This window comes from Variovorax sp. P1_H2, assembly GCF_056405295.1.
Genome location: NZ_JBFUCJ010000014.1, coordinates 1 through 55,433 on the forward strand (window position 1 = coordinate 1; position 55,433 = coordinate 55,433).

Annotated in this window: 52 protein-coding genes (1 of these 52 running past the window's edge); 20 read left to right on the forward strand and 32 right to left on the reverse strand. The window is 68.4% G+C overall.

Annotated features, from left to right (window positions below; all coding sequences use genetic code 11):
* Both AC1D2E_RS07475 and AC1D2E_RS07480 read right to left on the reverse strand, forming a co-directional pair.
* The coding region (locus AC1D2E_RS07475; RefSeq protein ID WP_478196804.1) for a methyl-accepting chemotaxis protein at nucleotides 1–1,104 on the reverse strand (1,104 nt) is incomplete at its 3' end.
* A gap of 258 nt (nucleotides 1,105–1,362) precedes the next feature.
* Nucleotides 1,363–1,818: an FHA domain-containing protein gene (locus AC1D2E_RS07480; RefSeq protein ID WP_478196805.1), complete on the reverse strand. Its 456-nt coding sequence runs from the start codon at nucleotides 1,816–1,818 to the stop codon at nucleotides 1,363–1,365.
* A gap of 214 nt (nucleotides 1,819–2,032) precedes the next feature.
* Between AC1D2E_RS07480 and AC1D2E_RS07485 the strand changes: the two genes are divergently transcribed.
* Nucleotides 2,033–2,671, forward strand: coding sequence for a LuxR C-terminal-related transcriptional regulator (locus tag AC1D2E_RS07485; RefSeq protein ID WP_478196806.1), 639 nt, complete (start codon nucleotides 2,033–2,035; stop codon nucleotides 2,669–2,671).
* 5 nt (nucleotides 2,672–2,676) lie between these two features.
* On the opposite strand, the gene AC1D2E_RS07490 is transcribed toward AC1D2E_RS07485, so the two are convergent.
* Entirely contained in the window at nucleotides 2,677–3,603 is a 927-nt protein-coding gene (locus AC1D2E_RS07490; RefSeq protein WP_478196807.1) for a LysR family transcriptional regulator, read from the reverse strand.
* A gap of 134 nt (nucleotides 3,604–3,737) precedes the next feature.
* Between AC1D2E_RS07490 and AC1D2E_RS07495 the strand changes: the two genes are divergently transcribed.
* Complete coding sequence (locus tag AC1D2E_RS07495; protein ID WP_478196808.1) at nucleotides 3,738–4,091, forward strand: protocatechuate 4,5-dioxygenase subunit alpha; 354 nt, start codon at nucleotides 3,738–3,740, stop codon at nucleotides 4,089–4,091.
* Between the two features lie 3 nt (nucleotides 4,092–4,094).
* Nucleotides 4,095–4,934 carry a class III extradiol dioxygenase family protein gene (locus AC1D2E_RS07500; RefSeq protein ID WP_478196809.1) on the forward strand — a complete coding sequence of 280 codons (840 nt, stop codon included), beginning with the start codon at nucleotides 4,095–4,097 and terminating at the stop codon, nucleotides 4,932–4,934.
* Nucleotides 4,935–4,977: 43 nt separating this feature from the next.
* Here AC1D2E_RS07500 and AC1D2E_RS07505 read toward each other — a convergent pair whose 3' ends face one another.
* The 4 genes from AC1D2E_RS07505 to AC1D2E_RS07520 all read right to left on the reverse strand — a co-directional run bounded on the left by AC1D2E_RS07505 (nucleotide 4,978) and on the right by AC1D2E_RS07520 (nucleotide 10,042).
* Nucleotides 4,978–6,789 (reverse strand): feruloyl-CoA synthase, encoded by a 1,812-nt coding sequence (locus AC1D2E_RS07505; RefSeq protein ID WP_478196810.1) that lies wholly within the window; start codon nucleotides 6,787–6,789, stop codon nucleotides 4,978–4,980.
* Nucleotides 6,790–6,914: 125 nt separating this feature from the next.
* Complete coding sequence (locus tag AC1D2E_RS07510; protein ID WP_478196811.1) at nucleotides 6,915–7,904, reverse strand: 3-hydroxyacyl-CoA dehydrogenase NAD-binding domain-containing protein; 990 nt, start codon at nucleotides 7,902–7,904, stop codon at nucleotides 6,915–6,917.
* Entirely contained in the window at nucleotides 7,856–9,064 is a 1,209-nt protein-coding gene (locus AC1D2E_RS07515; protein WP_478196812.1) for an ABC transporter substrate-binding protein, read from the reverse strand. The genes AC1D2E_RS07510 and AC1D2E_RS07515 overlap by 49 nt, the downstream gene beginning before the upstream one ends.
* A gap of 57 nt (nucleotides 9,065–9,121) precedes the next feature.
* On the reverse strand, nucleotides 9,122–10,042 hold the full coding sequence (locus AC1D2E_RS07520; protein WP_478196813.1) for a beta-keto acid cleavage family enzyme: 921 nt from the start codon (nucleotides 10,040–10,042) through the stop codon (nucleotides 9,122–9,124).
* A 101-nt stretch (nucleotides 10,043–10,143) separates the two neighbouring features.
* Here AC1D2E_RS07520 and AC1D2E_RS07525 point away from each other — a divergent pair, with 101 nt between their 5' ends.
* The 5 genes from AC1D2E_RS07525 (at nucleotide 10,144) to AC1D2E_RS07545 (ending at nucleotide 15,230) form a co-directional block, all read left to right on the forward strand.
* The gene (locus tag AC1D2E_RS07525; protein WP_478196814.1) at nucleotides 10,144–10,863 is read left to right on the forward strand and encodes a Crp/Fnr family transcriptional regulator; all 720 of its coding nucleotides are present in this window, start codon (nucleotides 10,144–10,146) and stop codon (nucleotides 10,861–10,863) included.
* A gap of 114 nt (nucleotides 10,864–10,977) precedes the next feature.
* A complete protein-coding gene (locus tag AC1D2E_RS07530) occupies nucleotides 10,978–11,580 on the forward strand; it encodes a DUF1326 domain-containing protein (RefSeq protein ID WP_478196815.1) in 603 nt (200 codons plus the stop codon).
* Between the two features lie 13 nt (nucleotides 11,581–11,593).
* Nucleotides 11,594–12,412 carry a DUF2182 domain-containing protein gene (locus tag AC1D2E_RS07535; protein WP_478196816.1) on the forward strand — a complete coding sequence of 273 codons (819 nt, stop codon included), beginning with the start codon at nucleotides 11,594–11,596 and terminating at the stop codon, nucleotides 12,410–12,412.
* On the forward strand, nucleotides 12,405–13,280 hold the full coding sequence (locus AC1D2E_RS07540; RefSeq protein WP_478196817.1) for a DMT family transporter: 876 nt from the start codon (nucleotides 12,405–12,407) through the stop codon (nucleotides 13,278–13,280). The genes AC1D2E_RS07535 and AC1D2E_RS07540 overlap by 8 nt, the downstream gene beginning before the upstream one ends.
* A gap of 69 nt (nucleotides 13,281–13,349) precedes the next feature.
* The gene (locus AC1D2E_RS07545; RefSeq protein ID WP_478196818.1) at nucleotides 13,350–15,230 is read left to right on the forward strand and encodes a GspE/PulE family protein; all 1,881 of its coding nucleotides are present in this window, start codon (nucleotides 13,350–13,352) and stop codon (nucleotides 15,228–15,230) included.
* Nucleotides 15,231–15,375: 145 nt separating this feature from the next.
* On the opposite strand, the gene AC1D2E_RS07550 is transcribed toward AC1D2E_RS07545, so the two are convergent.
* The 3 genes from AC1D2E_RS07550 to AC1D2E_RS07560 form a co-directional block, all read right to left on the reverse strand.
* Nucleotides 15,376–16,158 carry an adenylate/guanylate cyclase domain-containing protein gene (locus tag AC1D2E_RS07550; RefSeq protein ID WP_478196819.1) on the reverse strand — a complete coding sequence of 261 codons (783 nt, stop codon included), beginning with the start codon at nucleotides 16,156–16,158 and terminating at the stop codon, nucleotides 15,376–15,378.
* The gene (locus AC1D2E_RS07555; RefSeq protein ID WP_478196820.1) at nucleotides 16,155–17,240 is read right to left on the reverse strand and encodes a carboxymuconolactone decarboxylase family protein; all 1,086 of its coding nucleotides are present in this window, start codon (nucleotides 17,238–17,240) and stop codon (nucleotides 16,155–16,157) included. Before AC1D2E_RS07555 ends, AC1D2E_RS07550 begins: the two co-directional genes overlap by 4 nt.
* Nucleotides 17,241–17,512: 272 nt before the next feature.
* Nucleotides 17,513–18,397, reverse strand: coding sequence for a LysR family transcriptional regulator (locus AC1D2E_RS07560; protein ID WP_478196821.1), 885 nt, complete (start codon nucleotides 18,395–18,397; stop codon nucleotides 17,513–17,515).
* 75 nt (nucleotides 18,398–18,472) lie between these two features.
* Here AC1D2E_RS07560 and AC1D2E_RS07565 point away from each other — a divergent pair, with 75 nt between their 5' ends.
* Both AC1D2E_RS07565 and AC1D2E_RS07570 read left to right on the forward strand, forming a co-directional pair.
* Nucleotides 18,473–19,486, forward strand: coding sequence for a Bug family tripartite tricarboxylate transporter substrate binding protein (locus AC1D2E_RS07565; RefSeq protein WP_478196822.1), 1,014 nt, complete (start codon nucleotides 18,473–18,475; stop codon nucleotides 19,484–19,486).
* Nucleotides 19,487–19,503: 17 nt separating this feature from the next.
* Complete coding sequence (locus tag AC1D2E_RS07570; protein WP_478196823.1) at nucleotides 19,504–20,907, forward strand: FAD-dependent oxidoreductase; 1,404 nt, start codon at nucleotides 19,504–19,506, stop codon at nucleotides 20,905–20,907.
* Nucleotides 20,908–20,941: 34 nt separating this feature from the next.
* Here the strand turns inward: AC1D2E_RS07570 and AC1D2E_RS07575 are convergent, their stop codons facing one another.
* From AC1D2E_RS07575 to AC1D2E_RS07615, 9 genes are all read right to left on the reverse strand, one after another.
* Entirely contained in the window at nucleotides 20,942–21,643 is a 702-nt protein-coding gene (locus AC1D2E_RS07575; RefSeq protein ID WP_478196824.1) for an ABC transporter ATP-binding protein, read from the reverse strand.
* Nucleotides 21,644–21,794: 151 nt separating this feature from the next.
* A complete protein-coding gene (locus tag AC1D2E_RS07580; protein WP_478196825.1) occupies nucleotides 21,795–22,541 on the reverse strand; it encodes an ABC transporter ATP-binding protein in 747 nt (248 codons plus the stop codon).
* Between the two features lie 55 nt (nucleotides 22,542–22,596).
* Entirely contained in the window at nucleotides 22,597–23,550 is a 954-nt protein-coding gene (locus AC1D2E_RS07585; RefSeq protein WP_478196826.1) for a branched-chain amino acid ABC transporter permease, read from the reverse strand.
* A gap of 150 nt (nucleotides 23,551–23,700) precedes the next feature.
* Entirely contained in the window at nucleotides 23,701–24,573 is an 873-nt protein-coding gene (locus AC1D2E_RS07590; RefSeq protein ID WP_478196827.1) for a branched-chain amino acid ABC transporter permease, read from the reverse strand.
* Nucleotides 24,574–24,711: 138 nt separating this feature from the next.
* Entirely contained in the window at nucleotides 24,712–25,878 is a 1,167-nt protein-coding gene (locus AC1D2E_RS07595; protein ID WP_478196828.1) for an ABC transporter substrate-binding protein, read from the reverse strand.
* Between the two features lie 109 nt (nucleotides 25,879–25,987).
* Complete coding sequence (locus AC1D2E_RS07600; RefSeq protein WP_478196829.1) at nucleotides 25,988–26,788, reverse strand: alpha/beta fold hydrolase; 801 nt, start codon at nucleotides 26,786–26,788, stop codon at nucleotides 25,988–25,990.
* A 79-nt stretch (nucleotides 26,789–26,867) separates the two neighbouring features.
* Nucleotides 26,868–28,430 carry a benzoate-CoA ligase family protein gene (locus AC1D2E_RS07605; RefSeq protein WP_478196830.1) on the reverse strand — a complete coding sequence of 521 codons (1,563 nt, stop codon included), beginning with the start codon at nucleotides 28,428–28,430 and terminating at the stop codon, nucleotides 26,868–26,870.
* 38 nt (nucleotides 28,431–28,468) lie between these two features.
* Nucleotides 28,469–30,022 (reverse strand): 3,4-dehydroadipyl-CoA semialdehyde dehydrogenase, encoded by a 1,554-nt coding sequence (locus AC1D2E_RS07610; RefSeq protein ID WP_478196831.1) that lies wholly within the window; start codon nucleotides 30,020–30,022, stop codon nucleotides 28,469–28,471.
* Between the two features lie 121 nt (nucleotides 30,023–30,143).
* The gene (locus tag AC1D2E_RS07615; RefSeq protein ID WP_478196832.1) at nucleotides 30,144–30,608 is read right to left on the reverse strand and encodes a 4-hydroxylaminobenzoate lyase; all 465 of its coding nucleotides are present in this window, start codon (nucleotides 30,606–30,608) and stop codon (nucleotides 30,144–30,146) included.
* Between the two features lie 160 nt (nucleotides 30,609–30,768).
* On the opposite strand from AC1D2E_RS07615, the gene AC1D2E_RS07620 reads away from it, so the two are divergent.
* From AC1D2E_RS07620 to AC1D2E_RS07640, 5 genes are all read left to right on the forward strand, one after another.
* Nucleotides 30,769–31,701 carry a helix-turn-helix transcriptional regulator gene (locus tag AC1D2E_RS07620; RefSeq protein ID WP_478196833.1) on the forward strand — a complete coding sequence of 311 codons (933 nt, stop codon included), beginning with the start codon at nucleotides 30,769–30,771 and terminating at the stop codon, nucleotides 31,699–31,701.
* A gap of 158 nt (nucleotides 31,702–31,859) precedes the next feature.
* Nucleotides 31,860–33,527 (forward strand): 2,3-epoxybenzoyl-CoA dihydrolase, encoded by a 1,668-nt coding sequence (gene boxC, locus AC1D2E_RS07625; protein WP_478196834.1) that lies wholly within the window; start codon nucleotides 31,860–31,862, stop codon nucleotides 33,525–33,527.
* Between the two features lie 35 nt (nucleotides 33,528–33,562).
* Nucleotides 33,563–34,990, forward strand: coding sequence for a benzoyl-CoA 2,3-epoxidase subunit BoxB (gene boxB / locus AC1D2E_RS07630; protein WP_478171176.1), 1,428 nt, complete (start codon nucleotides 33,563–33,565; stop codon nucleotides 34,988–34,990).
* Between the two features lie 185 nt (nucleotides 34,991–35,175).
* On the forward strand, nucleotides 35,176–36,453 hold the full coding sequence (gene boxA, locus AC1D2E_RS07635) for a benzoyl-CoA 2,3-epoxidase subunit BoxA (protein WP_478196835.1): 1,278 nt from the start codon (nucleotides 35,176–35,178) through the stop codon (nucleotides 36,451–36,453).
* Nucleotides 36,453–36,890, forward strand: coding sequence for a MaoC family dehydratase (locus AC1D2E_RS07640; protein ID WP_478196836.1), 438 nt, complete (start codon nucleotides 36,453–36,455; stop codon nucleotides 36,888–36,890). The genes boxA and AC1D2E_RS07640 overlap by 1 nt, the downstream gene beginning before the upstream one ends.
* 181 nt (nucleotides 36,891–37,071) lie before the next feature.
* Here AC1D2E_RS07640 and AC1D2E_RS07645 read toward each other — a convergent pair whose 3' ends face one another.
* The 8 genes from AC1D2E_RS07645 to AC1D2E_RS07680 form a co-directional block, all read right to left on the reverse strand.
* Nucleotides 37,072–38,700, reverse strand: a complete 1,629-nt coding sequence (locus AC1D2E_RS07645; RefSeq protein ID WP_478196837.1) for a mechanosensitive ion channel family protein — start codon at nucleotides 38,698–38,700, stop codon at nucleotides 37,072–37,074.
* A 174-nt stretch (nucleotides 38,701–38,874) separates the two neighbouring features.
* Nucleotides 38,875–40,194, reverse strand: a complete 1,320-nt coding sequence (fahA, locus tag AC1D2E_RS07650; protein ID WP_478196838.1) for a fumarylacetoacetase — start codon at nucleotides 40,192–40,194, stop codon at nucleotides 38,875–38,877.
* A gap of 8 nt (nucleotides 40,195–40,202) precedes the next feature.
* Nucleotides 40,203–41,009: a cyclase family protein gene (locus AC1D2E_RS07655; protein WP_478196839.1), complete on the reverse strand. Its 807-nt coding sequence runs from the start codon at nucleotides 41,007–41,009 to the stop codon at nucleotides 40,203–40,205.
* A gap of 35 nt (nucleotides 41,010–41,044) precedes the next feature.
* Complete coding sequence (locus AC1D2E_RS07660; protein ID WP_478196840.1) at nucleotides 41,045–41,836, reverse strand: ABC transporter permease; 792 nt, start codon at nucleotides 41,834–41,836, stop codon at nucleotides 41,045–41,047.
* Nucleotides 41,833–42,603, reverse strand: a complete 771-nt coding sequence (locus tag AC1D2E_RS07665) for an ABC transporter permease (protein WP_478196841.1) — start codon at nucleotides 42,601–42,603, stop codon at nucleotides 41,833–41,835. Before AC1D2E_RS07665 ends, AC1D2E_RS07660 begins: the two co-directional genes overlap by 4 nt.
* Complete coding sequence (locus tag AC1D2E_RS07670; protein ID WP_478196842.1) at nucleotides 42,596–43,462, reverse strand: ABC transporter ATP-binding protein; 867 nt, start codon at nucleotides 43,460–43,462, stop codon at nucleotides 42,596–42,598. Before AC1D2E_RS07670 ends, AC1D2E_RS07665 begins: the two co-directional genes overlap by 8 nt.
* A complete protein-coding gene (locus tag AC1D2E_RS07675; RefSeq protein ID WP_478196843.1) occupies nucleotides 43,459–44,415 on the reverse strand; it encodes an ABC transporter substrate-binding protein in 957 nt (318 codons plus the stop codon). Before AC1D2E_RS07675 ends, AC1D2E_RS07670 begins: the two co-directional genes overlap by 4 nt.
* Complete coding sequence (locus tag AC1D2E_RS07680; protein WP_478196844.1) at nucleotides 44,412–45,140, reverse strand: TetR/AcrR family transcriptional regulator; 729 nt, start codon at nucleotides 45,138–45,140, stop codon at nucleotides 44,412–44,414. The genes AC1D2E_RS07675 and AC1D2E_RS07680 overlap by 4 nt, the downstream gene beginning before the upstream one ends.
* A 99-nt stretch (nucleotides 45,141–45,239) precedes the next feature.
* On the opposite strand from AC1D2E_RS07680, the gene AC1D2E_RS07685 reads away from it, so the two are divergent.
* Nucleotides 45,240–47,252 (forward strand): acetoacetate--CoA ligase, encoded by a 2,013-nt coding sequence (locus AC1D2E_RS07685; protein ID WP_478196845.1) that lies wholly within the window; start codon nucleotides 45,240–45,242, stop codon nucleotides 47,250–47,252.
* A gap of 190 nt (nucleotides 47,253–47,442) precedes the next feature.
* Here the strand turns inward: AC1D2E_RS07685 and AC1D2E_RS07690 are convergent, their stop codons facing one another.
* The 3 genes from AC1D2E_RS07690 to AC1D2E_RS07700 form a co-directional block, all read right to left on the reverse strand.
* On the reverse strand, nucleotides 47,443–47,841 hold the full coding sequence (locus AC1D2E_RS07690; protein ID WP_478171165.1) for a phage holin family protein: 399 nt from the start codon (nucleotides 47,839–47,841) through the stop codon (nucleotides 47,443–47,445).
* A gap of 89 nt (nucleotides 47,842–47,930) precedes the next feature.
* Complete coding sequence (locus AC1D2E_RS07695) at nucleotides 47,931–48,206, reverse strand: hypothetical protein (RefSeq protein WP_478171164.1); 276 nt, start codon at nucleotides 48,204–48,206, stop codon at nucleotides 47,931–47,933.
* 121 nt (nucleotides 48,207–48,327) lie between these two features.
* Nucleotides 48,328–49,746: an 8-oxoguanine deaminase gene (locus AC1D2E_RS07700; protein WP_478196846.1), complete on the reverse strand. Its 1,419-nt coding sequence runs from the start codon at nucleotides 49,744–49,746 to the stop codon at nucleotides 48,328–48,330.
* A gap of 172 nt (nucleotides 49,747–49,918) precedes the next feature.
* On the opposite strand from AC1D2E_RS07700, the gene AC1D2E_RS07705 reads away from it, so the two are divergent.
* A complete protein-coding gene (locus AC1D2E_RS07705) occupies nucleotides 49,919–50,566 on the forward strand; it encodes a hypothetical protein (RefSeq protein WP_478196847.1) in 648 nt (215 codons plus the stop codon).
* Nucleotides 50,567–50,839: 273 nt separating this feature from the next.
* Here the strand turns inward: AC1D2E_RS07705 and AC1D2E_RS07710 are convergent, their stop codons facing one another.
* On the reverse strand, nucleotides 50,840–51,208 hold the full coding sequence (locus AC1D2E_RS07710) for a hypothetical protein (protein WP_478196848.1): 369 nt from the start codon (nucleotides 51,206–51,208) through the stop codon (nucleotides 50,840–50,842).
* A gap of 120 nt (nucleotides 51,209–51,328) precedes the next feature.
* On the opposite strand from AC1D2E_RS07710, the gene AC1D2E_RS07715 reads away from it, so the two are divergent.
* Complete coding sequence (locus AC1D2E_RS07715; protein WP_478196849.1) at nucleotides 51,329–52,054, forward strand: TetR/AcrR family transcriptional regulator; 726 nt, start codon at nucleotides 51,329–51,331, stop codon at nucleotides 52,052–52,054.
* Here the strand turns inward: AC1D2E_RS07715 and AC1D2E_RS07720 are convergent.
* A complete protein-coding gene (locus AC1D2E_RS07720; RefSeq protein WP_478196850.1) occupies nucleotides 51,948–52,910 on the reverse strand; it encodes a LysR family transcriptional regulator in 963 nt (320 codons plus the stop codon). The two genes, AC1D2E_RS07715 and AC1D2E_RS07720, sit on opposite strands and share 107 nt — an antisense overlap.
* A 173-nt stretch (nucleotides 52,911–53,083) precedes the next feature.
* Between AC1D2E_RS07720 and AC1D2E_RS07725 the strand changes: the two genes are divergently transcribed.
* On the forward strand, nucleotides 53,084–54,283 hold the full coding sequence (locus tag AC1D2E_RS07725; RefSeq protein ID WP_478196851.1) for an acyl-CoA dehydrogenase: 1,200 nt from the start codon (nucleotides 53,084–53,086) through the stop codon (nucleotides 54,281–54,283).
* On the forward strand, nucleotides 54,283–55,433 hold the 5' portion of the coding sequence (locus AC1D2E_RS07730; protein ID WP_478196852.1) for a CaiB/BaiF CoA transferase family protein. 97 nt of this gene lie beyond the right edge of the window; only the first 1,151 of its 1,248 coding nucleotides appear in the window; the start codon lies at nucleotides 54,283–54,285; its stop codon lies beyond the right edge, outside the window. Before AC1D2E_RS07725 ends, AC1D2E_RS07730 begins: the two co-directional genes overlap by 1 nt.

The window sequence follows — 55,433 nt, forward strand, 5'->3', positions numbered from 1 at the left end:
GATGCCGTCGATCACGCCGATGATGTCCACGATCTTGCGCGACGAGGCGTTGATCGAGCCCATGGTGCCGACCACCTGGCTGACCACGCTGCCGCCCCTGACCGCCACCTCGGAGGCCGAGACGGCCAGCTGGTTGGCCTGGCGCGCGTTGTCGGCGTTCTGCTTGACCGTCGACGTGAGCTCTTCCATCGACGCTGCCGTCTCTTCCAGCGAGCTGGCCTGCTGCTCGGTGCGCGAGGACAGGTCCTGGTTGCCGGTGGCGATCTGCGTGCTGGCCGTCGACACGTTCGCGACCACGCCGTGCACCTGCTGCAGCGAAGCCTGCAGCGCCGTGCGCATGCCGTCGATCGCGCGCAGCAGCAGGCCGGTCTCGTCCTTCGCATAGCTCGTTTCCGCGGCCCCGCTGAGGTCCATCGCGCCGATGGCCTGCGCCGTGGCCTCGGCCTTGCGCAACGGCAGCGTGATGCTGCGCGACAGGCCCCAGGCCAGCAGGCTGCCGAGCACCAGCGACACCGTGCTGCAGACGATCAGCAGCGTGCTGGTCTGGGCGCGCATGCCCTGGGCCCGCTCCGCAGCGGCGTCGAGGGCTGCGCGCTGCACGTCCACCATCTGCTGGACGCCGGCCAGGTAGTTGACCGAGGTGGGCTCGAAGCGTGCCGTGAAGACACGGTTGGCGCCTTCGAGATCGCCCGCGAGCTTCAGCTTGCTGACTTCCTCGCGTGCGGCGAGATATTCCTTGCGCAGTTCGCCGACCTTCTGGAACAGCGCCCGCTCCTCGGGCTTGACCATCTGGCCCTCGATGAATTTCTGCAGCACGTTGGTTTCCTTGATCGACGCTGCGGTGGCCGGCGCGAAGTAGGCGACCAGGCTCGGGTCGCTGCTCTTGGCGATGGCTGCCGCGCGCTGCACGCCCGAGTTGGTGTAGCGCAGCCAGTCGGAGCCGGCGCGCTCGGTCTTGACGCTGTCGTTCATCATGCCCTCGATCTCGACGCCGAGGTCGCGCAGCTTCAGCACCGCGAACACGCTGCTGGCGAGGAACAGGGCCAGGATGGCGCCCAGCACGAGGGCCAGGCGCCTGCCTATCGAAAGATTGCTCAGAAACATGATCGTGATTCCAGGTGGGACGCAGGGGGAACGCTGAGGTATATCGGCAGCAAACCGAAAACCTTGAGGCTGCGAACCGGTCCCGCGCTGCATCTCGCCGAATTCACCGATCGGCGCCTGCGTGCCTTCGCCGTCGAACTCGAACTCGGCGTTCCGCCCTCAAGTTTCCCGTCGGGCTGTCGATATCAAGGCTGGTTCTCCAGGGATCTTCTCACCAGAGATCATTCGGCCCGCTTCGTGCGGGCCATTTTTTTGCCTTCATACGCGCCGCTCGCCGCGGCCGCCTCGATGCGCCTCGACGAGCCTTCCCCTGCTGCCCTGGCGGAAGAAGGCGCCCCAGTCGCTGCGCTCGCGCACCGCGTCGATGTCGATCAGGTCGTCGGACAGCGTGATCAGCCGCAGTGCCTCGTCGTGGGGCAGCGTCCGGTTCTCGTAGAGGAAGCGCAGCTGGCAGTCCCCGGCGCTGATGGCGTCGCCGTTGGCCAGCGCCCGCTCGCGGATCCGCGTCTTGTTGACGAAGGTGCCGTTGCGGCTGGCCAGGTCGGTCAGCACGAAGCGGTCGCCGGTCCAGTGGATCGCGGCGTGATGGCGGCTGACGCCGAGGCTGTCGATGTGAACCCCGCAGGCCGGGTCGCGGCCGATGGTCGTGATCGGCCCCTTGATGTTGACCTGCCGGACGCTGCCGTGGCGGGTCAGGACGATGAGTCTGGACATTTCTATCTCGCTGTGGGTTGGTTGCAGTCACCGCATTTCGGCAACCCTTCGCACTTTCTGAAGCCGACGGAATCCCGAAAATTGAGACATTCGTCGCGCTCGCCGCGATCGCGATGCCGCGAGAAGCGACCCAGCGGTTGTTTCGTCCACTAATCTCAGCGCTTTCGGCGATCTGCTTCGCCGTGACCTGTCGAGCGGCGGAAAGATTCTGGCAATGAGAAAAGCGCGTAACGTCTTCTATGTGGTCGACGACCATCCGATGATGAGGGACGCCATTGCGTTGATGCTGCGGCGGCTGCAACCGGCCGCCGGCATCGTCGAGATCGATCGACTCGACAAGCTGGCCGGCGCGGTCGAGCGCAATGGCGCCGCCGACCTGATCTGCCTCGACCTGAACCTGCCCGACACCAAGGGCTGCGCTGGCGTGCAGGCGGCACGGCGCGAGCACCCCGAGGTGCCGATCGCGGTCTACTCCGCGCTGCCCGCCGCCGACATGGAAGCGCTGTGCCTTTCGGCCGGCGCCGATATCTATATCGAGAAGGCCTCGGATGCCGCCGGCCTGATCAGGGGGCTCAAGAGCGTGCTGAAGACCGGCGAGGACAAGGACGTCGCATCCTCTGCGGAGCCCGAGAGCGGCACCCGACTGACCCCGCGCCAGGTCCAGCTGGTGCAGCTGATCGCCGAGGGACTCGGAAATCGCGAGATGGCCGAGCGGCTGGCGATCAGCGAGGACACGGTCAAGGTCCACATGTGGCGCCTGTACCGCCGCATCGGCGTCAACAGCCGGACCCAGGCGCTGCACTACGCGCGCACCAACGGCCACCTGTCGAACGCGGCCGCGAGCCTGGCATAGGCGTCCTAGGCAGGGGTGGCGATGGTTGCAGCGGCCAGTGCCGGCTCCACCACCCTCTCGAGCTGCTCGCGCAGCCAGCGGTGGATCGGATCGGCCTGGTGGCGCAGGTGCCAGACCATGTACATCGGCATCGACGGACACGCCACGGGCACCGGCGCCATGTCGAGGTCGCGCAGCAGATGGGCGTGCAGCAGGCTGGGCAGCGTGGCGATCGAAACGCCGCCCAGCAGGAATGGACCGATGCCCGCGAAGCTCGGCAGCTGGACCACGAAGCGTCGCTGCACACCGCGTTCGGCCAGCACCTCATCGATGTCGAGCCGGCGCCGCGGCTCGTACAGCACCGTCACATGTTCGGCGGCCAGATACTCGTCCCGGGTGTGTGGCGGCTCTCGCTGGCTGGCATCGTAGAAGACCCGGTACTGGTCCTCGAACAGGCGCTTCTGCAGCACGTCGCTGGCGCACGGCGGGCGCGGCGTGATCACGAGCTGGCAATGTTCGTCGCGCAGCATCTCGGCCGTCGGCGCGCCGGAGGAGATCACGCGCAGCGCGAAGCCCGGCGCCTGTCGTCGAACATGCCGCAGCAGCGCGGGCAGCAGCAGGTCGCGCTGCAGGTCGTTGGCGGCAATCGTCACCGTGGCGACGAGCGTGGCCGGATCGAAGCCGGCGGCATTGCCGAAGCTGCGCAGCTCGTCGAGCATGACGCGTGCGCGGGATGCCAGCGCATGCGCATGCGCGGTGGCCACGATGCCGCGCCCGGACTTCACGAACAGGGGATCGCCGACGATGGCGCGCAGCTTGTCGAGCAGATGGCTGACGGCCGACTGGGTGACGCCCAGGCGCTGCGCCGCACGCGTGACCGAGCCTTCTTCGAGCACCGCCAGCAGCAGTTGCAGCAAGTGGCCGTCGAGGTCCAAATGATCGAATCGGCTCATGGCTGGAATGAGTATCCGTGCGTTGATCGGGCGATGCCCCCGAGTTGATACTGAACCCATCGCGCCGGCAACGACATGTCGCGCGAAAGTTGATTCGGATCAAGGCGCTACGCACAACCACCAAGGAGACTTTCTTGCCAACAGCCAATCCAAGGCAGCCCATACCGGGAACCACCCTCTTCGACGGCGAACAGGCCCGCAAGGGCTATGCGCTCAACAAGATGTGCTACTCGTTCAACCAGGCCGCCAACCGGGCCGCCTTCGTCGCGGACGAGGATGCCTACTGCGCGGCCTACGGGCTGAACCCCGAGCAGCGCGAGGCGATCCGCAAGCGCAACGTGCTGCAGCTGATCGAGGCCGGCGGCAACGCCTACTACCTCGCCAAGTTCGCCGGCATCTTCGGTCTCGACATGCAGGACATCGGGGCCCAGCAGACCGGCATGACGAAGGACGAATTCAAGGCCAGGCTGCTGGCCGCGAGGGGTTGAGCCATGGCAAGAATCGTTGGCGGCATCACCACCTCCCACGTGCCGGCGATCGGCCGGGCGATCGAGAAAGGCCTGCAGAACGATCCGTACTGGAAGCCGTTCTTCGATGGCTTCCCGCCGGTGCGCGACTGGCTCGCGAAGGTCCGGCCCGACGTCGTCGTGCTGGTCTCGAACGACCATGGACTGAACTTCTTCCTCGACAAGATGCCGACCTTCGCGATCGGCGCGGCCCCGGAATATCCCAACGGAGATGAAGGTTGGGGCATTCCCAGCCTGCCGCCGCTGAAGGGCGATCCGGTGCTGTCCTGGCGCTTGATCGAGTCGCTGGTCGCCGAGGACTTCGACCTCACCACGTGCCAGGAGATGATGCTCGACCATGCCGCCATGCTGCCGATGGCGCTGTGCTGGCCCGACATGAAATGGCCGGTGCGCGTGCTGCCGGTGTCCGTCAACACGGTGCAGGCGCCGTTGCCGTCCGCGGCCCGCTGCTTGCGGCTGGGCCAGGCGATCGCGCGCGCGGTGGCGGCGTGGCCTGGCGACGAGCGCGTGGTCGTGATGGGCACGGGCGGGCTGTCGCACCAGCTCGATGGCGAGCGTGCCGGCTTCATCAACAAGGACTTCGACCTGAAGTTCATGGAGAGCATGCGCTCCGACCCGGCCTGGGCCACCCGCTTCTCGACCGTCGAGCTGGTGCAGCTGGCGGGCACCCAGGGCGTGGAGCTGCTCAACTGGATGGTCGCGCGCGGCGCCTTGCCCGAGAAGGTGCGCGAGGTGCATTCCAACTACCACATCCCGATCTCGAACACGGCGGCGGGGCTCATGGTGCTGGAGCCGCTGGGGTAGCTTGGCGCGCGCGGTCGTGCGCGCCGCACCCCCGGCGACGCCGTCACGCCAGCCGGACGACCTCCGGGTCGTGCGCGTCCGCGTGCAGGCGCTCGACCGCCGCGGCGCGCCGCGCGAGCACCGCACGCTGGTTGATGTAGCCCTTGTCGGTGATCTCTCCGGCGTCGATGTCGGGCGGTGCGTCGAGCACCAGCGCCCGCACCGGGCATTGCGAGGAGCCGGCTCCGGCATCGCGCAGCTCGCGCATCACGCGCAACAGGGCGGCGTGCAGGGTGTCGCGCGGCGCGGTCGCGGCCCGCGGGCCGGCGAAGACCAGCAGGCCGATCTCGTGGCGGTCGTGGCCGGTGACCACGATGTCCTGCACCAGCGGCGCGAGCCGCGAAACCAGCTCGACGCGCAGCGTGCCCACCGAGACCCAGGTGCCGCTCGCGAGCTTGAAGTCCTCGGCCACGCGGCCGTGGAACATCACGCCGCGCTCGGGCCGTTCGCGATCCGCGAGGAAGCCGGCATCGCCGATGCGGTAGTAGCCTTCGTCGTCGAAGGCCTCGGAGGTCTCGCGCGGCGCGTTGCGGTAGCCCGGGAACACCGACACGCCCTTGACCCGCATCTCGAGCTTGTCGCCGTTCGGCACGAACTTCAGCTCCAGCCCCGGCAGCGGTGCGCCGATGCAGCCGGCGCCGTCGAGGCGCCAGTGCGCCGAGGTGATGGCCGGCGAGGTTTCGGTCGCGCCCCATGACGTGGTGAGCCACAGCGGCCTGTCGGGGCGTGCGCACCGGGCAACCGCCTCGAGCCGCTGCCAGGTCGAGGGCGCCAGGGCCGCCGCGGCATAGAAGGCCAGCCGCAGCCGCGACGTCACTTCGGCGGCCAGCGCCGCGTCGGCCTCGAGGAAGGGCAGCAGCATGTCGAAGCCGCGCGGCACGTTGAACAACAGCGTGGGCCGCACCTCGCGCAGGTTGCGCAGCGTCTTCTCGATCAGCCCCGGCGCGGGCCGGCCTTCGTCGATGTAGAGCGCGCCGCCGTGGCACAGCACCATGTTGAAGTTGTGGTTGCCGCCGAAGGTGTGGCTCCACGGCAGCCAGTCGACCAGCACCGGCTTCTCGGCCGCCAGGAAGCGCCAGGTCTGGGCCATCATCTGCTGGTTGGCGCACAGCATGCGGTGGGTGTTGATCACCACCTTGGGCCGGCCGGTCGAGCCCGAGGTCAGCAGGTACTTGGCAGGGTCGTCGGGCAGGATCGCGGCGAAGGCCTGCTGCACCGCGGGCGTTTCGTTCGCCCGCATCAGCCGCTCGAAGGGCAGGGCGCCCGGATGCGCCTCGGCATGGCGGCTGAATACCGTCGGCGCGTCGACGCCGCAGCCCTCGAGCGCGGCGCCGTAGACCTTGGCGTCGGAGGCGTAGATCAGTGCCGGGTCGAGGGTGCGCAGCATGCCGTGCAGCCGGGCCGGGTCCTTCGCCATGCGCGAGTAGGCGCTCGACAGCGAGCAGGCGGTGCGGCCGATGTGCATCGTGGCCAGCATCAGCACCGCATGGTCGATCGCGTTGTCCGACAGGATCACCACCGGCCGATGCTTCGGCACGCCGAGATCGAGCAGGCCCTGCGCCACCGCGCCGACCGCATGGCGCAGCGCGCGGTAGTCGAGCCTGCGCCAGCCCGCGCCGGTCTCGTCGCGTTCGGCCAGCGCCAGCGCCTCGGGCGTCTCGCGCGCCCAGCGTTCGAGCCAGTCGCCGATGCAGCGCGCATAGGGCTTGAGCGCCATCGGCGAGCGCAGCGCGAAAGAACCGTCGTCGAAGTCGATGCGCACCGTGCGTGGTGGCGCGATCTGGCTCTCGTCGTCGAAGAAGCCGGGATGGGTCATGCGCTTGTCTCCTCGTTGTACCCGATCAGATGCCAGAAGCACCGCGGAACCGGCTCCGCCGGGCCGCTGGTGTTGCCCCCAGCAGGGGGTGGGCGCCCGACACGCAGTGCGGGCAACCTGGGGGGTTACCTCAATACTGCGGCCTTGGCGCGGATCAGGTCCAGCAGCAGCGTGTCGCGCGCGGCTTCGAGCTCGGCACGGCTGCGCTCGCCGAGTTCGGACGCCACGCCGTCGGCCACCTGCTGCTTGAGTTCCGTCGTCATCGACGGTGCGCCGAGGTCGTGCCACCAGTCCTCGATCGGCCCGCCCAGGTGGTCGAGCAGGTGGGCGATGCCGCCGGCGCCCCCCGACAGGTGCAGGTTCATGAACGGTCCCATCAGCGCCCAGCGCAGGCCCGGGCCGTGCGCGATCGCGGTGTCGATGTCGGCCACCGACGCCACGCCTTGCTCGACCAGGTGGAAGGCCTCGCGCCACAGCGCCGCCTGCAGCCGGTTCGCGATATGGCCCTTGACCTCGCGCTTCACGTGGATCGGCCGCTTGCCGATCGCGGTGTAGAAGGCCATCGCACGCGCGATGGCGTCGGCCGAGCTGCGCTCGCCGCCCACCACTTCGACCAGCGGGATCAGGTGCGGCGGGTTGAAGGGATGGCCCAGCACCACGCGCTCCGGGTGCCGGCATTCGGACTGCACCGCGCTGATCGCCAACCCCGACGAGCTCGACGCCAGCAGCGTGGCCGGCCGCGCCGCGGCGTCCATGCGGCGGAACAGGTCGATCTTGAGGTCGAGGCGCTCGGGCCCGTTCTCCTGCACGAAGTCGGCGCCGGCCACCGCGTCCTCGAGCCGCGCGTGGAAGCGCAGCCGCTCGGGCGAGGCGCCGTCGGCGAGCCCGAAACGCACCATCGTCGGCCAGTGCTGCGCCACCGCCTCGCGCAGCCGCGCCTCGGCGCCCGGCGAGGGATCGGTGGCGTCGACGTCGAGTCCGCGGGCCAGGAAGCAGGCGGCCCAGCTGGCGCCGATGACGCCGGTGGCGACCACCGCCACCCGTTTCACGTCGCTTTCCGCCCCGCTCATGATGCCTTCCAGCGCGCGCAGCGGCTCTCGGCGCGCGTGGTCCATGCGGTCTCGCCGCGAATCGGCTCGACCACCTTGTAGTAGTCCCAGGGCTCCTTCGATTCCTCGGGCGTCTTGACCTGCATCAGCTGCATGTCGTGCACCATCAGGCCGTCGTCGCGCAGCCAGCCGCCCTTGACGAACATGTCGTCGAACTTCGACTTCCGCAACCGCGCCATCACCTTGTCGCCGTCGTCGCTGCCGGCTGCCTTGACGGCCTTCAGGTACTGGAGCGCGGCCGAATAGTCGCCGGCCTGAAAGGAGGAGGGCATGCGCTTGTTCTTGTCGAAGAAGCGGTGTGCCCAGGCGCGCGATTCGGGGCTCTGGTTCCAGTACCAGCTGTCGGTCAGGTACATGCCCTGCGAGGTCTTGAGCCCCAGCGCGTGCACGTCGTTGATCGTGATGATCATGCCGGCCAGCTTCATCTTCTTGTTGATGCCGAATTCGGCTGCCGACTTGATCGCGTTCACCGTGTCGCCGCCGGCGTTGGCGAGCGCCAGCACCTGGGCCTTGGCGTTCTGCGCCTGCAGCATGAAGGACGAGAAGTCGCTGGCGCCGAGCGGGTGCTTGACCGCGCCGGCCACCGTCCCGCCGTTGGCCTCGACGACTTTGCCGGCGTCGTTCTGCAGCGCGGCGCCGAAGGCGTAGTCGGCGGTCACGAAGTACCAGCTCTTGCCGCCGGCCTTGAGCACCGCGCCGGCGGTGCCGCGCGCCATCGCCACCGTGTCGTAGGCGTAGTGCAGCGTGTAGGGCGAGCAGAACTCGTTGGTCAGACTGGAGGCGCCCGCGCCGACCACGAAGTACGGTTTCTTCTTGTCGGCCGCGACGCCGGCCATCGCGATCGCGGCGCCCGAGTTGACGCCGCCGATCAGCATGTCGACCTTGTCGACATCGAACCACTCGCGCGCCTTGGCGGCGGCGATGTCGGGCTTGTTCTGGTGGTCGGCGGTGACCAGCTCGATCTTCCTGCCGTCGAGGCTGCCGCCCATGTCGGCGATCGCCATGCGAATCGCTTCCGCGCCGGCCGGGCCGTCGTAGTCGCGGTAGAGGCCCGACATGTCGCTGATGAAGCCGATGCGGATCACCTCGTCCGATACCTGGGCCGAGGCGCCTGCGGTGAAGGCGGCGCCCAGTGCCAGGGCGAGGGCGGTGCGTGCGGGGGTCATGGGTGTCTTGTCTCCGGGAGGTCTTGTCGTATGCGGTGCGGCTGCCGTGCGGGAACCTCAGCGCGGCGCGAATTCGGGCCGCGGCGCACCCACGCGCGGCAGGCCCATCAGTTCGCGCGCCTCGGCCGGCGTGGCGGGCTCCATGTCCATCTCGCGGATGATCCGCACGATCCGTTCGGTCAGCTGCAGGTTGGTGGCCAGCTCGCCCTGGCGGTAGTAGAGGTTGTCCTCCAGCCCCACGCGCGCATGGCCGCCAAGCAGCAGCGCCGCGATGTTGGCCTCGAGCTGCGACGGGCCGATGCCGCTGACGCCGAAGATCGCGCCCTTGGGCAGCGTGTCGACCATCATCTGCAGGTTGCGCGGCGAGTAGGGCATCGCGTTCTGGAAGTTGCGGTGCACGTTCATGACCAGGTTGATGAAATAGGGCTCGTCGTCCAGGCCCTCCTGGATCAGCGTGGTCGTGTCCTGCAGGATGTGGGTCGGGCTGAACACCTCCCACTCGGGCTTGATGCCGCGCGCCTTCATGCCGGCGGCCAGCGCGCGGCCCTTGGTCAGCGGGGTGTCCATGAGGATCTCGCGGCCCTCGAACGACAGGTTCAGCGTGGTGGCGTCGAGCGTGCACATCTCGGCCCCGGCATCCATGCCCTTGATCCGCTCCTCGAAGGCGATCTCCCAGCGGTCGCCGGGCAGCGGCTTGATCATGTCGCCGTGCACGCCGCCACCGGTCGAGTTGTTGATCACGATGTCGCAGCCGGCCGCCCGGATGCGGCTGTTGATGTCGCGGTAGACGTCCGCGTTGCAGGTGGCGCCGTCGTCGGGCCGGCGGGCGTGCAGCGCGACCACGCTGGCGCCGGCGCGCCAGCAGGCCACCACGTCGGCGGCGATCTCGGCCGGCTGGGTCGGGAGGTGGGGGTTCTGCGACTTGTGGGCCATGCCGCCGGTGGGGGCAATGGTCACGATCACTTTGCGCTTCGACATGGGTGTCTCCTGTGAACAGCGGAGTATTATTTTTGGCTGCCGACACCCGTGCAGTCATCGCAACGACATTTGGGATCAGGGTTTACGAGGCGAAAGCGTTCATGCACCACAAGCCGACACAGAGACAACACGCCGCGCTATCGCTGTCCATCCCGGGCCTGCTCGAGGTCTCGGGCTGGTTCCCGGACCTCGACGCCGAGGCCCAGGCGCGCGTGCTCGACGAAATGCGCGAGGAGCATGTCGCCGCCGGCGCCGCCCTCTGCCGGCGCGGCGAGACGCCGCTGCACTGGTACGGCACGCTGGAAGGCCTGCTCAAGTGGTCGATCACCTCGGACGACGGCCGCTCGGTGACCTTCGGCGGCCTGTCGGTCGGCAGCTGGTTCGGCGAGGGCACCTTGCTGCGCGCCGTGCCGCGCACGGCCGACATCATCGCGCTGCGCGACAGCCGGGTGGCGGTGCTGCCCATCGAGACCTTCGAATGGCTGCACCGCACGCAGATGAGCTTCAACCACTTCCTGCTGGTGCAGATCAACGAGCGCCTGCACTGGTTCATGGGCAATTACGCGGCCCAGCGGCTGCTCGATGCCGACAGCCAGGTGGCGCGGGCGATCGCCGGGCTGTTCCACCCCTGGCTGCATCCGCTGGGGCAGGCGCACCTGGAGACTTCCCAGGAGGAGATCGCGAATCTGTCGGGGCTGTCGCGGCAGCGCTGCAATGCGGCACTGAACCGGCTGCGCGCCGCGGGGCTGCTGCAGATCGACTATGGGGGGATCACGGTGGTGGATCTGGAAGGGCTGCGKCTCTTCGTGGATCAGATCTGAGGGGCAGGGCATCGAACTGGACTTGGTTCGTCTCGCGGCGTAGCATCGTCGGGCCCCTTGCCGCCCGAGCCGCGGCGACAAGGCGATATGCGTGCGGCTTCAATGGAGGTTCGTATGAGCTATCACCTGGAAGGACGTCTCCTGGAGGTGTGCAACTGCAATGTGCTGTGCCCCTGCTGGATCGGCGAGGACCCCGACAACGGAACCTGCGACACCATCATCGCCTGGCGCGTCGACAAGGGAACCATCGACGGCGTCGACGTGGGCGGCAACACCATCGCAGCCGTGGCGCATGTGCCGGGCAACATCCTGGAAGGCAACTGGACCGCGGCCATTTTTGTCGACGACCAGGCTTCGAAGGCGCAGGAGGAGGCCCTGCTCAAGGTCTACACCGGCCAGGCCGGCGGGCCGATCGCCGACCTCGCCAAGCTGATCGGCCAGGTCGTGTCGGTGGAGCGGGCGCCGATCCGCTTCACGGTGAACGAGGGCAAGGGCGAACTGGAGATCGGCAAGGACTACTACGCCGAACTCGAACCCTATCGCGGCGCGACCGGCGGCCAGACCACCCTCTCCGACACCGTGTTCTCGACCGTGCCGGGCGCCCCGGTATTCGTCGGCAAGGCCCCGACCTACCGGTCCAGGAACGCCGCCCTCGGCATCGACGTCGACATCAAGAACCACAACGCCCTGCAGAGCACCTTCGTCTTCGACGCCTGAGCACGTGCTGCCAATGAGCGCCACGCCGGCGCGCCCACCGCCGAGCAGCGCCTCCCGTCACCGTCGGGTGTTCCTGCCGGTCCTGGCCGCGCTGGTCGCGCTCGCGTGGCTCGTGTTGTGGGCCTGGGCGCGCAGCCCGTACGGCCGCTATCTCGCGCACGACGAGTGGACGTCGTCGGGACCGGCGGCGTTTCTGTGCCGTGCCGTGCCGGCCGGCGACGTGGTGGTGCCGCTGGTGCTCTACGCCGCCGCGTGGATCCTCATGACGGCCGCCATGATGCTGCCGACCACGCTGTCCCTGTTCAACGCCTTCGATCGGTTGACGGCCCAGCGCCCGGACCATGGGCGCCTCCTGGTGCTGCTCGGCCTGGGCTACATGGCGGCGTGGGGGGGCTTCGGGCTGCTGGCGCATGGGCTTCACAGCGCAATGCTGTTCCTGCTCGCCAGGGAGCCCGCGCTCGCCTGGCATGGCTGGATGATCGGCGCCGCGACGATCGGGTTGGCTGGCGCCTTCCAGTTCAGCAAGCTCAAGCACCGCTGCCTGGACAAGTGCCGCACGCCCCTGAGTTTCGTCATCCAGCACTGGCGCGGGCAGGCGCAGGCGCGTCATGCTTTCATGCTCGGCGTGCACCACGGCGTGTTCTGCGTCGGCTGCTGCTGGGCGCTGATGCTGCTGATGTTCGCGCTCGGCGCCGGCAGTCTCGGCTGGATGCTGCTGCTCGCTGCCGTGATGGCGGTCGAAAAGAACCTTCGCTGGGGCCGGCGTCTCAGCACGCCGGTCGGCATCGCCCTGCTGGCCTGGGCCATCGTCCTGGTGGCGACCCATGCGTGAGGCGCGCGGCGACCTGCCCGCGCTGCGGACGATCCTCCTCACCGCTGCGGCCATGCTCGCCTTTGCCGCCAACTCGCTGTTGTGCCGGCTCGCATTGCAGCGCAAAGGCATCGATCCGGCCAGCTTCAGCAGCGTCAGGCTGGTTTCCGGAGCGCTCACCCTCGCCGTCATCGTCCGTGTCCGGCCGGGCCGGCCGTCGCAGGGGCGCACCGACTGGCTCGCCGCCGCGATGCTGTTCGCCTATGTCGCGTTCTTCTCCTTCGCCTATCTCAGCCTGTCCGCGGGCACCGGTGCGTTGATTCTGTTCGGCGCCGTTCAGTTGACGATGTTCAGCGTGGGACTGCGCGCCGGCGAGCACTTCGGACCCATCGCGTGGACCGGTCTGGTGCTGGCAGTCGCAGGGCTGGTCTACCTCGTGTCGCCGGGCGTGGCCGCGCCGCCGCTGCTGGGTGCCGCATGGATGGCGATCGCCGGCATCGCCTGGGGCGTGTATTCGCTCCGCGGCCGCGGAGTCGCCGACCCGCTGGCCGCGACGGCGTCCAACTTCGCGCGGGCGGCGCCGATGGCGCTGCTGCTGAGTCTGCTGCTCGCGGCCAGAGCGCAGGCGGATGCCGGCGGGCTCGCCCTGGCCATCGCCTCCGGCGCACTCACTTCCGGCATCGGCTATGTCATCTGGTATGCCGCCCTGCCGGGGCTGTCCGCCATGCGCGCCGCCACGGTGCAGTTGTCGGTGCCGCCCATCGCCGCGTTCGGTGGGGTCCTGCTCCTGGCGGAGTCGATCACGCCGCGCCTGGCCCTCGCCTCCGGGGCGATCCTCGGCGGCATCGCGCTGGTGCTGACCAGCCGGTCGCGCAAGCCGCGGCCGTAGCCGGCCCTCAAGAAAATCCGGTCGCTGCCGATAAGAAGGCGTGGCGGCCTTGAGCCGCCGCGCCGAACCATGACCACGACCGAAGTTTCGACGCCCGAGGAGTTGCTGGCCCAGCTGGACGCGCAGAGCCGGATGCCGCTCGTCCGCATCGGGCAAGCGCTGACGTCGCTCGGCATGATCACGGACGAGCAGTTGCGTGCCGGGCTTGCCGAACAACAGCGTGACCGCAGCGTGCCGCTGGGCGAGACACTGGTGCGCATGGGCGTCATGACCCGCGCAGACCTGAAATCCGCGATCGCCCACAAGATGGGCTATCCGCTTGTCAACCTCGACAACTTTCCGGCCTCCGCCGAAGCGCTGCAAAGGGTCAGCCACAGTGCGGCGCAGCGCCTGCAGGTCATGCCGTTGATGGTTTCGAGCGGGCGCCTGATCGCGGCGCTCGATGACCCGTCGAGCCACCGTGCGGCGCTCGACGAGCTGGAGTTCATCGCCCAGGCGAAGGTGGTTCCCGTTCTTGCGCACTGTCGCAACCTCGATCAGGTGCTGCGACAGGCCTACGAGAAGATCGGCGCGATGGACGCCAAGGCCGCCCTCGACGACCCGTCCAGACCCTTGGAGTTCGACCTCGGCTCCAGCGATCTGCTCCAGACGCTCGAGAAGGAGGATTGCGCCCTGGCAAGCGAGGAAGTGCCGATCGAGCAATCCGACAACTCGCTGGTACGCATGGTGAACCGGATGATCGTCGAGGCGCATGCCGAGGGCGTCTCGGACGTCCATATCGAAAGCTATCCGGGCCGCGAAAAGATCCGGATCCGCTTCCGGCGCGACGGCCGTCTCTCCACCTATCTGGAGCTTCCGCCGAGCTATCGCAACGCGATCATCGCGCGGATCAAGATCATGTGCGATCTCGACATCAGCGAGAAGCGCAAGCCGCAGGACGGCAAGATCAACTTTTCGAGATTCTCCGCACAGCATCCGATCGAGCTGCGGGTGGCGACCATTCCGACCAACAACGGCCTGGAAGACGTGGTGATGCGCATTCTCGCTTCGGCCAAGGCGATCGCGCTGGAGGATCTGGGCCTGTCCTCGCGCAACCTTCACAAGCTGCGAGAAGCCGTGGAGCGTCCCTATGGCCTCGTGCTGTGCGTCGGGCCGACCGGGTCCGGCAAGACGACGACACTGCACTCGGCGCTGATGCACATCAACACGCCGGATCGAAAGATCTGGACCGCCGAGGACCCGGTGGAAATCACGCAGCCGGGCCTGCGCCAGGTGCAAGTGAATCCGCGCATCGACTGGACATTCGCGAAGGCCCTGCGCGCATTCCTGCGCGCGGATCCGGACGTGGTGATGGTCGGCGAGATCCGGGATGAGGAAACCGCGAAGATGGCGGTCGAGGCCTCGCTGACGGGCCACCTGGTGCTCTCGACGCTGCACACCAACAGCGCGGCGGAAACCGTGACCCGCTTGCTCGACATGGGAATGGACGTCTTCAATTTCGCGGACTCCCTCCTTGCGGTTCAGGCGCAGAGGCTGGTGCGCAAACTCTGCAGCCGGTGCGTCACCCGCAGACCGGCGACGGATGCCGAGGTGGACGAGCTGCTGTCGGACTACTTCCACGCCTTCGCGAGCGAGGTGGAGCCGCCGCAGCGCGGCGTTGTGCATTCGCATTGGCTGCGCCAGTACGGTCGCGAGGGCCGCCTCATGACGTCGGCCTGCCCGGGTTGCGAGGCTTGCGGCCATGCCGGCTTCAAGGGCCGAATCGGAATCCATGAACTGATGGCGATGTCCAAGGACCTTCGCCGGCTGGTGCAGAGCCGCGCACCGGCCGAGGCGATCCTGGGGGCGGCACAAGTCGCCGGCATGCGTACCTTGCGGCAAGACGGAATCGAGAAAGTCCTGCAGGGCCTGACGACCCTCGGCGAGGTGCGGGCAACGAGCAATGCCTGATCTCGCCGGGCTGTTCGGCCTCCAGGGTCCGCGATGCGCAGAACTCGGCTGGCGATTCCAGCCGAACGAGGATCTGACCGCGACCGTGGGCGCAAGGCACGACCCCTCGTAGCGAATGCGCGTTGTCGTCGGCCGAGAACGCCCCTTACTCCTTGGCCTCCACGTAATAGGTCCGGATCGGCTCCACCTTGCCCTTGACCAGTGCCGGTGGCATGGGCCGCAGGCGAAACTGATCATCGATCGCGCGGCGAATATCCTCTGTGATCAGCAGATCGACTTCGTACTTGCTGGTCAGCCCTTCGACCCGGGAGGCGACGTTGATCGGGTCGCCCGTGACGCTGAACTTCGAGAGGCCGGTGGTGCCGATCACGCCCGCCACCACCTCCCCACCGTGAATGCCGATGCCGAAGCGCAGTTCGGGCAGTCCCTTCTCACGCAAAGTGGCGTTGTAGCGCGCCAGCTCCGCGCGCATTTCCAGCGCGGCCAGCACCGAATCTCGCGCCTGCCAGGGGTTGGGTTCCATGGCGCCGAACAGGGCCAGCAAGCCGTCGCCCACAAACTCGGTGACATGGCCGTGATGATGGGCAATGGCAACCGTCATGTGGCGGAAGTAGTCGTTCAGGATGCTCACCGTGACGGCGGGGTCGAGCCGATCGCACAGGGCCGTGAAGCCGCGCAGGTCGGCAAACAACATCGTCACCTGGCGTCGCTCGGGTGCGAAGGCGTCATTGGTACGAGTGAGCCGCTCCACCACGTCAGCCGGCACGAAACGCTCGAACTGACCTTGCAGTCGCTCCAGCTTTTCATCGGCGGCCAACAGCAGCTTCTCGAGTTGGTCGTTCTGGCGGCGGCCTTGCAGGACGAGCACTGCCAGGCCCGAGAGGACGATGGCCCCGACCGCGGCAAGGACCCAGGCCAGCGCCGTCATTCCAGCAACATGGCCAACCGGACGGTCCCATTCGCCAGCGATGCCACGCCGATGGCTTCCAGCAACGCGTCGGCGTCCAGTTCGGCACCGAGGGCGCGTGTCTTTTGCTGGATCGACGAAGGTTCGTAGTACACCGTATCGCGCGCCCAGGCCAGCAGGCCGGCTTCGCGTTGCGCCAAGCGGGGGCAGCGAAGCGTCGCCATTGCGCTTTCGATTTCCGTCTGACTCAGGCCCTCGGCGAGAAGCAATTGCGTCGCCGCGGCTTCGCAATGCGGGCAGCCGAGCGTGCGCGCCACCACGGCGAACATCAGCGCCTTGGCGCTGCGGCTCAGCACCCCCGTTTCGAACGCGCCGTCGAGCGCCGCCTTCATGACTCGGCCGGCGGGCAGACCGGCAAGCGGCGCTACCACCACGCCAAAGGGGCCGGCAGCCAACGCAGCCCGATCCAGCGCCGCTTCCACCGGCCTGCTCGGCGCGAGCTTCTTCATCAACGGGATCGCGAGCGCGAGCAGCCAACGCAACGGTCCGCTGGCCATGCGTTCGAACTTCTGTTCCGGCGGACACGCGAGCAGGGTGCTGACGCGGTTGTAGAAGCACCCGAGCGAGATCGCGAAGGCGATCTCGCCTATTTGCTCCGGGGTGTAGCCGAGTGTGAGCAGGGCGGCACGCTCGGCCGCGGCCGGGCGTGGCCTCGATCGAGCCAGACTGCGGCAGAAGGCGATGTAGGCGCGCTCCTTGTCGTCCAGCTCGGCCGTCTGCACGTCGCGTTCGACTTGCTGGATGAAAGACTCGGAATAGCCCAGCACCTTCATGTAGGCGCGGTTCGCGCCATAGCAGTAACGGCACGAATTCTCCTGTGCCGTCACCATGTTGCCTATGCGGTACAGCCGCTCCGGCAGGGCGACCGGCACATAGCTCGTCGTTTCGTAGGCTGCCTCGCGCAACCAGCGGCTGGGCGCGACTCGGCGGTCGACTTCAAGGACCTGGGCGCCGCGGCGCTTGAGTTCGGCTTCCCACTGCACATCGTGCGCTGCCGGCAGGACCGGGTCTCCCCACTGGATTTCGCTCAGCAATACAGCCATCAGGCACTCCACGGATATCGGACGCAGTTGTCGCCGTATTCTGCGCCCGGCTGAACACCGGGCGCCAGCCGAGCTTCATTGCATCCAGGCAGGCAGGGCCGTCCCGTTGCTGCTGCGGCGCAAGGCCGACGTGTCCACGCACACCGAGTTGCGATGCGTGGCTGATCAGCGCGGTGCGGCGCCGCCCAGGACCGTACGGTTTCGTTTCGAAAATGAGATGCGAATCACCAGAACACGCGCCATCGCGGCGGCCACTCCCACTCGATCGCGGTTCATTCGAGAAACAAGTCGGCGATCATCGAGCGCAGCCACCGATTCGCCGGATCGTGGTGGAAGCGTTCGTGCCAATGCTGCTTGATGGCGAAGGTGGGAAGTTCAAAAGGCGGCACCAGGGTCTTGACAGTGGCGATCCGACCCAGCATCTGGGCGACCCGCTCCGGTACCGTTGCGACAAGGTCAGACTGTGCGAGCAGGTTGCCCAGTCCCGGCAAAGTTGGCAGGGACAGTGCGACCCGCCGCTCAACCCCCATGCGCTTCAGCTGCTGCTCCAGCAGGTCGTGACCCGTCCCAGGCGCTGTGATCGCAACGTGCCGCTCGCGCTTGAACAGCGTCATCGTCATGCGTCGTTCAACACGCGGATGGTCCTTTCGCACGACGCATGCAAAGCCTTGCTCAAAAAGCTGCTGCTGGTAGAAGCCCGCCTCAAGTTCCGGCATGAAGCCGACGGCCAGGTCGGACTCGCCGCTCTCCAGCAGCCGCCGTGTGTCGGGCCCGATGCGAAGCACCTCGATGTGGATCGAAGGCGCCACCTCGGCGACGCGGTGGATCAGACGCGGCAGAAATTCAAGGTGACTGACGTCCGTCATGCTGATCCTGAAATGCCGACGGGAACTCCCGGGGTCGAACACGACCTGCTGTCGGGTTGCCATCCGCAAGAGTTCCAGGGCTTGCCGCAGCGGGCCCAGTAGGTCGGTGGCGTGCGGCGTAGGAACCATCCCTGCGGCAGTGCGCACGAAGAGCGGATCGTTGAACTGGCGGCGCAGCCGGGCGAGCGCGAGGCTCACCGACGTCTGCGGAATATCAAGGTTTTCAGCGGCGCGCGTGACGCTACGGGTCTTGTAGACCTCATCAAACACCGCAAGAAGCCGCATGTCCATTATTTAAATTCCTGCTGAGAAGTATGGACGGTATCGCATCGACGTAATCATGGCCAGAACCTAGAGTCGCCGCAAATGGACATCGTTCTGAGCCATCAAAACCGGAGACACACCATGCATCGTCGTCAGTCATTCAACTGGCTGCTTTCCCTCTCTCTAGGCCTGGCCGCGGCCTCGCTGCACGCGCAGCAATACCCCAAGGGGCCTGTTCACCTCATCGTGCCCTTCGCGGCCGGTTCGACGCCCGACCTCGTTGCCCGCCTTGTCGGCGAGCGGCTCGGGGCGCGCCTGGGTCAACCGATCGTGGTGGACAACAAGCCGGGAGCTTCCGGCAACATCGGCACCAACGCGGTGGCCAAGGCGGAACCCGATGGACAGACCCTTGGAGTGGGCATTGCCGGCACCTTGGCGGTGAATGCGCTGCTCTACAAGAAGATGCCCTACGACGCCGCCCACGACCTCGAGCCCATTACCGTCGCCGCGTCTCAGCCCGCTGTCCTGGTGACGTCTTCCAAGTTCGCAGCGGACAGCGCCAACGATCTGCTCGCCCGGTTGAAGAAGAACCCGGGCAAGTACAGCTTCGCGTCCATCGGAGCGGGATCGGCCTCACACCTGGCGATGCAAGCGCTCTCCGCGCGCACGGCCGCCAACCTTGTGCACGTGCCCTATCCCGGCTCAGGCGCCGCGGTCACGGCAATCATTTCGGGCGAGGTCGACATGGGTGTGCTGCCGGCTGCTGCCGTCATGCCTTTTGTGAAGTCTGGACGGATCACGGCCCTGGCGGTCGCCTCATCAAAGCGCTCGGCGCTTCTTCCGCAATTGCCGACGCTCGCGGAAGCGGGCGCGCCGGAAATCCAGGCGGATGCTTGGATCGGAATCGTGGCTCCGGCCAAAACGCCGCCTGAGATCGTCAATCGCCTGCGCAGCGCGCTCGTGCAGATTCTGGGCGAGCCAGCAGTGCAAGAGAAGCTCCGTGCCCAGTCCATGGATCCGGTGGCAAACACGCCGGCAGAATTTCGCAGCATGCTGACGGAGGAAGTGGCGCGCTGGCGGCCGGTGATCGAGAAGAACGGCATCACGCTTGACTAACCTGGAAGCAGACGAACATGAACACACAAGCCAACTCCGTTGCCGAACCGGCGCGCGACGTTCCCCTATTCGGCGAGTACGACGTCGTCGTATTGGGCGGGGGCCCCGCAGGAATGGCCGCCGCTTCCACCGCGGCGCGCAACGGTGCCAAGGTGCTGCTGACCGAGCGATACGGCTTCATGGGCGGCATGGGCACCGCGGCGGGCGTGACAAACTTTTGCGGACTCCACGCGAACGTGTTCGGCGCGATGAAGCAGGTGGTCCACGGCTTCGCGGATGACGTGCTCCGGCGAATGCGCGACCTGGACGGTCTCAGCGAGCCCCACCTGATATTCGGCAAGATCCTGGCGCAAGCGTATGACATGTCCGCCTTCAAATGTGCGGCCGATGGGGCGCTTGCGGCTGCTGGCGTACAGATCCTGTTCCACGCTCTGGCCGCAGCTGTGATCAGGACGCCGGACGGCCGAATCGACTCCGTGGTGCTGGAGACCAAGTCCGGGCGCCTTGCCGTGCGCGCGCAGTGCTTCATCGATTGCTCGGGTGATGCGGACATCGCGCATTGGGCGGGCGTGCCCACCGAAAAGGGCGACGAGGATGGCCACATGCTGTATCCCACGCTCCTGTTCCGGGTCGGGAACGTGGACGCGGAACGCGCAGGAGACGCATGGACACGTATCCCGGCGTTGATGGACAAGGCCGAAGCGGAAGGCGAGTTCAAGTTTCCCCGCCGCGGCGCCATCGTCCGTCCGCAGAAGCACCCCTACGAATGGCGCGCCAATGTCACTCAGTTGAAGATGCCGGACGGCAAGGCGATCGATGGCACCGACGCAAGCGCGCTCAGCGAAGGAGAGATCGAGGGTCGCCGGCAGATCGTCGAGTATCTGAAGTTCCTCCGTGCAAAGGTCCCGGGTTTCGAGAACGCCTATGCCCTGGACATTGCACCCCAGCTCGGCATCCGGGAAACCCGTCGACTGGTCGGCGAATACATGCTCACAGCTGACGACGTGCTCGGGTGCGTGGACTTCGAAGACACCATTGGGGTCAACGGCTGGCCGCTGGAAATGCATGTCGCCGGCGACGTGAAGTGGATGTGGCCCCCTATCCCTGAGTCGCGCGGCTACAACCAGCTGCCCTATCGGATGCTGCTGCCTCGCCGGTCGACTGCGGGTGGTGTCGACAACTTGCTGGTAGCGGGTCGTTGCGCGTCGATGACCCACGACGGGCAGTCCGCCGCTCGGGTGACCGGTGCTTGTTTCGCGATGGGCCAGGCTGCCGGCACGGCGGCCGCGCTGGCAGTGTCAGGTGGCGTGTCCGTCCATGACATCGACATCAAGCTGCTGCAACGGAAGATCGAGGATCAAGGTGCCTTCCTGGGACGCGGATCGTCGGAGGACGTCGCACCCATGAACGTCGTGAACTGAGCCGTGGCGCGCGAAGGACGCGCATCGTGGCGCGTCAAACGCCGAGCAGTTCCTCGAGCACGGCCGGTTCGGCGACGAGATCGGCGGACGGCCCGTGCCGCACGATCTTCCCCTTCTCCATCACCACCGCGCGGTCGGTGTGCGCGAGCACCTTGCGCCAGTCGCGGTCGACGATCAGCGTCGCGATGCCGGTCGAGCGGATGTCGGCGATCACGCGCCAGATCTCGGCCACGATCAGCGGCGCCAGCCCTTCGGTCGCCTCGTCGAGGATCATCAGCCGCGGGTTGGTCATCAGCGCACGGCCGATCGACAGCATCTGCTGCTCGCCGCCCGACAGCTGCTGGCCACCATGCGAGAGCCGCTCGGTCAGCCGGGGAAAGGTCGCCATCACGCGGTCGTAGGTCCAGTCGCGCTTGCCGTCGATGCCGGCGCGCGCGCTCATCACGAGGTTCTCGCGCACCGACAGGTTCGGGAAGATGCCTCGGCCCTCGGGCACGTAGCCGATGCCGCGCCGGGCCATCTTCTCGGGCGTCCAGCCGGTGACCTCCTGGCCGTCGAGCTTCACGTGGCCGGAGGCCGGCCGCACGTAGCCCATCAGCGAACGGATCAGCGTGGTCTTGCCCATGCCGTTGCGGCCCAGCAGGCCGACCGAGGTCGCGGCCGGGATCTCGACGTCGACGCCGCGCAGGATGTGGCTGTCGCCGTAGTAGGTGTTCAGGCCTTCGATCTTCAGCATCTCAGTTTTCCACCTTGTGACCGCGTGATCCGCGACGCATGAAACCGGCACAGCCCAATGCCAGGGATACCGCGGAACCGGCTTTGCCGGGCCGCTGGTATCGCCCCCTTGAGGGGGCGGCGCCGCAGGCGCTTCGGGGGTGTTTCATATCTCAATGATCCTCGCCCAGGTAGGCAGTTCGCACCTCGGGATTGGTCCGGATCGACGCCGGATCGCCGGTTGCGATCACCGTACCGTTGACCATCACCGTGATGCGGTCGGCGATGCGGAACACCGCGTCCATGTCGTGCTCCACCAGCAGGATCGCGTGCTGTGCCTTGAGGTTCGCGAGCAGGCCCAGCATGCGCTCGGTTTCTTCTGCGCCCATCCCGGCCAGCGGCTCGTCGAGCAGCAGCACGCGCGGCTTGGTCGCCAGGCACATCGCAACCTCGAGCTGGCGCTTGGCGCCGTGGCTCAAGGTGCCGGCGATGCGTTCCGCCACGCCGTCGAGGCCGGCCGCCGCCAATGCCTCATGGGCTGCGGCATTGCTCGCCGCGCACTGCCGCGAGGACTGCCAGATGGCCCACGGCCGCGGCGTCGCGGCCTGCGCCGCCAGGCGGCAGTTCTCCAGCACCGTGAACTCCGGGAAGATCGTGGTGCGCTGGTAGCTGCGCCCGACACCGGCCAGCGCGCGGCGGAACTGGGCCCGCGTCGTGATGTCCTCGCCGTCGAGCGTGATGCGGCCGTCGGACGCATCGATCTCGCCCGACAGCATGTTGATCAAGGTCGACTTGCCGGCGCCGTTGGTGCCGATCACCGCATGCACCTCGCCGCGGCGCAGGTCGAGCGTGACCGCATTGACTGCGACCAGGCCGCCGAAGCGGCGCGTCAAGGTTTCGACTGCCAGCAATGTGCTCATTCGGAAACCTCCGCGCGATGCGCTGCGGTATTCGCCTTGGGAGCGGCCCGGCGGCTCATGATGCAGCTCCCTTCGGCGACAGCCGCGCCGTGATGCCGATGATGCCCTTGGGCAGCAGCGCGACGAAGGCGATGATCGCCAGCCCCAGCGTCAGCTGCCAGTGGTCCGCCATCGGGCCGACCAGCGCATGGGTGGAGAGCAGTTCCTTCAGCAGCGTGAACGCCACCGCGCCGATCACCGCGCCGCGCAGGTGGCCCAGGCCGCCGAGGATGATCATGAGCAGCACTTCGCCGGAGTTGTGCCAGGCCAGCAGTTCGGGGTTGACGACGCCGTCGCGCGAGGCGACCAGGAAGCCCGCCAGCCCGGCCAGCGCGCCGGCGATCACGAAAGCCGCCAGCTTGTAGCCGTAGACCGGGAAGCCGGCCGCGCGCATGCGCTGCTCGTTGACGCGGATGCCGGCCAGCGCGGCGCCGAAGCGCGAGCGCCGGATCAGCGCCAGCAGGCCGTAGGTCGCCGCCAGCGCGGCCAGCACGAAGTAGAACTGCGTGTAGCGGTTCTCCATGTCCAGCGCGCCCAGGGCCGGTCGGATGTACATGTAGATGCCGTCGCTGCCGCCGCCGAGCGCGGTGTCGTGGAAGACGAAGAAGGCCATCTGCGCGAAGGCCAGCGTGACCATGATGAAGTAGACGCCGCGGGTGCGCAGGCTCAAGGCGCCGACGGCCAGCGCGTAGGCCGCGGCCGAGCCCATGGCCAGCGGCAGCAGCAGCGCGATCGAGCCGCCCTCCTTGCCGGAGCCGAGCACCGTGGCATAGGCGCCGATGCCGTAGAAGGCCGCATGGCCCAGGCTCACGAGCCCGGTCATGCCGACCAGCAGTTCGAGGCTCAGCGCGAAGATCGACAGGATCATCACCTTGACGACCAGGTCGGACATGTAGGGGCTCAGCATCGAGCCGAGCAGTGCCAGCGCGATCGCGCAGAGCACGGGGAGCCAGTGGTTCAGTTTCTTCATCTCAGTGGCCCATGGCGCGTGGCGCCTTCCGCGACGCGTGAAACCGGCGCAGTCAATACGGGGGATGCCGTGGAACCGGCTTTGCCGGGCCACTGGCGTCGCCCCCTGGAGGGGGAGGCGCCGCAGGCGCTTCGGGGGTGGTGTTTCATGTCAAGTCTTGCGTCCCATCAGTCCCTCGGGGCGCCAGATCAGCACGATCGCCATCAGCACGTACACGCCCATTCCGCTCAGCTCGGCGAAGAAGACCTTGCCGAAGGTGTCGACGAAGCCGACCAGCAGCGAGGCCACCAGCGCACCGGTGATCGAGCCGATGCCGCCGATCACCACCACCACGAAGCAGATGATCAGCACGCTCGCGCCCATGCCCGGGTAGACCGAGGACATCGGCGCCGCGATCATGCCGGCCAGCGCGGCCAGCGCCACGCCGGCCGCGAACACGATGCGGTAGAGCCGGCGGATGTCGATGCCGAGCCCGCGCACCATGTCGCGGTTGCTGGCGCCGGCGCGGATCATCATGCCCAGCCGCGTGCGGTTGACCACGAAGTACAGGCCCACCGCCAGCAACACGCAGGCCGCCGAGGCGAAGAGCCGGTACCACGGGTAGCTCATGAGGTCGCCGAGCGCGAAGCTGCCCTCGAGCCAGGGCGGCGCCTTGACGCCGTGGACGTCGTTGCCGACCAGCAGCGAGCGCAGTTCCTCGAACACCAGGATCAGGCCGTAGGTCATCAGCACCTGCTGCAGGTGGTCGCGCTGGTAGAGGTAGCTGAAGAAGGCCCACTCGAGCACGTAGCCGAACACCGCGGCCAGCACCACGCCGGCCGCCAGCATCACGATGAACTGGTCGCCGAACAGCGGCGACAGCGCGAAGGCCATGTAGGCGCCCAGCATGTAGAAGCTGCCGTGCGCCAGGTTGATCACGCCCATGATGCCGAAGATCAGCGTCAGGCCGGAAGCCACCAGGAACAGCAGCAGCCCGTACTGCACGGAGTTCAGGCACTGAACGAGAAAGGTACCGAAGTCCACAAGCAGATTCTTGGTAAGGGGGTCGTTGAAGGCCGGGTTTTTCGTGGAATGCCGCGGAACCGGCTTCGCCGGGCCGCTGGCATTGCCCCCGGCAGGGGGTGGGCGGGCTACACGCAGTGAGCCCAACCTGGGGGGGAGTTACATCTTGCAGCCGCGGGCCGGGTCGGAGAGGTTCTTGACGGCGATGCTCACCATCTTGTTCTCGTTGCCCTCGACCTTGCGCAGGTAGAAGTCCTGCACCGGGTTGTGCGCCTTGCTGATCGTGAAGGCGCCGCGCGGGCTGTCGATCTTCGCCTTCTCGATGGCACCGGCGAACTCGGCCTTCTTGCTGATGTCGCCCTTGACCGCGGCGAGGCCGATCGCCAGCATCTGGGCCGCGTCGTAGCCCTGCACCGCATACACGTCGGGCTGCAGCTTGAAGGACTTGGCGTAGGCGGTGCGGAAGGCGGTGTCGCGCGGCGTGTTCAGGCCGTCGGCGTAGTGCAGCGTGGTCAGCATGCCCTGGGCGGCTTCGCCCTGCGCTTCGAGCGTGCCGTCGGTCAGGAAGCCCGGGCCGACCAGCGGGATGGTCTTGTGGAGGCCGGCCGCCGCGTAGTCCTTGACGAACTTGACCGCCCCGCCGCCGGCGAAGAAGGAGTACACCACGTCCGGCTTGGCCGCCGCGATCTCGGTCAGCAGGGCCTGGAACTCGACGTTCGGGAACGGCACGGTGAGCTGCTTGTCCACCTTGCCGCCGGCCTTCTCGAAGCCTTCCTTGAAGCCGGCCACCGACTCGTCGCCGGCCGCGTACTTCCAGGTGATGGTCATCGCCTTCTTCTTGCCCTGCTTGCCCGCCACCTCGCCCATGGCGTAGGCCGGCTGCCAGTTCGAGAACGAGCTGCGGAAGATGTTCTGCGCGCACATCGGGCCCGTGACGGCGTCGGCGCCGGCGTTCGGCACGATCAGCACGGTGCCGCTTTCCTTGGCCGCCTTGGCCATCGCCATCGCCACGCCCGAATGCACCGTGCCGACGATGACGTCGACGTTGTCGCGCTTGATCAGCTTGTTGACGTTGTCGGTGGCCTTGGCCGGGTCCGACTCGTCGTCGACCTTGACGAACTCGATCTCGCGGCCGCCGAGTTTGCCGCCCTGTTCCTCGATGCGCAGCTTGAAGCCGTTCTCGATGGCGACGCCGAGCGCGGCATAGGTGCCGCTGAACGGCAGCATCAGGCCCACCTTCAGCTTGCCCTGCTGGGCATGGCCCAGGGTGGCGATACACGCCAGCGCCAGGGCTGTGAGTGTGGTGCGTGCGACGCGGTGGCTCATGGGAAGCTCTCCTTCGGTTGATTGAAATTACTTTACAGCTAAACTATTCATGACTCAAGTAAGAGTTTCCCCCAGGGCTGCCGGTTCGTCGCGCGTGCGAGCCGGCAGGTCAAGAGGAGCTTTCTGACTTGATGAATGAAACGGTCGCCACTATCGCTGTTTCGGGCTGATCGCGATGCGGGGAATGCCCGCAGTCCGGGATCTCCACCAACCGGGTCTGCGGCACGTGCTCGGCGATGCCGCGAATCTGCCGCAGTGTGCCGTACTCGTCGTCGACGCCCTGGATCGCGAGCACCGGGCAGCGGATGCCGTCGAGCTCGGGCTCGATGTTCCATTGCCGGAAGGGCGGGTGCAGCCAGATCCGGTTCCAGCCCCAGAAGGCCGAGTCGACGTCGTCGTGGTAGCGGCCGAGCTTCTGGCGCAGGTCGGTCTCCAGGTAGGCCTGGCGCGCCATCTCGATGTTGGCGACCGTCACGTCCTCGACCAGGATGTGCGGTGCCATCGCCACCAGCCCGGCCACGCGCTCGGGGAACTCGGCGGCGTAGAGCAGCGAGATCGAGCCACCGTCGCTGTGGCCGAACAGCCAGGGTTTTTCTTCGAGGCCGATGGCGTCGAAGAAGGCCGGCAGCACCTCGTGCGCCTGGCGGTGCATGAAGTCGACGTCCCAGGTCTCGTCGGCGTCGCGCGGCGTCGAGCGGCCGTAGCCGGGGCGCGAGAACACCAGCCCGCGGAAGCCGCCGGCCGCGCACAGGCGCTCGGGGAAGTCCTTCCACATCGCGATCGAGCCGAGGCCTTCGTGCAGGAAGACGACCAGCGGGGCGTCGCTGCGCTCGGGGGCGATCAGCGCGTACTCGACGCGCACCTCCTTGCCTCGCCATTGGATGGCGGCGAATTCGGAGTCGGTGCTCATGGTTTCGCCGCCGGGCCGCCCCAAGGCGAAACGCGCCCCCTCGGGGGGCAGAGAGGACACGAAGTGCCGAACGTGGGGGTCATTTCTGCTCCCGCTCGCGAAGACGGAAGCGCTGGATCTTGCCGGTGGCCGTCTTCGGCAGTTCATCCACGAACTCGATGAAGCGCGGGTACTTGTAGGGCGCCAGGCGTTCCTTCACGAAGGCCTTGAGCTCTTCGTCGGTGGCCGAGCGGCCGTCCTTCAGCACCACGTAGGCCTTGGTCTTGGTCAGCCCGTCGGCGTCTTCCTTGCCGATCACCGCCGCCTCGAGCACGGCCGGATGCTGCATCAGCGTGGCCTCGACCTCGAAGGGCGAGACGTAGATGCCGCTGACCTTGAGCATGTCGTCGCTGCGCCCGGCATAGGTGTAGTAGCCGTCGGCGTCTCGCGAGTACTTGTCGCCGCTCTTGGTCCAGCCGTCGCGGAAGGTCTCGGCGCTCTTTTCCGGATTGCCCCAGTACATGATGGCCGTGCTGGGACCCTTGATGTAGAGGTCGCCGACCTCGCCGACCCCGACCGGCTGGCCGTCCTCGCCGCGCAGCTCGATCTCGTAGCCCTCGACCGGCTTGCCGGTGGTGCCGTAGCGGATGTCACCGGGCCGGTTCGAGAGAAAGATGTGGAGCATCTCGGTCGAGCCGATGCCGTCGACGATCTCGCAGCCGAAGTGGGCCTTGAAACGCTGCGCGATCTCGCCCGGCAGCGCCTCGCCGGCGGAGGAGCACATGCGCAGCGCCACCGCTTCGCGCGCCGGCAGGTGGGGCGAGGCCAGCATGCCGGCAAAGCCGGTGGGCGCGCCGAAGAACACGGTCGGCTTGAGGCCTGTCTGGCCGGTCCAGCGCTTGAAGGTGGCGTCGGGCGTCGGCCGCTCGGCCATCAGCAGCACGGTGGCGCCGACCGACAGCGGGAAGGTCAGCGCGTTGCCGAGGCCGTAGGCGAAGTACATCTTGGCGGCCGAGAAGCAGACGTCGTCTTCGGTCAGGCCCAGCACCGGCTTGCCGTAGAGCTCGGCGGTCCACCAGGGGTTGGCGTGGGTATGGACCGTGCCCTTGGGCTTGCCGGTGGAGCCCGAGGAGTAGAGCCAGAAGGCGTGGTCCTGGGGCGTGGTGGCGGCGGGTGCCGCGAGCGGCTCGCTGGCGGCGATGGCCGAGTCGAAGTTCTGCGCGCCGTCAGGCAGCGCGCCGGTGGGCTGCGAGACGAACAGGGCGCGCACCGGGTTCGGTCCCTTCGAGCACTTCGCCATGGCCTCCTGCAGCACCGGCAGCAGCGCGCCCGACACCAGCGCCGCGGTGGCGCCGCTGTGGGCGAGCATGTAGGCGTAGTCGTCGGCCGTGAGCAGCGTGTTGACCGCCACCGGCACGACGCCGGCATAGAGGCTGCCGAGGAAGCCGACCGGCCAGTCGCTGCTGTCGAGCATCAGCAGCAGCACGCGGTCCTCGCGCCGCACGCCGCTGGCGAGCAGGGCGGCGGCGAGGCGGCGCGCGCGGTCCTCGAGCTGGCCGTAGCCGAGTGCGCCGCGGTCGTCGATGTAGGCCGCCTTGGTGGCGCGGCCGCGGTTCAGCGCGAACAGGTGTTCGGCGAAGTTGAAGGTGTCAGGCAGGTTCATCGTGTGTCTCCTCGGGTCCCATCTTGTCGGCAGGCGGCCTACTGGAGGCCGAGCTGCGCCAGCACCGCGGGGCTGGCCTGCACCGCGCTGCGGCGGTGATAGAAGTCCAGCGCCCGCAGGCCGCCGAGTTCGGCGCCGCCGCCGGCGCGCCCCGGGCCGCCGTGCATCGACATCGGCATCACGTTGCCGTGGCCGGTCTGCGCCTGCGCCACCTCGGGCGTGATCACGTGCACCCGGCCATGGCTGGCGGCGAGCCGTACCGCGGCCTGGCCGAGCGCCGCATCGTCCGCGCCATAGAGCGAGGTCACCAGCGAGCCCTGGCCGCGGTGGGCCAGCGCCACCGCGTGGTCGAGATCGCGGTACGGCAGCAGCGTGGCGACCGGGCCGAAGACCTCGATGTCGTGCACCAGGCCCGCCGCGTCGGCATCGCGCGCGCCCAGCAGCACCGGGCCGATGCAGGCCGCGATCGCCGGATCGGCATCGACCAGTGCCCGGGCGCTGCCGTCGTGCAGCACGTCGGCCTGCGCCTTGAGCTGTTCCAGCCCTTCGCGCACCGCGACGAGTTGGGCGCGACTGACCAGCGAGCCCATGCGCACGCTCTCATTGCGCGGATTGCCGACCGTGACGCCGGCCAGCTTCGTGCCAAGCGCTTCGGCCGCGGCGTCGTAGAGCGCGGCGGGCACCAGGATGCGCCGGATCGCGGTGCATTTCTGGCCCGACTTCACGGTCATCTCGCGCACCACCTCGCGCACCAGCAGGCTGAAAGCCTCGCTGCCGGTCGTGGCGTCGGGCAGCAGCAGGGCCGAGTTCAGGCTGTCGGCCTCGATGTTCACGCGCACCGAGCGCTGCGCCACCGCCGGGTGCGAGCGGATCACGGCGCCGGTCTCGGCCGAGCCTGTGAACGAAACGACGTCGAAGGGCTCGAGCTGGTCCATCAGGCCAGACGAGCTGCCGCAGATCACCGACAGCGCGCCGGCCGGCAACACGCCGGCCTCGACCACGTCGCGCACCATGCGCTGCGTGAGCCAGGCGGTGGAGGTGGCGGGCTTGACGATCACCGGCACGCCCGAGAGCAGCGCCGGTGCGGCCTTTTCCCAGAGACCCCAGGACGGAAAGTTGAAGGCGTTGATGAACAGCGCCACGCCGCGCGTCGGCACCTGCAGGTGCTGCGACAGGAAGACCGGCTCCTTGCCGAGCTTGGCGGCGTCGCCGTCGCGCAGCGCGCGCACGTCGCCGAGCGCATCGCCCCACTTGGCGTACTGGCCGAGCGTGAAGATCGCGCCGTCGATGTCGACCGCCGAGTCGTTCTTCACGGTGCCCGAATTGGCCGTGGCGATCTCGTAATAGGCGTCGCGGTGGGTCTGCAGCACCTTGACGATCGCGGCCAGCAGTACAGCGCGCTCGCGGTAGGTGAGGGCACGCAACGCGGCGCCGCCGGTTTCTCGTGCAAAGCGGAAGGCGCTGTTCAGGTCGAGCCCGGTGGCGTCGACCCGTGCCAGTTCGGTGCCGAGCACCGGGTCGACGAGCGCCGTGCCGGCGCCGCTGCCGGCCTGCCAGCGGCCGGCGACGTAGTTGGGAAGTAGTTCAGTCATTTCGGATGGTTCCAATCGTCTGTTCGGGAAACACCGCGGAACCGGCTTTGCCGGGCCGCTGGTGTTGCCCCCTGCAAGGGGGTGGGCGGCTACACGCAGTGAGCCAACCTGGGGGTGTGCGTCATTTACTGAACTGGATTTGCCCTTCGGGCAGCAGGTAGAGAACCAGCGCGCGGCCTTGCGCGACGGTGGGGTGATGGGCGCTCCCGGGCGGATAGACGCACCAGCCGGCCGGCCGGCCATCGAAGGTCGCGTCGCCTTCCAGCGGCATGATCAAATCGATCTCGCCGTTCGGATGCGTGTGGTGCGGGCCGGCGATGTCGCGCATGTCGACCACGTCGACCGAGAATCGGCCGAGCGCGTCCTCGGCCTTGAAGACGCGTCCATAGCGGATGCCGCCGCCTTCGCGATCGCACAGCCAGCCTTCGGCGACGCCGTCGATGCAGGCCTGCTTGAGCTGCTCGAAGCGCGTGCTGCCGGCGCCGTGCTGGCTGTTGAGCCAGCGGTCGAGGTCCTGGTCGAGCGGGCGGCCGGCAATCTGGCCCGTGAGCTCGGCGACGAGTTGGTGGAAGCTGTCTTTGGACATGGAAGTGTTCATGCGTGGGAGTTGAACTTGCGGCAATCGGCTGCGTGCAGTATCTTGCCTGTGCATGAACCATAAGCACCGACCACAAAGGTGTCAAGCAATATAATGCATGTACAGGTGTTAACCCTTAGCCGAACTGCCGGCCGAGCGAAAGCGAGTCATGAACCAGCGAGCTGAGGAGGCGGTGCTGTCCGCCTCTCCCGAAGTCCCCGCGCCGCCCGAGGAGGCGAAGAACCCTTTGCTGGCGGCCCTCGGCGAGCGCGTGCGCAACCTGCGCGCGCGCCGCGGCCTCACGCGCAAGGCGGTGGCACTGGCGGCCGACGTGTCGGAGCGGCACCTGGCGAATCTCGAATACGGGATCGGCAACGCCTCGATCCTGGTGCTGCAGCAGGTCGCGACCGCGCTCCAGTGCTCGCTGGCCGAGCTGGTCGGCGACGTCACGACCATTTCGCCCGAATGGCTGCTGATCCGCGAACTGCTCGAGAACCGCAGCGAGGCCGACCTGCGCCGGGCCCGCGTCGCGCTCGGCGAACTGCTCGGCACCGCGGCGGGCGACCCGGCGCGGCATCGGCGGATCGCGCTGATCGGGCTGCGCGGCGCCGGCAAGTCCACCCTCGGCCAGATGCTGGCCGACGACCTGGAGATGCCCTTCATCGAGCTGAGCCGCGAGATCGAGAAGGTCGCCGGCTGCAGCGTGCGCGAGATCCACGACCTCTACGGCACCAACGCCTACCGCCGCTACGAGCGCCGGGCGCTCGAGGAAACAGTGCAGATCTACGGCGAGGTGGTGATCGCCACGCCGGGCGGCATCGTCTCCGACCCGGCCACCTTCAACCAGCTGCTGGCCCACTGCACCACGGTCTGGCTGCAGGCCGCGCCCGAAGAACACATGGGCCGCGTTGCCGCCCAGGGCGACACGCGCCCGATGGCGGCCAGCAAGGAAGCCATGGACGACCTGCGGCGCATCCTGAGCGGCCGGGCCGCGTTCTATTCGAAGGCCGATATCAGCGTCGACACCGGTGGGCAAGACCTGGCGCGCAGCTTCGAACGCTTGCGCAGCGCCGTGCGCGAAACCATGCGCCATTCCGGCTGAGCGGCCCCCAGGAGGCGCCGGCCGGTGCTCGGACGCGGCCTGTAAAAAAGTCATTCGAGGGTTGACGCGCGCCAGAACATGCAGCATGATGCATGTTCTGGCGATCGACAAATGCACTATTGTTCCTCGTCAGTCCCCGACACCCCCAGGAGACCCGCATGACCGACAGCACCCAAGCCCTTCGCGTGGATTACCGCACCGACCCCACGCAGTACCGCCACTGGAAACTCAGCGTCGAGGGCCCGGTGGCCCGCCTGTCGCTCGACATCGCGGAAGACGGCGGCATCCGCCCCGGCTACAAGCTCAAGCTCAACAGCTATGACCTGGGCGTGGACATCGAACTCAACGACGCCCTCAACCGCGTGCGCTTCGAGCACCCCGAAGTCCGCTCGGTGATCGTCACCAGCGGCAAGGACCGGATCTTCTGCTCGGGCGCCAACATCTTCATGCTCGGCGTCTCGAGCCATGCCTGGAAGGTGAACTTCTGCAAGTTCACCAACGAGACCCGCAACGGCATCGAGGACACGTCGAAGCACTCGGGCCTGAAGTTCATCGCCGCGGTGAACGGCGCCTGCGCCGGCGGTGGCTACGAGCTGGCGCTCGCCTGCGACGAGATCATCCTGGTCGACGACCGTTCTTCTTCCGTCTCGCTGCCGGAAGTGCCGCTGCTCGGCGTGCTGCCCGGCACCGGCGGCCTGACCCGCGTGACCGACAAGCGCCGCGTGCGCCATGACCTGGCCGACATCTTCTGCACCAGCGTCGAAGGCGTGCGCGGCCAGCGCGCGGTCGACTGGCGCCTGGTCGACGCGATCGCCAAGCCGGCCCAGTTCGCCGCCACGGTGCAGGAGCGCGCCGCCAAGCTGGCCGAAGGCAGCGACCGCCCGGCCGGCGGCAAGGGAGTGAGCCTCGCGCGCCTCGAGCGCGAAGACGGCGCCGACAGCCTGCGCTACGAGCACGTCACGGTCGAGATCGACCGCGCGCGCCGCACCGCGACCCTGACCGTCAAGGCGCCCACGGGCGCGCAGCCGGCCGACATCGCCGCGATCGAAGCCGCGGGCGCCGCCTGGTGGCCGCTCGCGATGACGCGCCAGCTCGACGACGCCATCCTCAACCTGCGCACCAACGAGCTCGACATCGGCACCTGGCTGCTCAAGACCGAGGGCGACGCCCAGGCCGTGCTGGCCAGCGAYGCCACGATGGTGGCCCACAAGGACCATTGGCTGGTGCGCGAAACGCTCGGCGCGCTGCGCCGCACGCTGGCCCGCCTGGATGTCTCGTCGCGCAGCCTGTTCGCGCTGGTCGAGGCCGGCTCCTGCTTCGCCGGCACGCTGGCCGAACTCGCCTTCGCGGCCGACCGCGCCTACATGCTGGCCTTGCCCGACGATGCCGCCAAGGCGCCCAGGCTGACGCTCGACGAACTCAACTTCGGCTTCTTCCCGATGGTCAACGACCAGAGCCGCCTGCAGCGCCGCTTCTACGAGGAGACGGCGCCGATGGAAGCCGCACGCGCCGCAGCCGGCCAGGCGCTCGACGCCGACGAGGCCCTGAAGCTCGGGCTGGTCACGGCCGCGCCCGACGACATCGACTGGGACGACGAGATCCGCATGGCGATCGAGGAACGCGCCGCGATGTCGCCCGACGCGCTGACCGGCCTCGAAGCCAACCTGCGCTTCGCCAGCAAGGAGAACATGAACACGCGCATCTTCGGGCGGCTCACCGCCTGGCAGAACTGGATCTTCAACCGCCCCAACGCGGTCGGCGCCAAGGGTGCGCTGAAGGTCTACGGCACCGGCGAGAAAGCCGGCTTCGACTTGAACCGCGTCTGATCCACCCCGCCCGCAACGAACCCGAGGAACATGCCATGAGCACGATCAACTACAGCGAGAAGATCCCGAACAACGTCAACCTGAGCGAAGACCGCACCTTGCAGCGTGCGCTCGAAGGCTGGCAGCCGAACTTCATCAACTGGTGGGACGACGTGGGCCCCGAAGGCTCGACCAACTTCGACGTGTACCTGCGCACCGCCGTGAGCGTCGACCCGAACGGCTGGGCCCAGTTCGGCCACGTGAAGATGCGCGACTACCGCTGGGGCATCTTCCTCAACCCGGGCGATGCGGAGCGCAAGATCCACTTCGGTGACTCGCTCGGCGACAAGGCCTGGCAGGACGTGCCCGGCGAGCACCGCGCCAACCTGCGCCGCATCATCGTCACGCAGGGCGACACCGAGCCGGCGTCGGTCGAGCAGCAGCGCCACCTCGGCCTGACCTGCCCGAGCCAGTACGACCTGCGCAACCTGTTCCAAGTCAACGTCGAGGAAGGCCGCCACCTGTGGGCCATGGTCTACCTGCTGCACAAGTACTTCGGCCGCGATGGCCGCGAAGAAGCCGAAGCCCTGCTGCAGCGCCAGTCCGGCGACCAGGACAACCCGCGCATCCTCGGCGCCTTCAACGAGAAGACGCCCGACTGGCTGGCCTTCTTCATGTTCACGTACTTCACCGACCGCGACGGCAAGTTCCAGCTGTCGGCGCTGGCCGAGAGCGCCTTCGACCCGCTGGCGCGCACCACCAAGTTCATGCTGACCGAAGAAGCGCACCACATGTTCGTGGGCGAGAGCGGCGTGTCGCGCGTGCTGCAGCGCACCGCGCAGGTCATGAACGATCTCAAGACCGACGATCCGCAAAAGGTGCGCGCGGCCGGCGCCATCGACCTGGGCACCATCCAGCGCTACCTGAACTTCCACTACAGCGTGACCATCGACCTGTTCGGCGCCGACCAGTCGAGCAACGCCGCCATCTTCTACAGCTCCGGCCTCAAGGGCCGCTACGAGGAAGGCAAGCGCACCGACGACCACGTGCTCAAGGGCCAGACCTACAAGGTGCTCGAAGTGCAGAACGGCCAGCTCGTCGAGAAAGACGTGCCGATGCTCAACGCGCTCAACGAAGTGCTGCGCGACGACTTCATCAAGGACTCGGTGGCCGGCGTGCAGCGCTGGAACAAGGTGCTCGAGAAGGCCGGCATCCCGACCCGCCTGACCGTGCCGCACAAGGCCTTCAATCGCCAGATCGGCGCCCTGGCCGGCATCAAGGTGTCGCCCGAAGGCCGGGTGGTGAACGAGGCCGAATGGGCCGCGAAGAAGAGCGAATGGCTGCCGACCCCCGAGGACTTCGCTTTCGTGGCATCGTTGATGGGCCGCGTGGTCGACCCGGGCAAGTTCGCCGGCTGGATCGCGCCGCCGGTGATGGGCATCAACCGCCAGCCGGTCGATTTCGAGTACGTGAGGTTCGGTTAGATGTTGCTCGCCCCCAGGTTGCCCGGCACTTCGTTTCCGGGCGCCCACCCCCTGCCGGGGGCAACACCAGCGGCCTGGCAAAGCCAGTTCCGCGGTGTTTCACGAAGGGGCCTGCGCTTTGCGCGGCCGGGGCGTACAGAGGTGTTGAGCGGTGATTGGCCGTCGGGGCGATAGAGGAGATACACATGGATATGGCGGTCGATATCAACGTCATCAGGCAGCACCTGATCGACCCCGAGATCTGCATTCGGTGCAACACCTGCGAGGCGATCTGCCCGGTCAATGCGATCACGCATGACGAGCGCAACTACGTCGTGCGCGCCGATGTCTGCAACAGCTGCATGGCCTGCATCTCGCCGTGCCCGACCGGCTCGATCGACAACTGGCGCACCATGCCCCTGGTGCGCGCCTATTCGATCGAGGAGCAGCTGACCTGGGACGAGTTGCCGGCCGAACTCACGCCCGAGCAGCTCGAGGCCGAAGGCGTCGGCGCGCCGCAGGAGGCGCTGATGCAAGTGCCGGCGGCGCCGCCGCAGCCGCCGGCCGCGCCCGGCGAAGCGGTCTTCAATTCCGCCCAGTACGGCGCCACCGTGCCGCCCTGGTCGGCGGCTCACGCCTACACCAACCTGCATCCGCCGAAGAACCCGACCACGGCCACGGTGGTCGGCAACTTCAACTGCACGGAGGCCGGCTACGAGAACCAGACCCACCACATCGTGCTCGACTTCGGTGCCATGCCGTTCCCGGTGCTCGAGGGCCAGTCGATCGGCATCATTCCGCCCGGCACCGATGCCAACGGCAAGGCGCATTTCGCGCGCCAGTATTCGATTGCCAGCCCGCGCAACGGCGAGCGGCCCGGCTACAACAACATCTCGCTGACCGTGAAGCGGGTGCTGGAAGACCACCAGGGCAAACCGGTGCGCGGCGTGGCCAGCAACTATGTGTGCGACCTCAAGGTCGGCGACAAGGTGCAGGTGATCGGGCCCTTCGGCACCTCGTTCCTGATGCCGAACCATCCGAAGTCGCACATCGTGATGATCTGCACCGGCACCGGCAGCGCGCCGATGCGCGCGATGACCGAATGGCGCCGGCGGCTGCGCAAGAGCGGCAAGTTCGAGAGCGGCAAGCTGATGCTGTTCTTCGGCGCCCGCACGCAGCAGGAGCTGCCGTACTTCGGCCCGCTGCAGACCTTGCCGAAGGACTTCATCGACATCAACTTCGCTTTCTCGCGCACGCCGGGAAGCCCCAAGCGCTACGTGCAGGACCTGATGCGCGAGCGCGCCGCCGACCTGGCCGAGTTGCTGAAGGATGGCCAGACGCACTTCTATGTTTGCGGCTTGAAGAGCATGGAAGAGGGCGTCGTGCTGGCGCTGCGCGACGTCGCGACCGACAGCGGGCTGGATTGGGATACGGTCGGTGCGGACCTCAAGCGCGAGGGGCGCCTGCACCTCGAAACCTACTGATGAAGTTCGCCGACTTCCACGAGGGCCAGGCCATCGAGGCCGGCCCCTACCTCGTGACCGAGGCGGAAGTCTTGCAGTTCGCGCGGGCCTACGACCCGCAGTGGTTTCACACCGATGCCGATGCAGCCGCCGAAGGCCCTTTCGGCGGCCTGATCGCGAGTGGCTGGCACACCAGCGCGATCGCGATGCGCCTGGTCGCCGATGCCGCGCTGGCGGGCTCCGAATCCTTCGCCTCGCCGGGCCTGGCCTTCCTCAAGTGGCCGAACCCGGTGCGCCCGGGCGACATCTTGCGGCTGGTGGCCGACGTGATCGAAGTGCGCCGCTCGGAGAAGAGGCCGCACCTTGGCATCCTGCGCTGGCGCTGGCGGCTGTTCAACCAGCGTGAGCTGCCGGTGCTCGACCTCGAGGCGACCAGCCTGTTCAGGCTGGCGGCTTGAAGACGGGATCAGCGCCATTTCCGGCTCATATCAGTTGCTCCGCCGCGCTTGGCGCGACCCGCGACATATGAAGCCGGCGCAGTCCGATGCCAGGGATACCGCGGAACCGGCTTTGCCGGGCCGCCGGTATCGCCCCCCTTGAGGGGGGAGGCGCCGCAGGCGCTTCGGGGGGTGCTTCATTTCAGTCCGCCGCTGCCGGCGCCGCCCGCCACTCCTCCTTGGCCACCAGCACCGGCGTGGCCGGTTGCAGCACGAAGTTCGGCGACATGATCTGCACGCCGTACTCGTTGAACACATCCTGGATGTGGCCGTGCAGGACGCTGAGCACGTCGTACTTGGGCGCGCCCGCGCGCAAGAAGACGTTGAGTTCGTATTCGACGTAGAAATCCTGCAGCCTCACCTGTCGCACCGTGGGCGGCGGTTCGACCAGCAGATCGGGAGTGCGCCGGGCGGCCATCACGAGCATCGCCTGCACCTGGCGCCAGGGGCTGTCGTAGCCGATCGTGACCGAGGTCGACAACGCGATGCCGCCGCCGCTGGTCTTGGTGGTGTCGCTCGAATTGAGGATGCGCGTCCCGACCACCACCGAGTTGGGCAGCGTCACCTCCTGGTCGAGCCGGTTGCGCAGCTTGGTCGAGAGCGTGCCGAGCTCGACMACGTAGCCCTCGGATTCGCCGATCTGCACGTAGTCGCCGGGCCGCAGCGCACGCGAATAGATCAGCACGAAGCCCGACATGATCTGCGACACGACGCCGGACGACCCGAGCGTCACCAGCACGCCGAAGAACACGCTCAGGCCCTTGAACGCATTGGAGTCGGAGCCGGGGATGAAGGGATAGGCGACCACCGCGGCGAACAGCCACACCAGCACCACCGTCAACCGGCGCGTGGCGCCGATGGTGTCGCTCTGCAGCGCCGCCACCTTCACGCCGCTGGCGTGCGCGGCGTTGAAAAGCGCATGCAGGCCGCGAACTCCCAGGTGCGCCAGCAGGAAGATCAGGGCGACCATCGCCAGGTCGGGCAGCGCGTGCAGCACCGCGACCGCGACCTGCGAGGCCACGGCGATCAGCGAGGTGTCGAGTGTCTCGCCCCAGGGGTAGGTGTAGGGGAAGCGGGTCAGCACGTAGGCCAGCCAGACATACGCCGCCACCCCCATCAGCGCGATCTTGAACCACTGGATCGCATAGCCCAGCACCGAGACCGCGATGCGGCGGGCGTCGAACAGCGGCCGGGATGCCGCACGCTCGCGCAGCCCCCGGGTACGGGCCCCGATGGCGCGGGTCAGATGCTGCAGCCCGATCAGCACCGCGAAGAGCGCCAGCGTGGCGAGCGCAATCCAGCCGAGCGAGGCCGCGAACAGGCGCCCGCTGCTTTGCGCCTGGCGCGCCAGCAGTGCCTGGTGCAGCCGCGAGGCGGCCTGCGCAGCCACCTGCGCCAGCGCCGGATCGCCGGGCTCCAGGTCGCTGGCGAAGACCGCGAACAGCGTCCCGCCGTCGAGCATCACCGCGTAGCCCGGCACGCCTTCGTGGGCGAAGCTCGCGACCTCGACCGGGGCACCCAGGCTGGTCAGCGGAATGTCGCCGATGCGCTCGGCTGCCCGGCTGGCGCGCTGCTGCGGCGAGAGGCCGAACATCGGCACCCGGAAGACGAAGACCGTGCGGTTCCAGACCTTCAGCGTGGCGCCGGTGGAGGGGGCCTCCTGGGCGCCCGCGCCGCCGGCCGCGCACAGCAGCAAGGCCAGCAGCCAGGGCCCCCGGCGCAGGGCCATCCCGAGAAGCACGAAGATGCGGACGAATCGAAAGAGCACCATCCCGGACTGCCGCATCAGGCGCCAGCGGCCGGGCGCGCCGCACACTGGCGGCCGTCCGGAGGGAGGGGCGCCTGCCCCGGTGCAAGCTTTCGACGGTCGTCCATGGGTGTTCCTTTCAGGTGCGGCCGCCGGAAAGTACACCACGATCGGCGGGCGCAGACAAGGCGCGCGGCCTCAGCCCGGCACGCGGCACGGCAGCACCGTGCCGCGGCTTTCGCCGAAGCCGATCCGCGCCGCGCCCGGCTTCTCGCACCAGCCGCGCAGCATGACGGCGTCGCCATCCTGCAGGAAGGCGCGCGGGTCGCCGTTCGCAAGCGTGATCGGTGCCTGGCCGCCGCGGGTCAGCTCGATCATGGCGCCAGCTTCGCCTGGACCCGGACCGGAGATGGTGCCGCTGCCGAACAGGTCGCCCGGGTTCAGGCTGCAGCCGCCGACGGTGTGGTGCGCGACCATCTGGGCGATGCTCCAGTACTGGTGGCGAAAGCTGGTCCCCGACAGGCGGGTCGGGCCGGAACCTTCGTCGCGGTCGCGCTGGCTCTCGAGCCAGACCTCGAGCCGGATATCGATCGCGCCGCCATCGCGGTTGGCCCGGCCCTCGAGATAGGGCAGCGGTTGCGGGTGATCGGCCGGCCGGTCCCAGGCGCTGCGGTACGGCGCCAGCGCATCCATTGTGACGATCCACGGCGACACCGTGGTGGCGAAGTTCTTGGCCAGGAAGGGCCCCAGCGGCGCCATCTCCCAGAACTGGATGTCACGCGCCGACCAGTCGTTCAGCAGGCAGATGCCGAAGATGTGCGCTTCGGCCTCGGCGAGGGGAATCGACTCGCCCGCCGCGTTGCCTTGTCCGATGTAGATGCCGAGTTCGAGCTCGTAGTCGAGCCGCGCGCAGGGGCCGTAGCTGGGCGCGGCGGCGCCGGCTGCCATCGTCTGGCCCATCGGCCGGTGGAACTGCTGTCCGCTCACGCCCAGCGTCGAGACGCGGCCGTGGTAGGCGATCGGGATCCACTGGAAGTTCGGCGTGATCGGATCGTCGGGCCTGAGCAGCCGCCCGATGTTCAGCGCATGGTCGATCGAGGTGTAGAAGTCGGTGTAGTCGCCGATGCGCGCCGGCAGCGCGAATTCGACGGCGGATTGCGGCACCAGGCAGGCGCGTGTCGCGTCGATCGCGGCAGCGTCAGTTTTCAGCCGGGCGAACAGCGCGTGGCGCAGCGCCCGCCAGGCGGCCGGGCCGAGCGCGAAGAAGTCGTTGAGCGCCGGCTGGGCGCAGGCCCGCGCGGCGTCGAGTGCCAGGCCTTCGAGTTGTCCGCCAGCCGCGAGCGCGGCGAGGTCGACGACCTGGTCGCCGATCGCGACGCCGCCGCGAAAGGCCTCGTTGCTGCCGGCACGGCGGAACACCGCGAACGGCAGGTTCTGGATCGGGAAGTCGCCGCCTTCGGTATGGGCCGCGGCCAACCAGCTGCGGGTGCCGGCATCGTGCGTGTGATCGAGTGGCATCGCGGACCTCAGGCGCTGGCCATCAGGGCATCGTCGAAAATGGCGACCGCGCGCGTCCAGCCGGCCGACGCGCCGCGGATCTTGTGCGGAAAGCAGCTGATGAAGAAGCCGTCGGGCGGCAGCACCTCGAGGTTGTGCAGTTTCTCGATGTGGCAGTAGCCGATGTCGCGGCCGGCCTTGTGGCCCTCCCAGATCAGCGACGCGTCCTTCGTCTCGCCGTACTTCTTCGCGGTGTGGACGAAGGGCGCGTCCCAGCTCCAGGCGTCGGTGCCGGTCAGGCGCACGCCGCGCTCCAGCAGGTACATCGTGGCTTCGTAGCCCATGCCGGCGCCGGCCGAGACATAGTCGTTGTTGCCGTAGCGCGAGCCGGCGCGCGTGTTGACGACCACGATCTCGAGCGGCTTGAGCGTGTGGCCGATGCGCTGGAGTTCGGCCTCGACATCGTCGGCCGTGACCACGTAGCCGTCCTCGAAATGGCGAAAGTCCAGCTTCACGCCGGGCTGGAAGCACCATTCGAGCGGCACGTCGTGGATCGCGATCGCAGGCTTCTTCTCGCCCAGCGCCTTGTCCATCGTCGAGTGGAAGTGGTAGGGCGCGTCGAGGTGCGTGCCGTTGTGCGTGGACAGTTGCACCAGCTCCACCGCCCAGCCTTCGCCGTCGGGCAGGTCTTCGCGCTTCAGGCCGGGGAAGAAGGGCTCGATCTGCTCGTAGGTCTGGGCATGCGTGAAGTACTGGATCTTCGGCGCGAAGGCGGGCGGGTCGGAGAGCACGTCGTTCTCCAGGAAGATCGAAAGGTCGACGAATTTGCGTGGCATGGTGAGGCTCCTTGTGGCTGTGTAGGTGTCGGAAATCAAGGGTGCTGCCAGCGCAGCAGACGCTGCTCGGCGAAGGCCAGCAGTGCATTGCTCACGAAGCCGATGAGCCCGAGCAGCACGATGCCGGCGAACAGGTCGCTCGCGCGGAAGGCGCGCGCGGCCAGCAGAATGGCCTGGCCCAGGCCGCTCTGCGAAGCGATCATTTCGCCCACCACCGCGACGATCAGCGCAATGGTCAGCGCCAGGCGCATGCCGGCCAGGATGTCGGGCATCGCGTTGGGCAGGCCCATCTTCCAGATATACGCCGAGCGCGACATTTGCAGGCAGCGCGCCACTTCCGCGAGCCGCGGCTCCACGGCCGCGAAGCCGTGCACCGTGGCCAGCAGCACCGGCCACATCGCGCCGAAGGCGACCACGAACAGCACCATGCCGGGGTTCAGTCCGAAGATCGAAATGGCGAGCGGCAGCAATGCCGATGCCGGCAGCGGGCGGATGAATTCGAGCGTCGGCTGCACCCATGCGCGCACCGAGGGCGACACGCCGATGGCCGCGCCCAGCAGCACGCCGAACAATGAGGCCAGCAGCCAGCCTTCGACCATGCGGCCGATCGTGGCCCAAGTGAACGAGAACAGCTCGCCATGGCCGCCATTGCCCGACAGGTTGAGCCCTTCGAGCAGGCTCGCCAGCGTGGCCTGCGGCGTCGGCAGGAAGACTCGGCTCACCCAGCCCGCGTTGCTCGCGATCCACCACAGCGCGATCAGTGCGCAGAGCACGGCCAGCGAGCCGGCCCGGGCCATGCCGGCGCGTGCGCGGCCGTTGCCGTTCATGACGGCACCCCCATGCGGCGCGCCACCAGGCGCTGCAGGAACAGCATGCCCGCGTTGACCGCAAAGCCCACGACGCCGATCCAGCCCAGCCAGGCGAGCATCAGTGCGGGGTCGAAGCTCTGCTGCGCGATCATCATCGCGTAGCCCATGCCGTTGGGATTGGCCGCGATCTCCACCGTCACGGCCACCACCAGCGCCACCGCCACGCCGAGCCGCAGCGCGACGAACAGGCGCGGCACGATGGCCGGCAGCACGATCTTGAAGGCCCGCTCGCGCGGCGACAGGCCCAGCACGCGGCTCACTTCAAGCAGCCGGGGCTCGATCTGCTGCACCGCCGACTGCACCAGCACCAGCAGCGGCCAGAAGGTGGCGAAGGCGACGATGGCCAGCTCCATGCGCAGGCCGAAACCGAAGCCCAGCATCGCGAGCGGAATCAGCGCCACGGAAGGCACGGGGCGCAGCACCTCGACGGAGATCGACCCGAGCTGCGCCGCGCGGCGCGAGAGCCCGAGTACCAGCCCCAAGGCGATGCCGAGCACCGCGCCCAGCAGCAGCCCGAGCGCCGCGCTGCCGAGCGTGAAGCCCGTGGCCTGCCAGAGTGAGCCGTCCATGGCCGCACCGACGAAGGCCCTGGCCGCCGCGCTCGGCGGCGCGAGCGCATCGCTGCCCAGGGCGGCCGCATGCCGCGCGTACCACTCGAAGGCGCCGATCAGCAGCGCGGGAAACACCCATGGCCGCAGCCAGTGCCACAGGCGGCGCTCAGTCATGGCCTTGCTCGATGAAGGCGAACAGCTCGCGCCGCAGCTGCAGGTATTCCGGATGCTCCTTGGTCGTGAGCTGGTCGCGCGGGCGCGGGATCTTCACGTCGATCATCCGCGCCAGGCTCGGCCGGCCCGGGCCGGGGTTGGCCTGCAGCGCGATGACGCGGTCGCCGAGATAGATGGCTTCTTCGAGGTCGTGCGTGACGAACAGCACCGTGAGCCCGTCGTCGCGCACCAGCCGCGCCAGCTCGTCCTGCAGGCTCTGGCGCGTGAGGGCATCGAGCGCGCCGAAGGGCTCGTCCATCATCATCAGCTCGGGCTTCTGCGCCAGGCAGCGCGCAATCTGCGCGCGCTGCTGCATGCCGCCCGACAGCTGCACCGGAAACTTGTGCGCGTGCTTGGCGAGGCCGACCTTGCCGAGCACATCGGCAATGCGCGGCGCGCGTTGCGCAGCGGGCAGGCCCGCGGCTTCGAGCGCAAGGCTCACATTGCCTTCCACCGTGCGCCAGGGCAGCAGCGCGCGGCCGTAGTCCTGGAACACGAAAGCCACCTCGCGCGAAGGCTCGGTCATCTTCACGCCGCTGCGCCGAACCTCGCCCGCGCTGGCCGCGACCAGGCCGCTGGCCGCGCGCAGCAGCGTGGTCTTGCCGCAGCCGCTCGGGCCGACGATGCAGACGAACTCGCCGCGCGCCACGTCGAACGAGGTCGGCGACAGGATCTCGCGCCCGCCGAGCCGGATGGCGACGCCGTCGAAGCGCAGGAAGGGGGTGGCTTGCATGGTGGCGCTGGCTGGCGAGTGGGCGGCGCCCGCGGACAGCGCCGCGCGCGCGGCGACCGGTGTGATCGGGGCAGGCATGGCAATCACTTGGCAACCAGCTTCGCGACGTCGATGTTGGTCTTGAGCATGTCCTGGTCCTTCATCAGGCCGGTCCAGTAGGCGAGCTGCTTCTCGCTGACGACGGGGCCGGGCGGCGAGATCTGCGCCTTGGCCAGCACCTCGGGCGGCAGCTTGATGTACTTGCCGATGGCTGCGCGCACCTTCGCGTCGTTCGTCGGCTGCCGCATGAAGGCGCCGGCCTCGACCAGGGCCTCGCGGAAGCCGCGCGCCGCCGCCGGATTCTTCTCCACCCATTCGCGCTTGGCCGCATGCACGATGGTCTGGTTGTTCTCGGGCAGGAAGGTCGAGTAGTACGAGGCCACGTAGCCCGCGCCGCTCTCGATGATGCGGCTCATGAAGGGGTCGGCCGATACCACCGCATCGACCGAGCCGCCGCGCAGCAGGTCGGCGTGCTGCGGGAATGCGGCCTCGACGAAGTTGACCTTGCGCCAGTCCACGCCGCTGTCCTTGAGCCACGCGCGGAAGGTCACGTGCAGGAAGGCGCCGAGGCCGGGCACGCCGATCTTCTTGCCCACGCAGTCCTGCGCCGTCTTGATGCCCGAGCCGGCACGCGCCACCAGTCCGAAGCCGGTGATCGACTTCGAGGTGAGGCCGCCGCCGGCGATCAGCACCAGGTCGAGGCCGCCGTCCACCGCCTGCAGGAACACCGAGGGCGTGGGCCCGCCGATCTGCAGCGAGTCGGACTGCAGCGCCGCCGGGATCGTGGAGTTGAGCGGAATGAACTTGAGCTCGACGTCGAGGCTGCGCTTCTTGAAGTAGCCCTCTTCGGCCGCCACGAACACCGACGCGAAGTCCGTCACGGCGGTGTAGCCGAACACGATCTTCGGGTTGGACTGCGCGCGTGCGGGCCACATGGCGGCGCTGGCCGAGGCGGCGGCGAACGCCGACAGCAGGGTGCGCCGCTTCAATGTCGTCTTCATGTCTTTTGTCTCCTGGGGGTGGTCTTCGTGCGTGGGGTCCTGGGTCGCGGCAGCGCGGCGCGCAGGCCGCCGACGATGAAGTTCACGAGCATCGGCGCCACGGCCGGGTCGGCGCGCGTGTTCTCGCCGCGCGAAAGGCGCTCGATGCGGCTGTCGTTCAGGTGGTGCAGCAGCGTGCCCAGCGCGAACTGGTAGCCCCAGGCGGCCTGGCCGCGCGTGGCGTGCGGCAGCGCCAGGTGCAGCGCGTCGATATAGGCCTCGGCCAGCGGGTCGAAGTAGCCGCGCAGCACGCGGTCGGCTTCCTCGGTGGCGTGGTACAGCTCGCGTGCCACCAGCAGTGCGTAGTACTCGCCCTCGGCGCTCGCGCGCAGCGCCAGCACGGGCGCGGTGAAGGCTTCGATGATGCGTGGCAGCGTGTGCGGGTTTTCGGGGTCGTTGTCCACCGCGGCCAGGCCGGCCAGCCGCTCGTCGATGGTGTGGCTCCAGTGCTCGAAGATGGCATGGAAGAGCTCTTGCTTGGGGCCGAAGTAGTAGCCCACCAGCGCCAGCGGCACGCCGGCTTCCTCCGCGATCTGGCGGATCGTTACCGCGTGGTAGCCGTGCTGCGCAAAGAGCTTTTCGGCCGCCAGCAGGATGGCCAGCCGGCGGTCGGGCCGGCCGGCTTCGGCGCTGATGGCGGCGGCCCGGTGGGCGCTGCGCTTGGCGGTCGGGGTGCGGGTGTTCATGGCGCGTATTGAACGTCTGTACAAATAGTTTGTACACACGTACAAACCCTGAGGTCAACCCCGATTGAGCACGGTCGTTCGCAGCGCTACGCTCGGTTCATGTCCGCTCCCAACATTCCCCAGATTCGCCTCTATCAAGACTGGCTGCGCAAGACGCGCGGCCTGTCTTTCGACAGCTACGACGCGCTGTGGCGCTGGTCCGTCACCGAGCTCGATGCCTTCTGGCAGAGCATCTGGGACTACGCCGGCCTGCAGTCGCCCACGCCGCACACGGCCGTGCTGGCCGAGTCCCGCATGCCGGGTGCGCGCTGGTTCCCCGGCGCCCAGGTCAACTATGCGCGCGAGGTGCTGCGCCATGTCGACGCCGCGCATGCGGCCGGCATGCCGGCCATCGTGAGCGACAACGAACGCGGCGAGGTGCGCGAGATGTCGTGGCCCGAACTGCGCCGCCAGGTCGCCTCGGTGGCGCTCACGCTCAGGTCGCTCGGCGTACAGCGCGGCGACCGCGTCGCGGCCTATATGCCCAACGTGCCCGAGACCATGGTCGCGTTCCTGGCCTGCTCCAGCATCGGCGCGATCTGGAGCGTGTGCGCGCCCGACATGGGCACGCCGGCCGTGGCCGACCGCTTCGGCCAGATCGAGCCGAAGCTGCTGATCGCCGTCGACGGCGTGTACTACGGCGGCAAGCCGCTCGACCGCAGCGCCGTGCTGCAGGAGCTGCGCGGCCAGCTGCCGAGCGTGCAGAAGCTGCTGCTGGTGAAGTCGCCGTTCGCCGCCAGTCCCATGGCGCACGACGTCGAATGGGCGCAGGCCATCGGGCGGCGCGACGACGAAGTGGCCGCCTTCGAGCCCGAATGGCTGCCCTTCGATCACCCGATCTGGATCGTCTATTCGAGCGGCACCACCGGCCTGCCCAAGCCCATCGTGCACGGCCAGGGCGGCATCATCCTCACCATGCATGCCTGCGGCCTGCACAACGACGTGGGCGCGAGCTACGGCGCCAACAACTTCGGCGAGCGCTACCACTGGTACAGCTCCACCGGCTGGGTCATGTGGAATTCGCAGCTCTCGGGCCTGGCCTTCGGCGCCACCATCTGCATCTACGACGGCAACCCGGCAGGCAGCAAGGAGAAGCCCGACTGGAGCGTGCTGTGGCGCTTCGTCGCGCGGCACAAGGTGACCTTCTTCGGCGCGGGCGCGGCCTATTTCACCCACTGCATGAAGGCCGGCCTGGTCGCCAAGGACTGCGGCGACCTGTCCCGTGTGCGCGCGCTCGGCAGCACCGGCTCGCCGCTGCCCGAAGAGGTGCAGCGCTGGGGCACGCAGCAGGTCCTCGACGCGGGCTCGAAGGAGGTGTGGTGGTGCAATATTTCCGGCGGCACCGACTTCTGCGGCGCCTTCGTCGGCGGCAACCGCGAGTTGCCCGAGGTGCCCGGCCAGATGCAGTGCCGCGAGCTCGGCCACGCGGTCGAGGCCTGGGACGACAAGGGCCAGCCGGTGATCGGCGAAGTCGGCGAGCTGGTGTGCACCCGGCCGATCCCTTCGATGCCGCTCTGCTTCTGGGGCGATGAAGGCAATGCGCGCTATCTGTCGAGCTACTTCGACACCTATCCCGGCGTCTGGCGCCACGGCGACTGGATCAAGATCGGCGCGGACGGTGGCTGCATCATCTATGGCCGCAGCGATGCCACCATCAACCGCCAGGGCCTGCGCATGGGCACCAGCGAGATCTACAACGCCGTGGAAGGCCTGCCCGAGGTGCTCGACTCGATGGTCGTCGACCTCGAATTCCTCGGCCGTGACAGCTATATGCCGCTGTTCGTGGTGCTGCGCGAAGGCGTCGCACTCGACGCGGGCGTGCGCGACCGGATCAACCAGGCCATCCGGACCTCGCTGTCGCCGCGCTTCGTGCCCGACGACATCTTCCAGGTGGCCGAGATCCCGCGCACGCTGTCAGGCAAGAAGCAGGAGCTGCCGATCAAGAAGCTGCTGCTGGGGCAGCCGATCGACAAGGTCGTGAACCGCGAGGCGATGGCCAACCCGGGCAGCCTGGACTGGTACGTGGCCTTCGCGGGGCAACGCTCGCCCCCAGGTCGGGCTCACTTCGTGTAGCCCTCCCACCCCCTACCGGGGGCGCAGTCAGCGGCCCGGCGAAGCCGGTTCCGCGGGGCTGTTGCTCGCCCCCAGGTTGGGCTCACTGCGTGTAGCCCGCCCACCCCCTGCCGGGGGCGCAATCAGCGGCCCGGCGGAGCCGGTTCCGCGACTGCCCACGAACGGGCGCGCTGCGCGCGGCCGTGGAAAGTCAGAGCCAGTTTCCTGTGGACGGCAGCTGGATCGCATCGGGGCCGCTGGTGTCGACCAGCGCGCCGAGGAAGACGCTCAGCAGCGAGATGAAGATGCTCGCGAACATCGCGGTCCAGAAGCCGGACACCTTGAAGCCACGCACCAGCGCCGACACCAGCAGGATCATCAGCGCATTGATCACCAGCAGGAACAGGCCGAAGGTCAGCAGCGTCAGCGGCAGGGTCAGGATGATCAGCAGCGGCTTGACCACCGCGTTGGCGAAACCCAGCAGCAGCGCGGAGATCACCAGCGAGCCGGTGCTCTCGAACTTGAGCCCGCGGAAGATGTAGCTCGCGACCCAGAGCGAGAGGGCGGTGATGGCCCAGTGCAGCAGGAAGGGCGCCAGGGAATTCAGCATGTCGAGGCTCGCGGTTCGGATTGGAGCGGCCGATCATATCGACCGCCCGCAGGGTCATGCCGGCAAACGTGAACGTGCACGCGTTTCCGTCAGGCTCGACGGTTCGACAGCTTGGTCAGCAATTCGTCGGCCAGTTCGAAGGCGCGGTGCTCCAGCACGGCCACCGGGTAGCTGCCGATCCGCATGCGGTCGTAGATCACGGTGGCGTAGCTGAACTCGGTGCCGAGTGCGGCGGCCGCGTCCTGCAGGCAGTCGGCCACCGACGGCAGGCCCTCGCGCGCGTAGCGCCGGGTGCCGTCCCCTATCCCGACGTAGGCGTTGAAGTTCCCGTCTCCGCGTTTCGTGATCTCGACCTCAGGTTGCATGTCTGACTCTTCCAGAATTCCAGATGACTTCGTTCGTTGGGTCCGCCGAGGCGGAACCCTCGAAGATACAAAGAGATGCGCGCTCGCGCCATCACGGAAAACGGTGAGCGAGGGGCGGCAGTCAATTCAGATGCGGGTGGCGTGCCTGTTCGTACAGCGTGCGGGCCAGTTCGCGGTGACGCGCCAGCAGGGGCGCGAGCGCCAGGTCCGCGAAGCGGCCGTCACGGATCCGCACGCGGCCGTTGACCAGGTTCAGCGAGACGGCGCCCGGCTGGCAGAACACCAGCGCGGCCACCGGGTCGTGGCCGGCGCCCGCGTGCCCGACGCCGCGCAGGTCGAAAGCCACGATGTCGGCCGACATGCCCGGGGCCAGCGCGCCGATGTCGTCGCGCCCGAGCACGCGGGCGCCGCCCAGGGTGGCGATCTCGAGCGCCTCCCGGGCGGTCATCGCGGCCGGGCCGAAGCCCACGCGCTGCAGCAGCATCGCCTGGCGCGCTTCGCCGAGCATATGGGCGCCGTCGTTCGAGGCGCTGCCGTCGACCCCGAGGCCCACCGGCACGCCGGCCCGGCGCATGGCGCCGATCGGCGCGATGCCCGAGGCCAGCCGCATGTTCGAACAGGGGCAGTGCGCCACGCCGGTGCCGGTGCGGCCGAACAGCGCGATGCCGGCCGCGTCGAGCTTGACGCAGTGCGCATGCCAGACGTCGCGGCCGACCCAGCCCAGGTCCTCGGCGTACTCGGCCGGCGTCATGCCGAACTTCTCGCGCGAGTAGGCGATGTCGTTGTCGTTCTCGGCCAGGTGGGTGTGCAGCGAGACGCCGCGCTCGCGCGCCAGTTCGGCCGACAGCCGCATCAGGTCGCGCGAGACCGAGAACGGCGAGCAGGGGGCCAGCACGATGCGGCGCATCGCGTGGCGCGAGGGATCGTGCCAGCGGCCGATCAGGCGCTCGCTGTCGCGCAGGATCGCCTCTTCGCTTTCGACCACCTCGTCGGGCGGCAGGCCGCCGAGGCTCTTGCCCACGCTCATGCTGCCGCGGGCGGCATGGAAGCGCATGCCCATCGCGTCGGCGGCCTCGATCGAGTCGTCGAGCCGGGAGCCGTTCGGGAACAGGTACAGGTGGTCGCTGGTGGTGGTGCAGCCCGACAGCATCAGCTCGGCCATCGCGGTCTGGGTCGAGACCCGGATCATCTCGGGCGTGATGCGGGCCCACAGCAAATACAGGCTCGTGAGCCAGCCGAACAGCTCGGCGTCCTGCGCCTCCGGTACGGCGCGCGTCAGGCTCTGGTACATGTGGTGATGGGTGTTGACCAGGCCGGGCATCACCACGTGGCCGCGCATGTCGATCGCCTCGGCCCGGCCGCGCGCCAGCGCCTCGGCGTAGACCGGCGGCAGCTCGGCCGTGGCGCCGACCCAGGCGACCGCGGGGCCTTCGGTCACCACGGCGCCGTCCGGGATCTCGCGCCGGGCGGCGTCCATGGTGACCAGCACGTCGGCGTGCCGGAGGATCAGCGGGCGGGGGGGCGTTGCGGGGGCGTTCATTTTCATGCGGTTCCGTGTGAGGTGCCGGCGCGCGCCACGCGTCGCGAACCACTTCGACGAAATGGCGAACGACCTTGGCATGCATGGTGGCGCGGATTCTGCACCAGCCGCGGAAGCGCATTTTTTCGCACGCCCCCCTGTTCCCGCGCGCCATCGCTGCCGATAGATTGGGGTGGACACGCGGACGATTCATTCCACCGGCGAGCCGGACTATCGCATCCTGATGCGCGAAGGGTGCCGGGTGGTCTATGGGCACATGCCGCTGCCCGAGTTCCTGGCCCTGCTGAAGCAGGCCCACGACACCGAGTTGCTGCACGCCGGCCTGGCACGCATGCTGGACGCGACCGCGGTGATCGGCACCCCCGCGGCGCTGGCGCGGCTGCGGCTGCGCGAGACGCCCGCCGCGATCGAGCGCATGCGCGCCCAACTGGGGCGGGCCGCGCTGCGGCTGGATCCGCAATCGCTGCGCTGGCTGGCGGCCGGCGAGCAGGGGCCGGCGAGCCTGTCGCTGTTCGTGCTGCTGACCGGCGTGCGGCCGCGCCACCATCGCCACCCGGGCCCGCAGCTGCCGCGTGATGCCGGTGCGTTCCGGCGCTGCCGGCTGCTGATCGAGCAGGTGCCGGCGCTGCGGCATGCGCTGCCCTTGCTGGCGCAGCGCGTCGCCGAATCCGGCGTGGCCGAATGGGCGGCGCTCGCGCAGGCGTGGGACGACCTTTGCGCCCAGATGGACCACGAAGCGCCGGACTGGCGGCAAGGGCCGGTCGAGGCGCCGGGCCTGACCGCGATGCTGGCTTGCTTCAGGGAGCTCGAAACGGTCTAGGGTGAAACACCCCCGAAGCGCCTGCGGCGCCTCCCCCTCGAGGGGGCGATACCGGCGGCCCGGCAAAGCCGGTTCCGCGGTATCCCTGGCATTTGGCTGCGCCGGTTTCATGCGTTGCGGGTCACGCGATCGCGAGGTGGAAAACTGAAACCATCGCCGCTTGCGCGTCAGCCTGCGGGCCACCGCGGCTTGCCGCTCGGCGAAGGCGGCCCATTCGCGTTCCAGCGTCCCGGCCAGGGCCGCAAGACTGGCTCGGGCCCGGATGGCCGAAGATCAGCCGAGGTCGAAGGCTTGCCGGAAGGCTGCGCAGAACGCCGGTGTTCCGCTGATCGACAGACTGACCGTGTGCCGGGCCGCGCCGGGCGGTCCGGCCTGCACCCGAAGCCGCCCCGAGCCCGGGTCGAATTCGATCGTCTCGGACAGGCTGATCTCCTGCGTCCCCTGCAGGTCGTAGTCCCAGTCGCCGCCATCGTCGACCGGCGCCCCGGGTTCGCCGAAGCCGGTATGCGCCCAGGCCAGCACCTGCACGATCTCGGCGTGCACCGCCGCGACCTGCTGCGCGCCGGTGCTCGCCATCGCGTCGAAGACGCCGACCCCTTCGGTGTCCTCGCTGTAGTCGAAATCCAGATAGTCCAATGTCATGCGCGCCCCGCGGGATTCAGGCGGCCATCATCGACGATCCGGCAGGCGCTGAAGTAGACTGGCGCCTGCGAATCCGAATTTAAATTCAAACTCAGGCCGCCTCGGCCATCCCTCCAGAGCATGCCTGCGCCCGCCCCGAAGAAGTCCTCCGCGCCTGCCTCGCGTTCGCCGCGTCCCGACGGCGACGCCACGCGCGCGCTGTTGCTCGAGACCGCCGGGCAGGTGTTCGCCGAGCGCGGCTTCGCCGACGGCACCAGCAAGGAGATCTGCGAGCGCGCCGGCACCCCGATGGCCTCGGTCAACTACCACTTCGGCAGCCGCGACGCGTTGTACGAGGCCGTGCTGATCGAGGCCCATCGCCAGATCATGGCGCTGGACGATCTGCTGGCCCTGACCCACGGGCTGGACGACCCGAGGAAGAAGCTGCGCGCGGTGCTGGCGCACCTGATCGGCCTGGCCGCGCGCGGCGCGGCGCCCTGGGGCTTCCGGGTCATGCTGCGCGAGGTGATGACGCCCTCGAATGCGGTGCCGGCGCTGATCGAGCAGGCGATCCGGCCCAAGTCCAGGGTGCTGCTGGGGCTGGTGGGCGAGGTCCTGGGCCTGCCGCCGGAGCATCCGGCGACGCAGCGCGGCCTGATGTTCGCGGTGCTGCCCTGCCTGGTGATGCTGGTGGCGCCCAAGGAGGTTCCGGCCCGGCTGCTGCCGGCGCTGGCCCAGGGCGAGGGCCTGGCCGACGAATTCATCCGCTACGCGCTGGCGGGGCTCGACGCGATGGCGAAGGCGCATCGTGCGGAGCAGCCGCCGGGCCCGACGCCTGTGCGAGCAGCCAGTCGCGAAAGAATCTGAGCGCCGGCCGTTCGTCCTGCGCGGCCGGGGCCACCAGGAAGTAGCTTCGCTCGCCGCGCAGCGGCCGGTCGCAGGCCACCACCAGTTCGCCCCGCGCCAGTTCGGCCTCGATCAGCATGCGCGGCATCAGCGCCACCCCCAGCCCGTGCGCGGCGGCGGTGGCGAGCATCGAGAACAGCTCGTAGCGCGGTCCGCTGTGGGCGCGCGGCGCGTCGACCTGCTGGGCATCGAACCACTGGCGCCAGCCCTCGGGGCGGGTGCTCTGCTGCAGCAGCGGCAGGCGCGCCACCGCGGCCGGCGAGACTTGCCCGCGCGGCGCGATCAGGGCCGGGCTGCAGACCGGCAGCACGTCCTCGTTGAACAGCGCGGTCGAGCGCGTGCCGGCCCAGTTGGCCGTCTGCGCCGGCGTCCCGGTGTAGAGCGCGGCGTCGAAGGGCGTCTCGTTGAACAGGAAGGGGCGGGTGCGCGTCTCGATGTGCACCGTGATGTCGGGATGGCGGGCCGCGAAGTCCGGCAGCCGCGGAATCAGCCAGCGGGTCGCGAAGGTCGGCACCGCCGCCAGCTGCAGCGAGCCGCCCAGGCCCTGCCGGGCCATGGCGTCGAGCGTGTCGCGCTCCATGGTGTCGAGCTGGCGCGCGATCTGGCGGGCATAGTCGGCGCCGGCCGGCGTCAGCGCCACGCCATGCCGCGTGCGGCGGAACAGCGCCATGCCAAGGAAGCCCTCGAGCGCGGTGATCTGCCGCGACACCGCGCTCTGGGTCAGGGCGAGCTCCTGCGCAGCACGCGTGTAGCTCTCGTGGCGGGCGGCGGCCTCGAAGCAGATCAGGGCCTGGGTGGACGGTATCTTTCGGCGCATGGTATGCGGTGCCTACATAGTTGAAGTGCGGCGCGTGCCAGTGGAAGGCTGCAGGGTGATTGTGCCTAGAAGTGCGCCCAACGCATAACTGGGTGTGGAATCGTCGTTTGCACTCCCTCTCCCCGACGCTTACGATCGGGGCCGACCTCAGCATCCATCCACGGAGACCTCACATGGCCAAGCACGCCGCATTTCAATGGGACGACCCCCTTCTGCTCGATCAGCAACTCACCGACGACGAGCGCATGGTGCGCGATGCCGCCAACGCCTACTGCCAGGAGCGCCTCGCCCCGCGCGTCATCGAAGGCTTTCGCAGCGGCGAGACCGATCCGGCGATCTTTCGCGAGATGGGCGCCCTGGGCCTGCTGGGCCCGACGATCCCCGAGCAGTACGGTGGTCCCGGCCTCAACTACGTCTGCTATGGCCTGATCGCCCGTGAAGTCGAGCGCGTCGACTCCGGCTACCGTTCGATGGCCAGCGTGCAGAGCTCGCTGGTGATGGTGCCGATCAACGAATTCGGCACCGAGGCGCAGAAGCAGAAGTACCTGCCCAAGCTCGCCACCGGTGAATGGATCGGCTGCTTCGGCCTGACCGAGCCCGACCACGGCTCCGACCCCGGCAGCATGGTCACGCGCGCCAAGAAGGTGCCCGGCGGCTATTCGCTCAGCGGCGCCAAGATGTGGATCAGCAACAGCCCGATCGCCGACGTCTTCGTCGTCTGGGCCAAGGAAGTCAGCGAAAGCGGCACGGTCGGCCCGATCCGCGGCTTCGTGCTCGAGAAGGGCGCGAAAGGCCTGAGCGCCCCGGCGATCCACGGCAAGGTCGGCCTGCGTGCCTCGATCACCGGCGAGATCGTGATGGACAACGTGTTCTGCCCCGAAGAGAACGCCTTCCCCGACGTGCAGGGCCTGAAGGGCCCGTTCACTTGCCTCAACAGCGCCCGCTACGGCATCTCCTGGGGCGCGCTCGGCGCCGCCGAAGACTGCTGGCACCGCGCCCGCCAGTACACGCTCGATCGCAAGCAGTTCGGCCGCCCGCTCGCGGCCAACCAGCTGATCCAGAAGAAGCTGGCCGRCATGCAGACCGAGATCACGCTGGGCCTGCAAGGCTGCCTGCGCCTGGGCCGCATGAAGGACGAGGGCACCGCCTCGGTCGAGGTCACTTCGCTGCTGAAGCGCAACTCCTGCGGCAAGGCGCTCGACATCGCGCGCCTGGCGCGCGACATGATGGGCGGCAACGGCATCAGCGACGAGTTCGGCGTGGCACGGCATCTGGTCAACCTCGAAGTCGTGAACACCTATGAAGGCACGCACGACATCCATGCGCTGATCCTGGGCCGCGCACAGACCGGCATCGCCGCCTTCGCCAACTGATGACAGCCGCCGCCGCCACGCAGGGCGCCCTCGCGGGCCTCAAGGTACTCGACCTCTCGCGCGTGCTCGCGGGCCCGTGGTGCACCCAGATCCTCGCGGACCTGGGGGCCGACGTGGTCAAGATCGAGCGGCCCGGCGTCGGCGACGACACCCGCAGCTGGGGCCCGCCCTTCCTCAAGGACGCGAACGGCCACGACACCAACCAGGCGACCTATTTCACGGCCTGCAACCGCAACAAGCGCTCGGTCACGATCGACATGGCCACGCCAGACGGCCAGGCGCTGCTGAAGCGCATGGCGGCCGAGAGCGACATCCTAGTCGAGAACTTCAAGACCGGCGGCCTCAAGCAGTACGGCCTCGACCCCGAGAGCCTGCGCGCGGCCCATCCGCGCCTCATCTACTGCAGCGTGACCGGCTTCGGCCACGACGGCCCGCATGCCATGCGCGCCGGCTACGACCTGATGATCCAGGCCACCACCGGCATGATGAGCATCACCGGCCGTCCCGACGACGTGCCCGGCGGCGGCCCGCTGCGGGTCGGCGTGGCGCTGACCGATCTCTTCACCGGCGTCTATGCCAGCACCGCCATCCTGGCTGCGCTCGAAGTGCGCCATCGCACGGGCGAGGGCCAGCACATCGACATGGCGCTGCTCGACGTCGGCATGGCGATCCTCGCCAACCAGGCCAGCGCCTTCCTCAACACCGGCGTGGCGCCGCAGCGCCAGGGCAACAGCCATCCGAGCCTGGCGCCCTACCAGGACTTCCGCACCGCCGACGGCGCGATGCTGCTGGCGATCGGCAACAACGGCCAGTTCACGCGCTTCTGCGAAGCCGCCGGCCATCCGGAGTGGGCCACCGACCCGCGCTTCGCCACCAACACGCTGCGCGTCAAGCACCGCGAGGTCCTGATCCCGCAGATGGAGATCGTGACGCGCACGCGCAGCACGGCGCAATGGATCGCGCTGCTCGAAGACAAGGCCGTGCCCTGCGGCCCGATCAACGACATCGCCCAGGCCTTCGACGACGACCAGGTCAAGGCGCGGAGCCTGGCCGTGACCCTGCCGCGCGATGCCGGCGACGGCATCGACAAGATCGTCGGCGTGGCCAGCCCGCTGCGGCTTTCTTCCACGCCGCCGGTCCTGCGCCACGC

Excerpts from the sequence above, each read along its gene's own strand:
- AC1D2E_RS07550 (WP_478196819.1), bottom strand. The coding sequence starts at position 16,158 with ATGACGGCGCTGGCCTGGGTCCTTGCCGCGGTCGGGGCCATCGTCCTC.
- AC1D2E_RS07575 (WP_478196824.1), bottom strand. The coding sequence starts at position 21,643 with ATGCTGAAGATCGAAGGCCTGAACACCTACTACGGCGACAGCCACATC.
- AC1D2E_RS07700 (WP_478196846.1), bottom strand. The coding sequence starts at position 49,746 with ATGAACGCCCCCGCAACGCCCCCCCGCCCGCTGATCCTCCGGCACGCC.
- AC1D2E_RS07600 (WP_478196829.1), bottom strand. The coding sequence starts at position 26,788 with ATGAGCACCGACTCCGAATTCGCCGCCATCCAATGGCGAGGCAAGGAG.
- AC1D2E_RS07585 (WP_478196826.1), bottom strand. The coding sequence starts at position 23,550 with ATGAAGAAACTGAACCACTGGCTCCCCGTGCTCTGCGCGATCGCGCTG.
- AC1D2E_RS07675 (WP_478196843.1), bottom strand. The coding sequence starts at position 44,415 with ATGAAGACGACATTGAAGCGGCGCACCCTGCTGTCGGCGTTCGCCGCC.
- boxB (WP_478171176.1), top strand. The coding sequence starts at position 33,563 with ATGAGCACGATCAACTACAGCGAGAAGATCCCGAACAACGTCAACCTG.
- AC1D2E_RS07565 (WP_478196822.1), top strand. The coding sequence starts at position 18,473 with ATGGACATCGTTCTGAGCCATCAAAACCGGAGACACACCATGCATCGT.
- AC1D2E_RS07655 (WP_478196839.1), bottom strand. The coding sequence starts at position 41,009 with ATGCCACGCAAATTCGTCGACCTTTCGATCTTCCTGGAGAACGACGTG.
- AC1D2E_RS07605 (WP_478196830.1), bottom strand. The coding sequence starts at position 28,430 with ATGAACCTGCCTGACACCTTCAACTTCGCCGAACACCTGTTCGCGCTG.
- AC1D2E_RS07580 (WP_478196825.1), bottom strand. The coding sequence starts at position 22,541 with ATGAGCACATTGCTGGCAGTCGAAACCTTGACGCGCCGCTTCGGCGGC.
- AC1D2E_RS07665 (WP_478196841.1), bottom strand. The coding sequence starts at position 42,603 with ATGACTGAGCGCCGCCTGTGGCACTGGCTGCGGCCATGGGTGTTTCCC.
- AC1D2E_RS07720 (WP_478196850.1), bottom strand. The coding sequence starts at position 52,910 with ATGCGCCGAAAGATACCGTCCACCCAGGCCCTGATCTGCTTCGAGGCC.
- AC1D2E_RS07510 (WP_478196811.1), bottom strand. The coding sequence starts at position 7,904 with ATGGACCACGCGCGCCGAGAGCCGCTGCGCGCGCTGGAAGGCATCATG.
- AC1D2E_RS07595 (WP_478196828.1), bottom strand. The coding sequence starts at position 25,878 with ATGAGCCACCGCGTCGCACGCACCACACTCACAGCCCTGGCGCTGGCG.
- AC1D2E_RS07680 (WP_478196844.1), bottom strand. The coding sequence starts at position 45,140 with ATGAACACCCGCACCCCGACCGCCAAGCGCAGCGCCCACCGGGCCGCC.
- AC1D2E_RS07620 (WP_478196833.1), top strand. The coding sequence starts at position 30,769 with ATGAACCAGCGAGCTGAGGAGGCGGTGCTGTCCGCCTCTCCCGAAGTC.
- AC1D2E_RS07640 (WP_478196836.1), top strand. The coding sequence starts at position 36,453 with ATGAAGTTCGCCGACTTCCACGAGGGCCAGGCCATCGAGGCCGGCCCC.
- AC1D2E_RS07685 (WP_478196845.1), top strand. The coding sequence starts at position 45,240 with ATGTCCGCTCCCAACATTCCCCAGATTCGCCTCTATCAAGACTGGCTG.
- AC1D2E_RS07660 (WP_478196840.1), bottom strand. The coding sequence starts at position 41,836 with ATGAACGGCAACGGCCGCGCACGCGCCGGCATGGCCCGGGCCGGCTCG.
- AC1D2E_RS07520 (WP_478196813.1), bottom strand. The coding sequence starts at position 10,042 with ATGTCGAAGCGCAAAGTGATCGTGACCATTGCCCCCACCGGCGGCATG.
- AC1D2E_RS07560 (WP_478196821.1), bottom strand. The coding sequence starts at position 18,397 with ATGGACATGCGGCTTCTTGCGGTGTTTGATGAGGTCTACAAGACCCGT.
- AC1D2E_RS07545 (WP_478196818.1), top strand. The coding sequence starts at position 13,350 with ATGACCACGACCGAAGTTTCGACGCCCGAGGAGTTGCTGGCCCAGCTG.
- boxA (WP_478196835.1), top strand. The coding sequence starts at position 35,176 with ATGGATATGGCGGTCGATATCAACGTCATCAGGCAGCACCTGATCGAC.
- AC1D2E_RS07540 (WP_478196817.1), top strand. The coding sequence starts at position 12,405 with ATGCGTGAGGCGCGCGGCGACCTGCCCGCGCTGCGGACGATCCTCCTC.
- fahA (WP_478196838.1), bottom strand. The coding sequence starts at position 40,194 with ATGCCACTCGATCACACGCACGATGCCGGCACCCGCAGCTGGTTGGCC.
- AC1D2E_RS07715 (WP_478196849.1), top strand. The coding sequence starts at position 51,329 with ATGCCTGCGCCCGCCCCGAAGAAGTCCTCCGCGCCTGCCTCGCGTTCG.
- AC1D2E_RS07555 (WP_478196820.1), bottom strand. The coding sequence starts at position 17,240 with ATGGCTGTATTGCTGAGCGAAATCCAGTGGGGAGACCCGGTCCTGCCG.
- AC1D2E_RS07690 (WP_478171165.1), bottom strand. The coding sequence starts at position 47,841 with ATGCTGAATTCCCTGGCGCCCTTCCTGCTGCACTGGGCCATCACCGCC.
- AC1D2E_RS07480 (WP_478196805.1), bottom strand. The coding sequence starts at position 1,818 with ATGTCCAGACTCATCGTCCTGACCCGCCACGGCAGCGTCCGGCAGGTC.
- AC1D2E_RS07490 (WP_478196807.1), bottom strand. The coding sequence starts at position 3,603 with ATGAGCCGATTCGATCATTTGGACCTCGACGGCCACTTGCTGCAACTG.
- AC1D2E_RS07530 (WP_478196815.1), top strand. The coding sequence starts at position 10,978 with ATGAGCTATCACCTGGAAGGACGTCTCCTGGAGGTGTGCAACTGCAAT.
- AC1D2E_RS07615 (WP_478196832.1), bottom strand. The coding sequence starts at position 30,608 with ATGTCCAAAGACAGCTTCCACCAACTCGTCGCCGAGCTCACGGGCCAG.
- AC1D2E_RS07710 (WP_478196848.1), bottom strand. The coding sequence starts at position 51,208 with ATGACATTGGACTATCTGGATTTCGACTACAGCGAGGACACCGAAGGG.
- AC1D2E_RS07695 (WP_478171164.1), bottom strand. The coding sequence starts at position 48,206 with ATGCAACCTGAGGTCGAGATCACGAAACGCGGAGACGGGAACTTCAAC.
- AC1D2E_RS07610 (WP_478196831.1), bottom strand. The coding sequence starts at position 30,022 with ATGACTGAACTACTTCCCAACTACGTCGCCGGCCGCTGGCAGGCCGGC.
- AC1D2E_RS07570 (WP_478196823.1), top strand. The coding sequence starts at position 19,504 with ATGAACACACAAGCCAACTCCGTTGCCGAACCGGCGCGCGACGTTCCC.
- AC1D2E_RS07485 (WP_478196806.1), top strand. The coding sequence starts at position 2,033 with ATGAGAAAAGCGCGTAACGTCTTCTATGTGGTCGACGACCATCCGATG.
- AC1D2E_RS07500 (WP_478196809.1), top strand. The coding sequence starts at position 4,095 with ATGGCAAGAATCGTTGGCGGCATCACCACCTCCCACGTGCCGGCGATC.
- AC1D2E_RS07505 (WP_478196810.1), bottom strand. The coding sequence starts at position 6,789 with ATGACCCATCCCGGCTTCTTCGACGACGAGAGCCAGATCGCGCCACCA.
- AC1D2E_RS07535 (WP_478196816.1), top strand. The coding sequence starts at position 11,594 with ATGAGCGCCACGCCGGCGCGCCCACCGCCGAGCAGCGCCTCCCGTCAC.
- AC1D2E_RS07515 (WP_478196812.1), bottom strand. The coding sequence starts at position 9,064 with ATGACCCCCGCACGCACCGCCCTCGCCCTGGCACTGGGCGCCGCCTTC.